The following is a 57671-nucleotide window of genomic DNA, read 5'->3' as shown; positions in this document are numbered from 1 at the left end:
TTGCTTCCGGATACAACTTACGTAGCAAAAGTGCTGTGATGAAACCAAGGTTTCCGTCCCCCCATACTCCAAATGTCTCCCGACGAGGATGGGCAATCTTTTCAAAACGAGTCAAGGCATGGACCGATACACTGACGAGCTCGGTGAATGCCGCGACTTCAGGGTCAAGATCAGCCGGTACTTCGACAAGACGATCTGCTTTCAGGAACACATAGTCTTGCATATATCCATCGTATCCACTCGAACGGAAACGACTCGTCCGCAGATAGTTTTCACCGATGATGTCATCTTCTTCCGTCGGTGTATTCGGAACCATCGCGACAAGTGTCCCCTTCTTGAATGTTCCACTCGGATCATGCACGACTTTTCCGATGCCTTCATGAATCATGGCCATCGGTAATTTTTTCGCCAATACTTCCGCACTACGGCTACCCGTGAAGTAGCGTTGATCCGCGTGACAAATCGACAAATACGTGGGACGCACGACAACACGATCCGTATTCAATGACCGTTCATCATATGTCACTTCGATTTGACGCGGGGCGACGAGTTGATAGACTTGGTTAATCATTGATGAATCCGCTCCTTCAAGATAGCATTCGCAATCCGTAGGTCGTATGGTGTCGTCACTTTAATATTGAATAGTTCCCCTGTGACGAGCGCCACATCTTCCCCTTTCAGAAGAAGGATCTTACACGCATCCGTCAAAATCGCCCGTTCTTCCGTTGAGAGCGACTCATAATGCGATTTCAACTTCGTGATTTGGAAACTTTGTGGTGTCTGCCCTTGATACATCTGATCACGAACCGGAATATCCGTGATCGTTTTACCGTTCGTTGAAGCAACGATTGTATCGATTGCTGAAATGACCGTGTCACATGAACCGAATTCTTGTGCCGCTTCGATGTTTTCCTTGATGATGCGGTGCGTCAAGAAAGGGCGGACGGCATCATGTGTAACGATGATATCTTCATCAGACAGACCGTTTTTCTCTTCGATCCAGTTCACCGCTGCCATGATCGATTCATTTCGATCCTGTCCACCTGGTGTGATGACAAGACGCTCATCTTTTCCGATGTATTTCTCTAGAATATCGCGCGTATAGTTAATCCAAGCAGTCGGTGTGACGATGATGATGCGGTCAAACTCCTCATGTAATAGGAATTTTTCTACTGTATGGACGATGATTGGACGTTCTCCGATCGATAAGAATTGTTTCGGTCGATCGACATTCCCCATCCGTGTTCCTTTTCCTCCAGCTAAAATGGCTGCATAAATCATCTTCTGGCGCAGTGTCTCGTTATTTCTTCCAAACGAGACGACCTGCTTCCCTCCCTTATGAAATAATCGTGTTTCGGTTTTCTCTCCCTAACGTTCAGGGTATGTGTAATGATGCAGTCTGTGTTGAAGTGTTATTTTACAAAAACACAAAAAAATAAAGAAATCCCTATCAATTTTAATGTCTCACGATATAATGAGTGGTGATTTCTAGTTTCACTATACTACGTTCACATGGATTTTAAAATTTTATCATTATTGTGTAAATGTAATGTAATTATTCGAGCGAGGAGAGATGGTTTTGACAGAAGAGACACTTGCGCCTACTTTACAAGCCGAGGTCAACTACTTGGAATTAGCTGGAACGACTTTCCGTTTCGAAGCACGTTTAAGTGGATTGACTGATTTTTTGCGTGCCGAACAAACGTTATTTGAAAATCCTGTATCGCAACAGCAACCTGAACTTGAGGAGCCGGGCGATGATTACATCCAGTCCGAACCTGCTGAAGCGTTGGTGCCTCTCGAACGTGCCATCGTCTTCCGTAATAAACGAAACAAACGGACATTCATTTGCCGCTTTCCGTTTGAGGGGGACTGGACGGAAGAGTTCTTTACAGGCGAATTGAACCTGAATCACATCACAACGACAGGTCGTCCATTACCGATGGGCTATTTTGATGCGTTCTTCGCCATCGTTCAAGGGCAGACGATTTTACATGAAGCGCCTTTTGGTGATACGCGTTCGTTAATCCCAGTCGCTTACCGCGTCGATACAAAACATAGTAACGCCTTGATCTTGCTCGAGTACGAACTTGTCGTGCAGTATTCGGAATACAGCAACTCTTTAGGTTTCCATTCCCTGAAGAAAGGCGAATCGAAACGTCTAATCCAAGTCATCGATCGCTATAAGAAGTGGAAGAAGAATATGAAGAAGCGCGCGTTCAAGTTCCGTCGTTTTACCTTTAAGGCGATTTATAACGTCACGAAATGGACGCAACCGATCCAAGAGAATAAAGTCATCCTCGCTTCGGATTCTCGGAGTGATATCAGTGGGAACTTTGCTTATATCTTGGATGAGATCGAGCGTCGCAATCTCGATCTCGATGTGAAGACGTTCTTCAAGCCGAACCTTCAGTCTCGTCGCGATTGGCGCGATAAATTTACGTTGCCCTATCACTTAGCGACAGCAAAGACGATTCTTGTCGATGACTTCTATCCGATGATCTATCCGTTGAATATTCGTAAAGGCAGTGATCTGGTTCAAGTCTGGCATGCCGTTGGTGCCTTCAAGACATTCGGTTACAGCCGCCTCGGAAAACCAGGTGGTCCAAGCGCGAACTCGCTTAGTCACCGGAACTATACGAAAGCCATCGTCAGCTCCCATAATGTCGCTCGTCATTACGCAGAAGGATTCGGTTTACGCGAAGATCAAGTCATCGCGACCGGTATTCCACGGACGGATATGTTCTTCGATCAACCGTTCATTGAGGAAGCGAAAGCACGTATCTATGAAGAATATCCAGTTTTCAAACAAAAGAAAGTCATCATGTTCGCGCCGACGTTCCGAGGAAATGGTGCGAAGAGTGCCTATTATGATTTTGATCAACTTGATCTCGATGCGCTGTACGAAGCACTTCATGAGGAGTACGTCTTCGTTCTGAAACTGCATCCATTCATCCGCCGCCGGATGGAGATTCCTGAAGTTTACGCTGACTTCTTCCTCGATCTGACGGATCATCGTGAAATCAACGAGTTGCTGTTCGTCTCAGACATCTTGATTACGGATTACTCATCGACTTGCTTCGAGTTCTCCCTATTGAATCGACCGATGTTGTTCTTCGCGTATGACCTTGAGGACTACATCTCAAAACGTGATTTCTATTACGACTTCGAGGAATTCGTTCCGGGTCCAATCGTCAAAACATCGGAAGAGTTGATTGAACGGATTAAAAACAAAGACTTTGAAATGCATAACGTCAAAGCATTCGCAGAATATTTCTTTGAACATCAGGACGGGAAATCGAGTGCCCGGTTCGTTGATCAAATTCTGCTAGGTGAGAACAAATGACTGCTCCTATCAAACCAGTGACTACCCCTACGTACGATCATTGGCTTGGGAACTATAAGGTCTTACTCATTTTCATGGTCGTCTTTGGTCACTTGATCGAGACATTCCGTGATTTACCCGGAAACGATAGCGTCCGGATGGCGTATAACGTCATTTACTTGTTGCACATGCCCGCTTTTATCTTCATGAGCGGCTACTTTTTCAAGCAAGTTCGACCTAAACGGATCCTCGCCTTCGTTGCCCTGTATTTCATCTGGCAATCGATTCACGAAATCTATTTGTCCTACACGCAGGATGATTCCTTAAGTGAGATGCTCGATGGATTACTCCATCCGCTCGTTCCGAATTGGACGCTTTGGTACCTGCTCGGGATCATCATTTGGCAGACCGTCACCCCCGCATTCCAGGTGATGCGTTTCCCGCTGATCGTCAGTATCTTATTTGCCTTGTTGATCAATGCCAATCCAGATTCGATCACGAACTTTCTGTCGTTGCAAAAAGTCGTCAGTTTTTATCCGTTCTTCTTGATGGGTTATCTCGTCAAAGAGCGCGGTTGGTTAACTGACGCCGGCTGGCGAAAGCAAATGACAGCACCCATCGGTCGACTGACCGGTCTGATCGTCTCTCTCTTGATTATCATCTTCATGATTGTCTGGACGAAAAACGGATTTGATACGGTCTGGCTCTTCTACCGCGACACCTACGGGGAATTTGAAGTCTCGCTTCTGAAGGGAGCAGCAATTCAACTGTTCCTCTATGCCGTCAGTACGATCATGATTTTCTCGGTCTTGTTGCTCGTGCCGCATCGGTCATTTGGAGATCGATTCGACCAGATCGGCATCCAGACACTTGCGATCTACTTGATTCACTCGTTCATCGTCCGTTTATTCCGTGATTCGGTTCCGCCAGCCATTACGGAGTCGCCACTGTTACTGATTGGACTGTCCTTCTTGCTCGCTACCGGATTCGTCTGGTTGCTGTCGAGTCGCCCCGTCGTGACGATCTTCCGACCGTTGCTATCACCGAACATCAAATGGTTATTAAAAAAAGAACAATAAATCTGAACAGACTCTATCCACTCGAGGGATGGGGTCTTTTTCAAATCCTCGACTCGTCTACATTGACAGGTCCTTTAGCTTGAATCTAAGATAATGAAGGTGAAACAAATAACCGCCTACAGAAAGCGGGTCGAAAGAAGGGGTCCCCTTGCACGCGGATCAACGAAAAAAATTAACGGTCCTCATGATCAATATGTTTATTGCGGTCGGGAGCTTCGGGATTATCATTCCGATTCTACCCGCTTACTTAGCTTCGATTGGACAGGGGGGAACGGCGGCTGGATTAATGATTGCGATTTTTGCCGGAGCACAGCTCGTCATGTCACCGATTGCCGGAAAATGGGCGGACCAATACGGTCGTCGCAAGATGATTATCTATGGATTGATCGGCTTGACGCTCTCGATGTTTGTCTTCTATTTCTCAAACTCCGTCACGGTTCTCTACATCTCGCGCGCAATTGGTGGTGCCGGTGCTGCCCTCCTGATCCCAGCAATTTTTGCTTACGTCGCGGACATCACGACGATGGATCAACGCGCAAAAGGAAACAGTTACGTCTCGGCTGCGATGTCACTCGGAATCGTCATCGGTCCAGGAATCGGTGGTTTCCTTGCCGAGTATGACTTAAAATTGCCGTTACTCGTCTCAGCGATCGTCTCAGGTGCAGCCGTCTTGTTCAGCGTCTTGTTGCTTCAAGAAAGCGAACAACACGATGCAACAGCGATGGCACCCGATGAAGGGTCGATGCTCAAGAAACTCGGAACGTCGTTTAAGAAACCATACTTCGTCCCGCTCGTCATTACACTCGTTATGAGCTTTGGTCTCATGGCATACGAATCAGTACTTGGTCTATTCGTTGACGACCAATTCGGCGCTTCACCGAAAGACATCGCGATCATGGTGACGTCGACCGGCATCATCAGCGTCATTGCTCAAATCTTCATCGTCGATAAGCTATCACGTAGTCTCGGAGAAGGAAAGGTCTTGAACCTGTTCCTGTTCATTGCGGCACTTGGTTTCTTCTTATCATTGTTGACATCAAGTTACGGTGGATTCTTTGCAATTACCCTTGTCATCTTCCTCGCGACTTCAATTTTACGTCCTGTCTTGAATACAATGATTTCAAAGCTCGCTGGTAATGAGCAAGGCTTTGCTATGGGAATGAACAATGCCTACATGAGCATCGGGAACGTGCTCGGACCAACGCTTGCAGGTATCCTGTATGACGTCAACATTCTCTATCCGTTCGCACTTGGTCTGATCTTCCTCGTCGTGACGTTCATCGGATCGTTCATCTGGCAAAAACGTCAATCGCGTTTAATTAAAAAAGTCGAACATACTTCTTAACATCAAAAAGCAATGCACTTCCGACTTTTCATTCGGAAGTGCATTGCTTTTTCATTCGTTCCTTGCTTTTAAATCACCTGTTCCAAAGTCAGCATCAAAGGCACGACACCAAATGACGACACGGCTATGTTTCATCAAATCTACGTCTTTTGGAATCACATAGTTCTGATTCCCTTGATTCCCTTTTAAAGCACCAAGACGAATTCCATCTGCTGTATCTTCACCAGGCTCTACTAAATACACAAACAAATCTGGACCGTTCGTCGTTTGAAAATCTTCAAAACGCAGATACAACGTATCGTCTACAGTTAGCGTCTTAACGTCCCCTGATGTTTTGTAATTTTTTTCACCGTTCATGAATGTACCTGATAATTCAGTTTCTGTTTCTTCCGGAGAAGGTTGTGACGTTTCGGTAGTGCTTTCCTCCTCCTTTTGTTTCACTGTCGAAGAACCTGGCGGCAGTCCTTCATCGACTGATTCATTCAAAAAAAGTGGTGATGCGAGCCACCAAACTAAAGCTAGTACGAAAACAATAACGATTCCCACAATAATTTTCGATCCTGTTCGCACCGCTCCCACTCCATTCCTCTATTAGAGAATCGCGACCATTCGTTTAACCGTATTGTTTTTGATGTTCCCGTTTTAACGCTAAATACTCTTCATCCGCCCGGATCAAATCCCATTTTTCTTGGAAGATGGCCGCGGATTTCGCTTTTTCTTCGTCGATTTCACGTGTGTGCAATTCGTTTTTCTCTTTATCTTTATATTTGCGTCCACCTTTGTAATTCGCATAACGTCGTGCGCGCGTATGTCCCATTTGAATGAACTTCCGCGCCATATCCATGCCGACGAAGTCTCCGTCTTCTTTATAAGCTAAATACATCTCATAAATTTTCTCGGACGATTCCTTCGCGATGTCCGGCGTCTTAAAACGCCAATGCGGCAAAATCTCACTTTTATAAGGTTCGACGAGTAAGACCCCTTGCTCCCCGCGTCCAACTCGGTACTTTTCCGGCTCCTTACGAAAATCCGTCGTCTTGAAATCGAGATCGTAATCAAACGCCATCCCGGTCACGCTCCCTTCTACTTCGAAACGTTCCCTTCCCGTCCGTTCATCAATCCTCGATCCGGTAGAGTCCTTGTGTATAAATCGTCGCTAAGACGTGTGCAATCTCTTCAATCGTTGCTGTCGCCTCTTCACGGACGACTTCGAATAAGTACATCTCGTTCGCGAAGAACCAACCACGGGCGACGAGTTTCGGGTCGACATCCTGCCGTGCAAGTCCTGTCTTCTGCGCATACTCGATATCCTGACTGATCCGATCAATGAACCGTTCCCGAATCGCTTTCCATTTTGCACGGACGATGTAAGACACGCCGATTGCTTGCTCGACGATCCGTAACATCGCTCGTTCTTCTTCCGCGAGACGTAAGAAATCCGTTGCTTGGGTCACGATGCGTTCCTTTGCCTCCATCGGTGTCGCCGGTTCGAATGTTCGTTCCGCGATCGCGTGGAAACGGCTCATAACATCTTCCATTAAAACGACGAGTAGCTCATCTTTCCCTTCGAAATGGACATAAGCGGTTCCGTAACCGACGCCAGCTTGTTTAATCACTTGTGAAATCGTTGCCGTTTGAAACCCTTGTTCTAAGAAGACGTCACGTGCCGCACTCAACAGTTTCTCGCGTGTCCGCACCGTACGCAGATGACGTTTATCGATTTTTTCTGGTTGAGAAGATGACATGTCCTTCACTCCTTTTGTTTTCTCTATTCGATAATATTGACACAATGTCAATTTGTTTGCTACGCTTTTGTCAAAATTGATTGAGCATTCATTTGAGGAGGATGATGTATGACATTGCAAGCAAAACGGACCGATGCTGTTGCTCGGGATGAGCACGATGCACTATCTGCTTATCGTGATGAGTTTTATCTGCAACCGGGTAGTATCTATATGGACGGAAACTCGCTCGGTTTATTATCGAAGCGTGCCGAGAAGACGTTGCTCGAGTCGCTATCAGACTGGAAAGAACTCGGAATCGATGGCTGGATGAAAGGACGTCATCCTTGGTTCGAATTATCGGAACGTCTCGCTGCTCTCAACGCTCCGCTCGTCGGCGCACAAGCAGAAGAAGTCATGGTCACCGGCTCGACGACCGTCAATCTCCATCAACTCGTCGCGACATTCTTCCAACCGACGGAAGGGCGAGATAAGATTTTAGCGGATGCGCTGACATTCCCGTCGGACATCTATGCCCTTCAAAGCCAACTTCGCTTACGTGGACTCGATCCGGAGACACACCTCGTCCAAGTTCCAAGTCGTGACGGTCGCTTTTTAGAAGAAGACGACATCATCGCTGCGATGACGGACGATATCGCGTTGATCGTCTTGCCGGCGGTACTTTACCGAAGTGGACAAATTCTCGATATGGAGCGTTTAACGAAAGCGGCACACGACCGTGGCATCCTGATTGGTTTTGATGGTTGTCATTCCGTCGGAGCCGTTCCCCATGCTTTCCATGACTGGGGTGTCGACTTTGCCTACTGGTGTAATTACAAGCACTTGAACGGTGGTCCTGGAACGGTCGGTGGATTGTTCGTCCACGAACGTCATTTCGGAACGTTGCCTGGTCTGACGGGCTGGTTCGGTTCTCGTAAGGATAAGCAATTCGACATGGATCACACGATGACACCGGCGGCGCACGCCGGGGCTTTCCAAATCGGGACACCACACGTCTTAAGTCTCGCTCCACAAATCGGTGCATTAGAGATGTTTGACGAAGTCGGTATCGAAGCCGTCCGGACGAAGTCACTCGCGCTGACACAGTACATGATGGAACTTGTCGAGCAGGAGCTCACACCGTACGGTTTTGTCATCGGAAACCCGATCGACGATAAACGCCGTGGGGCGCATCTCAGCCTCGAGCACCCGGAAGCGGCACGGATCTGTAAAGCACTCAAGGAAAATCGAATCATCCCCGATTTCCGGGCACCGAACATCGTTCGTCTAGCACCCGTCGCGCTCTACAATACGTTTACCGATGTCTATGACGTCGTCGCGACACTCAAACGAATCATGGAAGATAAAGAATACGAACGTTTCGCAAATGAACGCGAAGTCGTTGCTTAAGGAGTACACCATGGAACAACCTACTGAACTACGGCGTGAACTCAAGACACGTCAACTTACGATGATTGCAATGGGCTGTGCGATCGGAACTGGTCTCTTCCTCGGAAGTGGGCTCGCGATCGGGCTTGCCGGACCGAGCGTTTTGATCAGTTACGCAGTCGGTGCCTTCATCGTCTTACTTTTAATGGGCTGTCTGGCTGAAATGACGGTCGCCCATCCGACATCTGGCTCGTTCGGTACGATTGCCGAACGATACATTAGTCCATATGCGGGTTTTCTCGTCCGCTATTCGTACTGGATTGCAAACGTTCTTGCAATTGGCGTTGAAGTCAGTGCGATTTCGATCTATATGAAATACTGGTTCCCGGACGTTCCCGGGGTCGTCTGGATTCTCGTATTCGCTGCCGCGTTGATTTACATCAATGCCACGACAGTCAATACATTCGCAACCTTCGAATACTGGTTCTCAGTCATTAAAATCAGTGCCATCTTGCTATTCATTTTGCTCGGTGCCTACTTGGTCATCGGTAGTCCAAGTCCTGAGATTGGTCCGCAAAACTTCACGAACGACGGTGGTTTCATGCCGTTCGGCTTCTCGGGTCTCTGGATCGCAATCTTCATCTCTCTGTTCAGCTTCCTCGGAACGGAATTGATTGCCGTAACTGCTGGTGAAGCGAAGGACCCAGATGTCGCTGTACCGAAAGCATTAAAAGCAACAGTCTTCCGTCTCTCGACGTTTTATGTCATCACGATTGCTTTGATGTTGATGATCGTCCCTTGGCAACAAGCGGGCGGCGTCGATCAAAGTCCGTTCGTCAAAGTAATGGAGATGCTATCGATTCCGTATGCAGGCGGCATCATGAACTTCATCATCCTGACGGCGGCGCTGTCTGCGATGAACAGTCAGCTGTATGCTTCGACACGGATGATGTATTCCTTATCAAAGGCAACGTATGCGCCAAAAGTATTTGGTCGTTTGAATCGAAAAGGTGTACCGCTCTTCGCACTCGCCGTATCAACGCTCGGGATTTTTCTCGCGGGGATCATCAGCAGTCAATCGAGCGTTTCTTATCCATTCATGATGGGAATTTCGATGTTCGGAGCGATTTTCACGTGGTTCATGATTTTCATCTCCCATCTGTACTTCCGTAAAGCATGGGAACGTGAAGGTGGACGGACGTTACCGGTCCGGATGATGGGCTATCCGTATTTGACTGCCCTCGGTGCATTGTTGTTATTCGCACTCGTACTAACGACATGGTTCACAGATTTCCAAATCGTCTTGAAGTTTGGTGTACCGTGGTTAGTGTTCTTATCGATCGCCTATTTCTTCTGGAAACGGGCGCATCCGGAACAACCACAGACCGCTGAAAAACGAAAACTGAATTAATTCGATAAAGGGGATGAACGGGAATGACAAAGACAGATCCTACGTCTATTGAAGCATCGATTCAAACGGATTTTAAGAAAAATATGTCCTACGGGGATTATTTGCAACTAGATCCATTGCTTTCGAGTCAACATCGCTTATCGGGGCATCATGATGAGATGCTTTTCATCATCATTCATCAGACGAGCGAACTCTGGATGAAGCTGATCCTGCATGAGATGCGTGCAGCGACGCAAGCCGTCGCAAACGATGATCTCGAATCATCGTTTAAGATGCTCGCACGCATCTCAAAGATTCAGCACCAGCTAATTCAGTCGTGGAATGTTTTGTCGACCTTGACCCCGGCCGAATATCTTGAATTCCGTGACGCGCTTGGTCACTCATCCGGTTTTCAGTCGTATCAAAACCGCCAAATCGAATTCGCGCTCGGCTTCAAGAATGAGCAGATGCTAAAAGTTTACGCGCATGACGAAACACTTTATCCGATGATGCTCGAAGACTTGAAGACACCAAGCATCTACGATGAAACGATCCGGGCGATGGCGCGCCATGGGCTACCCATCGACGAATCCGTCCTTGAGCGTGATGTCACGCAGGACTGGACGCCGAATGAAAGTGTCGAAGCAGCTTGGGCGACCGTCTATCGGGATGTCGAACAATACTGGGATCTGTATGAACTCGGTGAAAAACTACTCGATATCGGGAGCCAACAACAAATGTGGCGCTTTAACCATATGAGTACCGTCGAACGGATCATCGGACAAAAGCCAGGAACAGGCGGTTCGTCTGGTGTCAGTTATCTACGACGTGTGCTTGACCACAGATTTTTCCCGGAACTGTGGTCAGTCCGCACGACATTATGAGGAGGATGCAGCGATGACACGATGGATTGATGTTTCACAACCACTGGATCGTCACGTCACGACGTGGCCGGGGGATACACCGTTTGAAGCGACATTAACATGGAACAAGGCAGACACCGGTTCCGTTAACGTCGGCAAGGTAACGATGAGTCTGCATACCGGCACCCACGTCGACGCGCCGTTTCATTTTGACGATGCCGGACAAAAAATCATCGACCTTGATCCAGATCTCTATATCGGACATGCGCGCGTCATTTACTTACCAGGTCGTACAGAAATCACAGCCGCTGATTTAGATGGCTTTGAGCTAAATGACGTCCAGCGCTTGATCATTAAAACGGATGGTTGGATCGACAAATCAACTTTCCCAGAAACGATTCCCGTCTTGACGCCAAGTCTTGCTGAACGTCTTGGGGAACTCGGGATTTCGCTGATTGGTCTCGACTTACCAAGCGTCGATGCAATCGATAGTAAGGAAATGGCCGCCCATCACGCACTGGCGCAGCATGGAGTCCATATCCTCGAAGGACTCGTCCTTGATGCGATCACGCCTGGTGATTACCACCTCAACGCCGTCCCGCTCCCGCTCGTTGATGGCGACGGTAGTCCCGTTCGTGCCTTACTTCGTCCATACTAAAAAATCCGTCCAGCAGACTCTCTGCTGGACGGATTTTTTACTTATGGAGCGGTTCAAATAAACTCGCTTCGATTTGACGAACGATATGTCCGAGAACCGCAAGTGATTGATTGACCTCGAATCCTTGATCCAAGGAATGATTCGCTCCTTCGATGACATCAATCGTCAGTTGCGAGGTACGACACGTTTCAAGCGCCGCTTCATCATAAAACTTATCAGCTGTCCCGATGACAAGGAGTCCAGTTTGCGACGAGGTGGCGATTTGTTCGACTACTTCGGCTTCAAGAACGGGTGTTAAGAAGACGATGCGTGCTGTCTGTAGACTTGGCTTAGCAAGTAATGCCGCTAGCGGAATCGTTCCTAACGACTTTGCGATGAACTGAACGTTTTCGTATGGATGCGTCGCCAGCACTTCTGAGACGACGGCGTCGACCCGGCGTGTCATACAGGCATTCGATTCTGCGTCCGTCATCGAAAAAAGCTCTTCCGTTACATAGTGAATACAGACGACATCGATGCCTCGAGCTAGTAGTGCCATCCGGCTGTAGTAGAAGTAAGGATGATCGTATAGGTACGATGCTCCCGAAATCAAGAAGCAGACTTGTTTGGATCCCATTTGAAAATGATCATATGAAATGGTCGTTTGATCGACGACGATAGATGATTGTTCAATATTCATGAAATCCCTCCACACTTTTTTCTAGACTTTACCATTTCAGAAGTGGGCTGTCATGTCTTTTTGACTCTTTCTTATTTCATGAAGAAGTAGTGTGATGTAAGAAACTATCTGCTTGTATCATCCTTGCTTTCTTTTCCTATAGGAGTCAAAGATGAATCTGCTTCTTCTCCCATTTAACAAAAAAGGTCGCTTTCCGATTTTTCATTCGGAAAACGACCTTCTGTTCGTCAAACATTTGTTGATTACCTTTTATCTTTTACTACTTATTATCCAATCGGAGCAAACACAGACTGTTCGACTTGTTTTAATTCATAGAACGCTCCTTGTCGCGCCATCAATTCGGCATACGTTCCGACTTCGATGACGTGACCTTGATCCATGACGATGATTTGATCCATCGCTTCAAGACCTGCTAATCGGTGGCTAACGAGGACAAGTGTCGCATCCGTTGCCCGTTCAAACAGTCGTGTAAGAATCATCTGTTCCGTCAAAGCATCAACGGAAGACGTCGGTTCGTCAAGCAAGTAAAGCGACGCTTCCCGCAAGAGCACACGGGCAATCGCTAAGCGTTGTTTTTCTCCTCCAGACAAGTTCTCGCCTTTTTCAAATACACGGTCGTTCAATTCAAACGTCGTTAATCCAACATCGTCAAGTGCTTGACGCATTGCCTCGTCCGCCGCTTCTTCGTTCGCGAGCAATAGATTGTCACGAAGCGTTCCATAAAAGTAATGATTCTGTTGCAAGACAACATTCGCGTGTTGCCAAAGTCCTTCCGGATCAACCGTCTGACTGTCTTGACCAGCAATCGTTAATCCATCCGTCGGATACATCCGTAGCATCAATTGAAGTAACGTGGATTTCCCGGAGCCACTCGCCCCGACGATCGCCGTCTTCTTACCGGCAGGAATCGCGACGGTGACGTCACGTAAGACCGGACGCGGTGCATCAGGGAAAGTGAACGTCAACGCGTTCGTTTCAAAGGATGGTGCCTGATCGAGAACGAACGTGTCGTAAGTTGGCTCCTCTTGCTCGGTCACGACTTCATCGAGTCGTTTCGCAGCATGCCGGCTATCTTCGAAAAAGCCTGGTAAAATCGCCATCGGTGCTGCATTCTCAAAGACCGTCAGCGATGTCATGACGAGTAAAGCGAGGAATACACCTTCGAGTTGTCCACTCGCGACGAGATAGGCACCGACACCCAGAACGAGCCAAGAGATGATCAGCGTCACCATCGTATTCAGGGCCAGGTTCGAAACAGCATGTAAACCATTCCGTTTTTCTTCCTCGACATACCGTTTTGCGACGGCATTCAAGTCCTGTTCTTTTTGATCGAGTTGCTGGTAAATCTTTAAGTCGCGATAGCCTTGGAACAACTCCGTCACTTCTGTCGACAGATCACCGCGTCGGACACGGACCGAACGTGCGAAACGTTGTTCGCGGTACGCGAACCAACCTGGAATCAAGAAACCGGTCAGAATCAGACCAAGCAATAGAATCCCAGCAATCGTCCACGAGAAGAAACTGACGAAAAAGATCGTACAGAAGAAGACGAGCAACAAGACGATCGGTGGATAAAGGACACGTAAAAACGTATTTTGCAGACTCTCGACGTCCCCAACGATTCGGGCAAGTAAGTCCCCACTTCGGTACTTCCCGAAAATACCGGGTGCAAGCGGCTCGAGTCTCCGGTAGAACGACGTCCGGATATCACTGAGGATCGTAAACGTCGCTCGGTGCGAATAATAACGTTCCGCATACCGACTGACAGCACGCGTCAGACTCGAGATTTTTTGCAGGGCAATCAGGACGGCGAGTGTCTGGATTGGTGGCAACAAGGCTGCCTTTGAAATCAGGTAACCACTTGCTGCGAATAACCCAACTGCTGTCACCCCGGCGAGGACACCGAAGAAGATCGACCAGGCGATATCGCGTTTTTGATTCACCATCAACCGAAAGACTCCTAGTAATTCCTTCATCGTGTTTCCTCCCCTCTCTGGACGCTCCGCATCCGGGCATATTCCGAATCACGTCCAAGTAGTTCATCATGGGTGCCGCGATCGACGATTCGTCCGCCGTCGAGGACGACGATTTGATCCGAGCGCTCGATTGTATGCAGGCGGTGCGCGACAGTGATGACCGTCGCTGCTTGTCCAAGCTGTTCGATCGCTTGTTGGAGCAGTCGCTCTGTTTTGACGTCGAGTCCGGTCGTCGGTTCATCAAAGACGATGACGTTCGGTCGCTTCAAGAATGCGCGTGCCAACGCAACGCGCTGTTTCTCGCCACCCGATAGACCACGTCCGCCTTCTCCGATGACCGTATTAATTCCTTCAGGTAACGTCGCAACCAACTCCTCGAGCCCTGCCGCCTGCGCCGCTTCGAAAATCTCTTCCGGTGTCGCTTGACGGAGTTCACCGATCGCGATATTTTCTGCCAGCGTTCCGGCATACAGATACGGATGTTGCGAGATGTAGCTCAACTGACGGAACCAACTTGCTTCCGCCACATGACTGCGCTCAATCCCGTCGAGCAGAATCCGTCCTTCTTTTGGATCCGCGAGTCCAGCAATCAACTGTAAGACAGTCGACTTACCGGCACCACTGCGACCGATCAACGCCACTTTTTGATATGGTTCAATCGCGAGTGTCACGTCTTGTAAGGCAAAACGTCCTTCTTGATACGTAAAATCAACTTCATCCAAGACGATTCGTGGTGGACGGTTCATCGAAAGTTCTGATTGACCGAAGGCAACGGGACGATCGTCTGCCGTCAGTTCGGCTGCGATCTGTTTCGCTGCCGCGACACTACCGCGTCCGGTATGGAAGGCAGCCCCCATCTCTTTTAAGGCAAGATAGTACTCTGGTGCTAACACGAGCATCAGGAACGCCGGAATGAAGGTGATGCTTTGGAACAGAATCAAGCGCAGACTGACCTCAAGTGCGATCATTCCCATGCTGAGCATCGAGATGAACTCAAGCATCAGCGACGACAAGAAAGCGAGTTTCAAGACCGTTAACGTCGCATCCCGGAAATCAAGACTGCTTTTTTCGATGACGTCACGTTGTCGTTTCGCGCGACCAAATAACTTCAAGGTCGTCAATCCCTGCAACGTATCAAGAAACGTTCCTGAGAACGCCGTCATCTTCTCGAGTTGAGCATCGGCCCGCTTTTGCGTCATGATGCCGATGATGATGTAAAACAACGGAATGAACGGTGCCGTGATCATCATGACGAGACCGGTGATCCAGTCATAGCTGAATGCCGCGATCAAGACCATCAAGGGAACGATTGTCGTCTGGACGACTTTCGGCAAGTATTGACTGTAATAGCTGTCCATCTCGTCTACGGCATCGAGCAAGACACTGACCTTCTGTCCCGCTTGCCCTTGTAGCATCATCTCGACCGAGCGACCTGTGTATTTCGCAACGAGCGCTTCCCGGAGTGCCTGCTTCATGTGCGCCGATAACGTCGTACCGAGACGACCGTTCCAATACGTCACGGCGACCCGGAGCAACAGCATACCGAGAACGACGAGCAGTAACGGAATGACGGCTTCAAACGGTTGCTCTTTCAGGAAAATTCGATCGACCGTCAACACGATGCCGTACGATTGACCGACGACCGCAACCCCCATCAGGAAAGCCGCAATGATGAATTGAATGAGAATACTGCGTGGAATCTGAACGATTCCTTTTAATGGATTCATATACAAACGTCCTTTCACAAAGTGTGAACGACTTTTAGTGAATATTTTCACATATCGTACATTTAGTATACCGAATCCGGAACGGGGATGCCATGCAGATGCTGTCGAAAAGGTGTGACGGTTTTGTGAGAGCATATGACTCGACAATTCTTTCGAATAAAACTATTATAGATATACATTATCTACGTTTGACGAAAGGAGATTTCTCATGCAAATGAAAACTGGGGTCGAGCAATCCGTCTATGCGATGTTGCTCTTGACCTTTCTTCCGGATCGCGCCGTTTTGCCTGGTGAATTCATCAGCCAGCAACTCGGTGCCTCGCCGACCTACTTTCAAAAGCTCTTACGAAAACTCGTCCAGGCGGATCTGTTGTATTCCGTACCTGGTGTCAAAGGGGGCTTTCGCTTACGACGTCCGGCAGACGAAATTCAAATCTTTGACGTCTATCAGGCAATCGAAGGCAAACAGACGTTGTATGCGTCAAGCGGTGTCTTTGAGGATTTGATGGGAATTCAGGAACAGGAAATCGGGCTACTCTCGAATCTGATGACAGAGGCAGAAGATGCGTGGCAATCGACGTTGAAGCGCGAGTCGATCGGCTCGATCCGTCAAGCGATCGATGCCTCCTGTCCACCGGAACATTTAGAACGGTTGCATGCGTTAATCACAGACCGGATGATGACACTTTAATGAATAGAAAGAGGTTTTTACTATGGTATTGAATCGTTATTTCGACTTATTCGACGCGTCACGCACAGACGCACAAGCTTTTGAGGATCTCGTTTCCTTATTCACGACAGACATCACGTTCGTCCTGAACGGACAACCAAAGCACGGCATCGACGCCTGGAAACAGTTCGTCCGTCATGTGTTCACGGCGAATCAAGACATTAAGCACATGTACGCAGGCTGGGAAGAAACAACACCAGGAACATATGAAACACGCTGGGCAGTTTGCGGAAAACGGGCAGACGGTAGTGTCTTCACGCAAGACGGAAAAGATATCGCACGTCTTGATGAAAACGGACGGATCGCTTACCTGGAGAACGTTCCAGATGACCCGACGATGTTCCGTTCATAAGATTACTTTTAAACAACGAAAACCTGTGTTCTAGACTGACCTAGCAATATGAGACACATATAAAAAACCTTGATTAGGCTGCCTGTACACCGTATTTTTTCGGTGTCAGGTAGCCTAATTTTTCTTGGATTCGTTCTTCGTTATAGTAATTTAAGTAATTAGTAACGCGTTCAGAGACCTCATGGTCTCTTAGTGAATTAAATTTGACGTACTGGAATTCCTCGGACTTTAAATTAGAGTGGAACAATTCGATAACTGCGTTGTCCCAACAGTTTCCTCTACGAGACATGCTGCTTGTTAGGTGATTCCTTTTAACGAATTCTTGAAAGGCGTATGACGTATAGACACTTCCTTGGTCCGAATGAAGGATGACCCCTTCGGGATAGTTTCGATTCTCAAGCGCTATCTTCAACGTATCAATCACAAGAGACGTTTGTTGATGCTCGTATAACTTGTATGCGACGATTTCGTTATTAAAAAGATCCATAATGGTGGAAAGATATTTCGTCGTGCTGCCGTATTGGATATAGGTGATATCCGTCACCCACTTTTGATTCGGTTTACTTGCTGTGAAATCGCGCTTGATGAGATCCGGTGCCGTTATGATGCGCTCACCTTGAGACTTCCATCTTCGCTTCGGCTTGATCCGACATTGGAGATGGTGTTTTTGCATGATTTTCTGTACGGTATTCCGATTGGCTTTTAACTGATAGATTTGCTGTAATAATGCCTTTATTTTTCGATGTCCATTCCGATACTTCGTCTGTTTACTTAGTTCAATGACGGTTTTTTCGAGCACCGAAGGTGCTTTCACAGATTCCTTAATCCAACGGTAATAGCTTGCTCTTGGTACATTCAAAGCGCTAAGAATAGCGGTGATTGTATACTTTCTCCGAAGAAACTCTACAATTTTTATGACTACTTCTTTCTCAACTCTCTTTCGATTTCCATGTACTTTTTTAAGATCTCATTTTCCATCTTCAGATGTGACATTTGTCGTTCTCTCTTGTCATCCTCACTCGCAGAATCTGGACCATGTCCATAGGTATATTGTTTACCGATTGGCTGATCAAATCGATAATGTTCGTTAGAGCGATACCATCTCATCCATGTTTTGATTTGAGATTCATTTTTGATTCCGTACTTCTCCATGATTTCTCTCGTCGTTAACTTACCACTCAGCTTATCTTTGACTACTGCCCATTTCACTTCACTTCACTTCACTTGAATATACGTTTTTGCCCATGCAAAAACACCTCCGATGTTAGTACTTTTTAAAAGTGTACCACTCCGAAGGTGTTTTATATTGTCTCAAAATTTTAGGTTAGCCCAGTTCCGCGCAAGCAGAACACAGGTTTTTTGATTTTTAGCGCTTCAGCACGAATCGTTTCAACAAATAGCCCGTGATGACAAGTAATGACGCAATGGCGAAATAGACCACGTAGATCAACAAGTCTGGCGCAAATCGTGACACGATGTACGTCATCACGACGACAGCCGTATACAGCAACAAAAATAAACTGATGTGCTTCAACTTCGACACTCCCCTTTGAATCCTTCCCTCTTCTTTATGAAAATGACTGGAAAATGTTTCAAAAGACCTGTCGTTGCTTCGTTTTATAGATTCTTCGCTTTGAAGGTATCTCCGCCTTCGATCGTGCCGTTATCAAAACCTTTTTGGAACCAACGCTCCCGTTGCGCCGATGTGCCGTGGGTGAAACTTTCTGGTACGACATATCCTTGTCCCTTCTCTTGTAACGTATCATCCCCGACAGCATTCGCTGCCGTCAGTGCTTCTTCGAGATCGCCTTCTTCGAGCAAGTTTTCGCCTTGCGCATGATGCGCCCAGACGCCGGCATAATAATCTGCCTGTAGCTCGAATCGAACGAGGTACTTGTTGAACTTCTCCTCACTCATTTGCTCTCGAAGTGGCATGATCTCGTCCGACTTTCCGAGTAACGTCTGGACGTGATGCCCGACTTCATGCGCAATGACATAGGCCATCGCAAAATCGCCCGGTGCTCCGTACTTCGTCTGCAGTTCATCATAAAAGCTTAAATCGATGTATAATTTCTGATCACCGGGACAATAAAAGGGACCGACGGACTTCCCTGCTTGTCCGCAAGCCGAACTGACTTGATCCGTATATAAGACGAGCTTCGGTTTTTTATAGGTCTTACCATCTTCTTTAAATTCCTTCGTCCAGACCCGCTCCGTATCCGCTAAGACGACGGAGACAAAGTCCGCTGCTTCTTTTTCCTGTGCTGTTTCTTCATACGTCGTATTTTGCTGATCCCCGCCGGTTAAGTCTCCGAGTAATTCAGCTGGATTACCGCCCATCAAGGTGATGACGATCAGCAGGATGATTCCGACACCACCACCGATGCCGGCAATTCCTTTCCCTCCCATTCCCCGTCGATCCTCGACGTTTGAACTGCGTTCTCTTCCCTTCCATTTCATACGCTTTCCTCCTACTCGTTTCGTTGTAGGTCTTTACCCGAAAGCGTTCGTCCGTAACGCTCCGTCTTAGGATGGACGTTACTTCTCGTATTCATTGCTAAAATAAGTACAGCCATTTCTAGGAATATCACCCTCCTGTAGAGAAGAAGTTCAGCACGGATTTTCGCAGAAAGGAGTTGTCCGATGCACTCGTTCCGTCAACGTCTCAAGAACTTCATGTATACGTACCGTAAGGACATCCTCGTCCTATCTGGTATGTTTTTATTCATCTTAGCTTATAGCTTCCCATTGTTTCGTTCTGGCATGGTGACGTTCAGCGATCTATCCTTCGGACTGTCCTCCCATCGCTATTTAGAAGAAATTTATGGGGCATGGAACAACCGCTGGAGCACGACGACGCTTCTGAATGTCGCACGACTTCTCTACATCCTACCGTTTTATCTACTCAGTCTATTGTTTGGCTCGTCCGGTCCCGTCTTGATCAAGTCATTCATCATCGGACTGTTGACGATCTCTGCTTTATCGATGTTCGCTTTTACGAAACGACTCCATTCCGTTTATGTCTCGAAGCACTTTTCTTATCTCTCACTGATTGCTTTCGCGATCGCCGCGTTATTTTATGCCTTAAATCCGTGGGTGATCACGCGGATTCAACATATCTATCTATTATGTGGGTATTCCGTCTTCCCTTACGCTTCGATGTTGTTCTTCAATATCTTCGACCCAAAGTTTCGGGAACAGCTCGATCCCGGTTTTCGCTTGTCTGATCGGTTGAGTCGACGGACATGGTTTGATATCACCGGGCTATCGATTGTCTTTGCCTTCATGGCGGCCGGGATCCATTATTTCTTCTTCTCACTGATCTATATGAGCATCATGGTCGGACTCATTTTTCTAAAGACGAGTTGGACGCGTCGCAAAGAACGGATGTGGTCACCGTTACTTTGGTTTTATGTTCGGGCGACCTGTGCGTTTGGTCTCGTTTTTCTACTATTCAATGGATATTGGTTCTTGATGTACGTCGGCTCGATTCTGACCGGCTCACAAGCTTCACAACACAATCCGTCGTCAAAATCCTAGCCACATGGCTTTTGATTCAACAAACGAACGTTATCTATGCATTATTATTCATCTTGGCCGGCATGATTGCATCCTATCTCTTAAGTCTCATGCAAGTCCCGTTCCCGACGAGTACCGGGCATCTCAAGGCGAGCGGACTCGTCCATGTGATTCACACACAAGTTGTCATGACGCTTTTTTTCACACTCGATAGCCTTCTTGTCACCCGTTACTTTCCACAGCTAGCAGGAGATTATTCCGTTGCCTTACGATTCGGTCAACTGCTGTTGTTCGTCGCATTATCGCTCGCCCAACTGTTATTACCGCGCTTAAGCCAAAAAAGTCAGGATCAATCCTTTCTTCTCTGGGAGCGTCGCTTTTACAGAATCTTATTAGGCGGACTCGTTCTTGCTGTTTTGGTGTACTGGACGATCGTCCCTTATCTGATTCCGATGTTATTCGGAAGTGGTTACGACGCGGCAACTCATTACATCAAATATATGGTTTTCGTTTATGTCGGCATCACGTTGATTCAATACGAGGCACTCGTCCAGTTCTCGCTACACCGAACCGGCTACTTGAAAGGCTATTGGTTGATTCTGATTCTCTACATCCTTGTCTTGATCACCTTTCACTCGTCCGTCGAGACTTGGTTACTCGCGCAAGCAGGTGTCTTTTTACTCGGCGCCCTGATCTTACGTTTCACCTTACCCCGACACCCCCATTCAGCGAAGGAGGCGTAACATGAAACCCCATCTACTTTTTTTATCTTGGCGCGATATCAAACATCCGAAAGCGGGTGGCGCAGAAGTGTTCACCCACGAGATGCTCCGACGTGTCAGTGATGAGTACGAGATCACTCATTTTTCTCCAGCATTCGATGGCGGACACGATGTCGAGTATTTGGACGGAGTCACTTATATCCGGAGAGGTACCGCACTCTCCGTCGTTCCACTTGCCTTTTCTTATTACCAGTCGCATGCTGCGACGATTGATTTAGTCGTCGATCAGATGAACACGCATCACTTTTTCACACCCCTTTATGTTCCTGTAACAAAACGAGCCCTCTTCATCCATCAGTTGACGCGCGAAATTTGGCAAATCAATGTTCGTCCTCCGTTTTCATACATCGGCGAATGGACGGAGACACCACGTTTGCAGCTTTACCGGACTGGTCGCGCTTTAACTGTCAGCCAGTCAACAGCAGACGATTTACTTGCTGTCGGATTTTCCAAAGACGAGGTGACGATTTTACCAGAAGGTCTCTCTTTCACCCCCTGGAACGAGGAGGACTGGAAGCCAAAAGAAGCACACCCGACATTTTTATATGCCGGGAGGATGTCAGCCTATAAAGGGATCAATGATGCACTTCAAGCTTTCGTCATCGTCAAACGGGAGTATCCCGAGGCTCGTTTCTGGGTCATCGGGAAAAAAGACGAGGCGTATATTACCGAACATCTTCATCCAATCGTCCCGGAAGAGATGCGAGACGCCATCACTTATTTTGGATTCGTCAGTGAGGAAGAAAAGCTCGAACGGATGAGTCGTGCGACGGCGCTCCTGTTTCCTTCAAAACGAGAAGGTTGGGGATTGACGGTCAGCGAAGCGGCGGCAGTCGGTACACCGACGATTGTCTATGACGCCCCTGGACTGCGTGACGCCGTCCAGTACGGTATGACCGGTTACATGGCAAAGAGTCAGACACCGGGTGCCCTTGCTGCCGAGATGCGGGCTTGCTTACGTGACCCAGAAGAATACGAAATGATTCAGGCAGCTGGTCATCGTTTTGCTCAGACGTTACATTGGGATCACACAGGTCAAGCGTTCAGAAACTGGTTACAACGTAAATTGATACCCGTTGCACTGAAGGAGGATTATTCATGATTGGAATTGCTATGTCCACGTACGAGAACGAAGCGATCATAACGGAAACGATCCGCTCACTTCAGACACAACACGCCTCTTTCCTTTGTGTCATCGCAGATGATGGTTCGACTGATTCCACCGTCGAGACGATGCGTCGATTGACCGCAAATGATACGCGATTTGAAGTACTTGCGCTTCCGCACGGTGAACGAGGGATCGCCCGCAAGACTGCGATTGATCGCTTAAAGCAACACAATGTCGAATACCTCTATATCATTGATTCCGATATGGTACTTGAAGAGCAGTTATTAAAAAGCTGCCTCTTATATCTTGAGGCACATTTAGAGGTCGGAGCACTCGTCATTCCCGAACGCGCGTACAGCGATTTTGATAATTACTTCAGTCAAGTGAAGGTCTTTGAACGTAACTTGTTCAACATACCAACGAATCAACTTGATACACATACGATGGTAGCCGCGCGTTTTTGGCGGCTCGAGGCGTATATCGCATCGGGTGAGCTTGATCCGACGCAAATCAGTTTCGAAGAGACGAAACCGACGATTCGTTATTTGGAACAAGGTGGAATCATTCGTCGCGCGACGTTCACCTACGTACACCACAACGAAAAGCAGGTCGAATTAAACGACCTGCTTCGAAAGAAACGCTATTACTTTGATGTCATGCCTGCGACGCTCGACGCGGAACAGGGTGGCTTCATGAAAGCCTTACGACGTTGGTATTTCTTCCGTCCCGTTCTCTATCATCAGGCTAATTTACGAAAGTACAGCCGTCATCCGCTGTTGACCGTTGGCGTCATCTACATGTACTTACGTCTTAGCTTCATTGGCGTAGAGTCTCTCTTCTTCAAACGGGTTTCGTAAGACTGCCGGTCAGCGATTGATAAAGGATGTACGTGCCGAACTGTGTCGGGAATTCGAAGCGATGAATACCGTTCTGGTCTTCTAGAATCTGTTCATGATGATCAATCATTAGGGCACGTTGGCTGACGATTGATCCATCTTCGTAAAATAGACAATATGGACGATTTGAATTGATTATCACATCGGTAAAATGTTGCCCCAGGTTCCGTTTACGTTGTTTCGTTTCCACGACCTCATCTCCGATGCGGGTCATGATCCCAAGAACCCGTTCGTCAATCTTCAACGGTTTCGTCATCATCCGACTGACGTTGCCCGCATTGACGGCAGCAAGCAATGTATGAACTTGCATGTAGTCCGTCAAGACGATTTGTTTCGTCAACGGTGCACGTTGTTTAGCGGCACGTAATAACTCAACACCATCCATTTCCGGAAGTCGAAGTTCCGTCAGTAAAACATCGACGTCGGATGATGCGAGGTGTGACAGTGCTTCTTCTCCTGAACCTGCCTCCTGTACGTCTTGTCCCGCTGCTTCCAATTTCCGTCGTAAAATGTGTCGTGTCGGTTCATGTGAGTCAACTAATAGATAAAGTGCCATATGCTATCGCCTCCGTTTTAAAAAGAAAGGATGGTCGTCAATGTATATTCTCTTACTATCAGGTGGGTCCGGAAAACGGCTTTGGCCGCTCTCAAACGATTTAAACTCGAAACAGTTCTTAAAGATTCTTGAAGATCGCGATGGTAATAAACAGTCCATGATGGAACGTGTTTTTCAACAGCTTCAGGAAGTAGGTCTGGACGATCGGACCGTCATTACAACGACGAGTTCACAAGTCAATGCAATCGAAAATCAACTCGGCTTCCGTACTTCCATCATTCAGGAACCGTCACGTCGCGATACGTTCCCTGCCATCATGCTCGCAACGAGTTATCTAGCAGAGCGAATCGATTCAGAAGAGACGGTCGTCATCATGCCGGTCGATCCTTACGTTGAATTGTCGTTCTTTGAGCGATTCGAGCAACTCGATCAAGCTGTTCAAGCACATCCGGATGCACTCCATCTAATGGGTGTCGAACCGTTGCATCCGACGTCAAAGTACGGCTATATCATTCCGCAGACATCTGAAAACATGTCTATCGTCGATCGCTTCCAGGAAAAACCGACCGTTGAAGTCGCGGCTGATTTAATTGAACAAGGTGCATTATGGAACTGTGGTGTCTTTGCCTGTCGCCTTGACTTCTTAATGCAATGTTTAGAAGAACAAGCTGTACCGACGACGTTCGAGGCGCTCCGTTCGAATTATGAGGCACTAGAAAAGACATCTTTTGATTATGCGGTCGTCGAAAAGACCGATTCCTTATTCGTTCACCGGTATGATGGTTACTGGAAAGATCTCGGAACATGGAATACATTAACGGAAGAGATGCCGCATCCGCTTCATGGAAACGCCCGGATGCTCCATTCGAAAAATACGCATATCGTCAATGAATTGCAGGTTCCGGTCCTTGGAATCGGACTCGATAACTTAATCGTGTCGGTGAGTCCAGATGGTGTCCTCGTTGCGTCCAAAGACGAGACACCTGCCTTAAAAGAATATTTGACGGATGATACCTTGCCACCACAATTTGAATGGAAACGCTGGGGCTATGCGACGATTTTATATCAACAGCAACTAGAGGACGGACGTTATGCTGTGACCCGACGGCTTCATATCAAGGCACATCAGCAAATCAGTCATCATTATCATGCGCATACCGACTCGACATGGAGCATCTTACAAGGTCGGGCAGAAGCACTAATCGATGGTCAGTCACAGCAGCTCGGACCGACTTCCGTCGTGCATATTCCACAAGGTGTTCCGCATACGCTGACCACACTAGAAGACTTGATCATGATTGAAATTAAATACTCGATCGATTGGACAGAGCAGGATAACTATCCGCTCCCTACCTCCATCCGGTCCAAACCATAATGTTAGAAAGGGCACCTTCTGTTGGTGCCCTTTCGTCTGCTTTAGTCTAAAAACACCTCACTCGTCACGAACGTCACGGATCCAGATATTTCGTAACCCCCCGATCGACGCGGTATAAAGAATTGGTTTCCTTTCTGTAAAGGAATCACGCGATTCCCTTGTCGCGCTTCTCCTTGACCATCAATGACAGTCAATAAACGAAAGACCGGATGATCATGCAATGCGTACCGACCGCTCACTTCATGACGAATGACCGTGAAGGAAGGCACCTGCAGCAGCTTCGTCATGACGCCCCCCTCCTTGACGATCGTCTCTGATTGGTTCGTCCACGGCTCATCTGGAATCGTTGTGACAGCAATCGCCTTCTCAACGTGTAATTCTCGCGGTTTCCCGTCATCTCCTAATCTGTCGTAATCATATAGTCGGTACGTCCGATCGCTCATCTGTTGAATCTCAAGAAGAACGACGCCTGGTCCTAAAGCGTGGATCGTACCACTCGGAATGTAATAGAACTCGCCAGGTTTCACTTTTTGATGGCGAAGTGACGTCTCCCAGTCCTTTTCTTGCGCGCACCGCAATAATGCATCTCGTGATTGTAGATTGTGACCGAGAATGATCTCTACCTCTGGTGCAGCCTCTAAGATATACCAGCATTCGTTCTTGCCGTACGGTTCTCCTTCAAGACGTCGTGCCTCCTCATCATTCGGGTGAACTTGTACCGATAAGTAGGCGGACGAATCTAGCAATTTTACATGTAGCGGGAACGCATCGAGCAGATAATCACCGAACAGTTCTGTCCGCTTCGTTCGCCATAGTTCAACTAGCGTCTTTCCTTGATCAGGTCCATCTAAGAAGTGCGTCCGACCACTCGCATGGGCGGATGCTGTCCAACATTCTCCAATTTGTCCTTCTGGTAACTCAAACTGAAACAACGCCTCTAAACGTCGACCGCCCCAAATTCGTTCTTTGAAAATTGGTTGAATGGCATACATATCGACGCGGACTCCCGATAGACTAGGAGCGACGCTTCACCTCCATCTATACGTTTGGTTACCTCTTTATACTCATTTTTATGTCTATATTATCCAAATAAAACAGATTGAATCATAAAAAAACCAACTCTTAGTGCATCACTAGGAGTTGGTTTTCGCATAGTTTGCAAGCCCTTTTATTGTTCGAGGTACTCGATGATCGTCTGCGGATCCACGCGTTTCGTATAATCCGATGAGACTTCTGCGAAACGAATCACACCATCCGTATCAATGATGAACGTCGCCGGTTTCGGTAACTGCCAATCCTCATTTCCGTTGTGCTTCGCTACATCAAGTCCCGATGCTTTGTAAATCTCAATCAAATAATCTGGCAGGTCGAACACCAAATCAAATTGACGGGATACATGTAAATCAACGTCACTTAAAACAGGGAAACTTAACGCATTCTTGTTTGCCGTCTGTTCAGCAAAATCAGGTGTCTCCGGACTAATTGCAACGACGGTCGCTCCCTGAGCGCGGATTCGATTGATTTCCCGTTCGTACGCGCGAAGCTCGAGATTGCAATACGGACACCAGCCGCCCCGGTAGAACGTCAAGATGACAGGACCTTGCTCGAGTAATGTCTCGATCGCCACAGGCTTGCCGGATACATCAGGTAACGTGAAGTGTGGAATTGTATCACCAACATCTAGACCTTTAGCGATACCGGAAGCAGCCAGCTCAGCTGTCGCTTCCGCCATCAACCGTTGTTTCTCAGCAGGTGCCTTTTGTCGGAATTCCGATTGATACTGTTTGATTTCTTCGAGTAATCGTGTCATATGTTCTCCCCCTTTATTGCTGTATAGAATAACAGGGAGATTACTCGTTTGTCTCTTCTGACGACTCTTCTGCCTTCTTCCGGAATCGTTTGACAAACCCCATCAGTTGTTCCGGCGTCAGCTCGAGCTTATTCTCATAGACATATTTCGTTCCGTATCCGAGTGCAAGAGTAGCGGTCGAAGCGACTCCCGCTGCAATGACGGCACCATACCCTGGAACTAACTTTGCTATTTGCCGAAAAGCAGTCTTTCCGGAGTTTCCGACAATTGTCACGACAAGCAACTCCTTGGCACTCTCTTTGGATAACTGTCGTTCATACAGATTCGATAACTTGAGCATCAAGCCGATTTGAATTGAAGTCAACGGAATGATATCAGCTCCCGGGAACGGGACGGCACCGATCGCACCAGCGGCTGTTCCGGCACCCACAATCCAGTTGTTGGCGATCTTGCCTCGAACGGTCGGATCCATCTGACGAACGAACACATTATCCTTGTCGAACTTTTTTAAGATATCGAGGACCTCCCGACGGAGCCGATCAATGTTCGTTCCTTCTCGTGCTGATACGGGAATGATTTTGGGTCCTGGTAGTTTTTCTGCAATATGCTGAACGATCGTGTCGACATCATCCGTCGCATCCATCTTCGTAACGACGATCAAGACATTTTGGTTATGTTGATAAATCTTACGGAAATTCTTCGTCTCCGTTTCGGATAAGACAGTACCTGCCGCATTTAAAAAGTAAAGGATGACATCGGCACTTTGATAGTACGTCCACGTCGCTTCCGAGTTCTGTGTATTGGCATCATTTAATCCCGGTGTATCGACGAAGATGACTTTATCTTCCGGATGCTGCCTGACTTGATCGATCCGGACCGTTTCACCCGGGCGCGCTCCGACCGTTGCGACTTCACGACCAAGAATCGCGTTCAAGGTCGAGGATTTTCCTGCATTGACGTCTCCGATCAGAGCAACTGTCACGTCCTGCTCCAACGATTGATTAAAATCCCGTCGCTCCGATTCAAATGACTGATCAAAGATTTCCTCCAGTTTGCGTTTCCGCTTTTGTTGATTGGTCTCAAGTCCTTCACCAAAAAAATCATCCATCGTGATCCCTCCCCCTTCTTTTGCTGTCTGTCTTTTCCCGTTATCTATTGATTTCAATACAAAACAGGCAAGTGAACCTCTTGTCCACTTGCCTGTTTTTAAAGATATGTGCTGCGTCGCTCGAGCAACACCGTATCGCGCCATCTGCCTCCGAGCCGACCGATTCGCTCCCGTCGACCGACTTCCCGAAAATTAAAACGTTCATGAAGGCGAAGACTCGCTTGATTTTCCGGAAAGACTTGCGATTGTAAGGTCCAGATTCCGGCTGCTTCACTTGCTTGAATGACGTCTTCCATCAAGCGTGTGCCGACACCTTTACCACGTGCTTCTTCCGCGACGTAGAGACTGATTTCAGCGACACCGGCGTATGCCGGAATCGAAGAGAATGGACTTAACGCGACCCAACCGAGCAGTTGCTCGTCTTCCATCGCAACAAGGCGGCTGTGTTCGTGGTGATGACGCGTCCATTCTTCGTACGGTAATGCTTCTGTGCGGAACGTCGCGTTCTCCGTCTTTATTCCTTGTTCGTAGATCCGAACGACTTCTGGATAATCGTCCGCTATCATTTGACGTACTTTCATCTCATCAGACTCCTTTGTTGCTCACATGCTGATTCTAGTTCGACAGCATGTCAGGAGTCTCCTGTTTAATCGACGGTGAACGGGATTGGTTTCAAGTCGATTGGTGTGTTCGTCACGGTGTTGGAATAGCCGGTTTGTAGATAGAAGTCATCGATTGCATCTATTTGTGACGCCGATAACGTGAACGTCGCCCGTAGTAGCTTTTGTTTCGTATCGATGACTTCAACAGTCGGTTTAATTTCACGACCATCCGGTGGTTCGTTTCCTTGAATCAGGAACATACTGTTTTTAACATCCAATTTGATATCTGAATTTTTTTGATCCGAGTTCGTCAAGAAGTCAACATGTACGTGAGAACCGGACGTCTCTACCTGTTGAATTGTCATCTTCAGCGGATGATGCGCATCTTGTTGCGTATAAGGGAAAGATGTCTTCTTTAATGACAGCCAATGTGTCTTCGGTGAAAGACGTAATGAAGGATGCAACGTATAGGAACCGGATGGAATAACATAATTTCCGAATCGGATCCGCGAGACATCCGTTCGTTGCGACCCGCTGACCGAACTACTTACTAACGATGTTCCGACTGACCAGTTTTTGATGATTTCTTTCCCTTTATCATCAAATAGAGCCAGTTCTAGCCAATACCGATCTGCTTTCGGATAAACCGCCGTATAATCAAACGTCGTACTTGCCTGTCCTTTTGTCATCTGTTTCAACGTGACATCGACCGCATAATCAGGATTCTTCACCGTCGTATTAAACGTCTGCTCAATTGCTTGCAATCGTTTAACCGGAACCTCGAATTGCCAGTTTCCGTCTAGACCAAACATTTCCGAAATCACGAGTGGCACCTTCATGGAATCACTTAATTTCTGCAAGCCGACATCATACTCGATTCGTGCTTTCCATACCTTACCGTCCTGTTTGAAATATGCCAGTTCTTGATTTTCAGTACCTTCGAATCGTTTATCCCCTTTGAACACTTCATAAAATGCAGCTCGTTTCGTTTCATTGACGTCTGGGACACCAGTTGCCGTCAGGTTCATCCCGATCGTCGTACCATCATAGTAGGCGTCGACGACCTTAATCGTAATGCCTTGATCGGTTACCGTCTGATCAATTGCTGTCGCGAGCTGTTTCTTCTCAATTTCCGTACCGACTGTGCCCTGTTCTGTAAAGGGACGATACAACCCACCAATCAATGGAACATGCGACATCGCAGAAGCAAACGGTGGAACGATGAACGTCGTCACGAATAGTGAGGCAGCAAGACCCGCAATGGCGACGTACTGTTTCCGACGAGGACGTACGTGCTGTCGTTCCGCTACACCTTGCGTGATCCCTTGACGAATCCGTTCCTGCAAAGCATTCGTCGGGACAGTAATTTTTTCATAGTCACTCCGTAGATCGTGCTGTGCCATAATCCATTCCTCCTAACTGTATTTTCAACTCTTCGCGTCCTCGCTTTAAGTACGTCTTGACTGTATTGAGGGTAATACCGATGAAGCTCGCGATTTCTTTCATCGGAATATCATGAAAATAAAAGAGAACTAAGACGTCCCGGTATTCTTTTCGGAGATGTGATAAAGCGTGCACGAGATCGAGGTGTTCGTCTCTGGATTGGTCTTCCTGCACCGGAACATGAAGTAAGATGTCATCAGTTGGTTGTTGTTTCTCAAGCACACGATAACAATTGCGGATCAGGATTTTCGTGATCCACGTTACGAAATGTTTCGGTTCCTTCACTTGTTCGATCGAGATGAACGCTTTATAAACTGTCTCTTGTACGACGTCTAAGGCATCGTGTTCGTTCTTCACATAAAGATATGCTGTTCGGTAAAGTTGTTCGCTATGTAGGAGCACCAATTGCTCAAATGCCGCTTCATCGTGCTTCATCGCACGGCGGACGTGTGTCGTGTGCTCGTTTCGTAAGTCCATCGTGTTCCCTCCCTTTACTTATTAGAGCATGACGAGTCATAAAAAGTTTCAAAAAATATCCAAAAGAAAAGGACTCTTGCGTTTCAAGAGTCCCTCCATCCTTTAAATGTCTAATCGCACTGCCATTTCCCGACCGAATCGATCCCCTTGGTCGATGAAGCCGAGACTCGCATACAGACGGTGTGCCGTTTGATTATCCGGTTGATAGCCGACGACGATTCGTTTTGCTGCAGGTAACGCGCGCATCTCGTCAATCACGGCTTGCATCGCTAATCGTCCGATCCCGTTCCCTTGCTGCGCTTGATCGATCATGATGCGGTAAATCCAGTAGCCGTCGAGTTCTTCTAGTTCCGTGTTGTACATCACAAAACCAACGACGGTTTCATCTGCAATGATCGCCCGAAGGACAAGACTAGGTTCGAACTTCGCTTGCGCGATCGGGTAGACGTTCGCTTCCATGAAGTCTTGCTGTTCTGCTGTCAGTGTCAGCTCACAACACGCTTCCCAGTTCTCTGCTGTTACTGGTACAAGTTGAATCATGTTCATTTCCCCTTTTAGTTAGACGGGAGTTCCCTCCAGCGTCTGTTGATCACATCGTTGCACAGTGATCGCCCCCTCTCCTTCTCTTTCCTATCGGCTGACTCGCTTCATTATTGAAGGACTGCTGCCTTTTCAAGAACCGCAGGAAGTTCGGCTAACGAAGTAATCGTAAACGTCGGCTTGATATCCGTCGCTGGTTTTCCTTCCGGATTAAACCAACACGTTGCGATACCAGCTTGATTGCCACCTGCGATGTCAGCTGACAAGGAATCCCCGACGATGATTGTTCGCGTCGGATCGAATTGCGGAATCCGCGCAAACACATGATTGAAAAATCCTGCCATCGGTTTTTGAAAACCTGTCTCTTCTGAAACGAAAATCCCTTCAAAGAAATCTGTTAATCCAGCGCCATCGAGCCGTGCGCGTTGCGTCTTCGAAATACCGTTCGTGACGACGTACATCGTGACGTTTCCGGTTAGCTGCTCAAGTAGCGCCGTCGCACCCGGAATCAATTCTGTTCCTTGTGCGAGATAGCCGCGATATGTTTCGTCAACTTCTCGTCCGTCGACTTCTCGTCCTTCTTCCGCGAAGAATGTCACGAACCGTGAGTGAATGACTTCCTCACGTGTCACCTCACCTCGTTCGAGTGCTTTCCAAAGTGCTTGATTGAGTGTTTTATAGCGCGTTTCTCGCTCGCCCGTCCACTGCAACTCTTGTTGCTCGAGCAGGTGGCGAAAGGCAATCCGTTCCGTTGCTTCAAAATCGAGTAATGTATGGTCAATATCGAATAATACCGTCGTGTAAAACATATTCAAGCTCCTTTTCGTACGTGTTGTACAGTCGTTGTTTTCCCGCCCAGTTGAAATAACAGCACGCCGCCACCAATCAATAGGACACCGAGTGCTTTCGTCCACGTAAACGGAACGGTCTGTAAACCAAACCAGCCGAGCGTATCCCAGAGTAAGGCAAACAGGATTTGCGATACCATGACGATCGAAATCGCTCGACTCGGTCCGAGTTGTTGAACGCCTTGCGTCACACAGAGGACGACACCGACACCAATGATTCCGCTGAACCAAAACCAGGTTTGTGCCTCTTTTAGTGCAAATAGTTGTGCTCCTTCGACGATCAGACCAATCGTTAGTGAAGCGAGGAATCCGAGTCCAAGGACTAGCGTTGTCGTCGCCCAAGCACCGACGTGTTCTTTGACTTTTGCGTTAAATGTATTTTGAATACAGACGAGCATGCCCCCACAAAGGGCAAGGATGATTCCCGTAACCATGTCGCACCTCCTTCATTCGTAAATGCTTTCTCCGACTCGCTCCATCAATCCGTCTCGATCAATGATCTCAATCGTATGTTGCGTCCGGCGGATCAACCCATCGTCGACGAACTGGCGTAAGACACGATTGACATGACGGTAACTCGTCCCGATCAAATCTGCTGCATCGACGAGTTCCTTACTCGCAAAAGCATCCGTATTAGGTGTCATCGACAGCAAATAACTGGCTAGCCGGACTTCGACCGGGTACAACAGATTGAAGCTGAGCGTATGTGATTTCAATTCAAACTTTTTCGTGATCGTCTCGAGTAAAAATAATAGAAAGGCAGAATGATGAACACGTGCTTCTTCCAAATCCGGATAAGCGATCCGTAAGACGGTCACTGGTGTCACGGCCTCGACCGTGTTCATCAAATCAATCTTTCGGACGAACTCAATATCGCCGACGAGATCAAACGGATGCTTGAAGGACAACACGAGACGTTTTCCCGTTGCCGACATATGCGTGATCTTCAGTTTCCCTTCGACGAGCAGGTAGAGTTCATGCGCAACATCGCCTTGTCGGCATAAAGCCTCGCCCGGTGCGAACGTCTGGATGTGCATCACCTTGCGTAGCGATCCATCAAAGACATGCGTTAACTGATACCGTTCCAAATAACTCACAATGTCCGTCACTTCTTCTCCTCCTTAGCTCTTTAAGATGAAGATGCCTGCGACCATCATCAAGATGCCGATGATCTGCGGTCCCCGCAGTCGACGTTTCATGACGCCGAACCAGCCTCTTCCGTCAATCCATAGTGCCAGCGCTAATTGCGCCAATAAAAAGAGCGAAATCGTCAAAGTCACGCCCATCCGGTGGACAGCCGTCATGTTGCTGAATAATATGATCGCTGCAAAGGCACCCCCCGCCAAATAAAGCGGTTTGACACGTCGCATCGCTGAAAAACTACGATCCCGTAAGACGATCGCTAAGAGGATCGCAACGATGAACCCAGTCATCTGAGTGATTGTCGCCGCTTGCCACGTCCCGATCGTTTGACTGATCCGGGCATTGGCAACACTTTGGAGCGTTAAGAAAAAGCCACCAGCAATCGCAAATAAGACACCACGCATGTACATACTCCTCTCCTATTCCATGATACTTTCATTTAACGAGAGTCCTTCTGATTTGAACAGGACATTTGTCCTGAGAACGCGTCAAGATGTAAAAAAGGATGAACGATATCTAACTCGTTCATCCTTTCATCCAGTTCAAACAAAATTCTAAATCCAGTTGAAGGTGCGCCTTCATCAATCGCTCCGCTTCTTCTGGTTGATGATTCAGAATCGCTTGATAGATCTCATCATGTTCTTCAATCAAGAGTGGTCGTTTGTGGTGGACAACGGTCTTACGGAATAGATAGATGATGGATTGCATCCGATCGATGATATCAATCATCACCGGGTTGTTCGTTGCCCCGACGATCACATCGTGAAATTCCTTGTTCGCCGCCATCACTTCTTCGAGTTCGCCCGTTCTACCGATTTCGACACACTGCTTCAACTTTTCTAAATCGGCTTCTCGCATATATGTCGCACAATGACTGGCTGCGAAACCTTCAAGCAACATCCGGACTTGAAAGATGTGTCGCAAATCCATGTCGCTCGGATTGACGACACGTTTTTCCCTAATCAATCCTTCTTGCTCCAGTTTTCGAATCGAATCTCTGACGGGAGTACGGCTAATTCCCATTTCCTCAGCTAGACGCTCTTCGACTAACTTCGTTCCACGTTCCAGTTCTCCGTTTAAGATGCGATCCCGGATGTATTCATATGCCTGAACATATGCTAATTGCGTCGTTTTCTTCCCCACAGCCATCGTCTCCTACATTCGAATTTCTTCTAGTTCAAAGTATAAGTTTAATATTGGGAATTGGAAAGAAACATATTTTTGTATACATTTTTAAATAAATTGTATACAAAAATGAACTTAGTGTGTACAATTCGGTTAAAGACTTTATGAAAGCGCTATCTTTTTATAAAAAGGAGTTTGATCAAATGAATACACGCGTTGGATTTATTGGTTTAGGCATCATGGGAAAACCGATGGCCTTGAATATACTAAAAGCCGGTTATGACGTCACGGTGAATGATTTAAATACCGAAAGTGTCGAGACACTCGTTCAAGCGGGTGCGGTATTCGGAACACCTGCTGATATGGGAGCGACGTGTGATGTCATCATCACGATGCTACCGGCTTCGCATCATGTCGAGCAAGTCGTCCTTGGAGAAAACGGTCTCTTACAAACGGCTACAGCTGGAACGATTTTGATTGATATGAGTTCGATTTCCCCTGTCGCCTCGGTCGAGATTGCACAACAAGCAGCACTACGCGGAGTCGAGATGCTCGACGCACCCGTCAGTGGTGGAGAACCGAAAGCAATCGACGGGACGCTTTCCATCATGGTCGGCGGGAAAGACGACGTCTTTGAAACCGTCCGACCACTCCTTGAAGTCGTCGGTGCAAGCGTCACGCTCGTCGGCAAAAACGGGAGCGGTGTGACAGCTAAACTTGCCAATCAAATCATCGTTAACTTAAATATCGCTGCCATGTCCGAGGCATTGACGCTCGCTGCGAAAGCAGGCATCGATGTGGAGAAGATGTATCAAGCTATCCGCGGCGGTCTTGCTGGTAGTGCCGTGCTTGATGCGAAAGTACCATTGATTCTAGAGCGAAACTTCGTTGCCGGTGGACGCATCGATATCAACTTAAAAGATATGACGAACGTCATGGAAACCGCGCATGAGATTGGTGTTCCTTTACCCCTCTCTAGCCAACTCGTTGAAATTTTCCATGCATTGAAAATTGATGGGAAAGCTGCAGATGATCACGGCGGCATCATTCAGTACTACGAAAAATTAGCACATGTTGAAGTAAGGAAGGTGTAAATAATGATCTCGACATTCCCGACATTACCAAGTAAAACGACACTTAACCAATTACCGTCTTTACCGGATGCAGCAGTAGTCGATGAATTGTTAGTTGAAGCCTTACATCAGTTTCCTCATAAAATCATCGTTCTCGACGATGATCCAACAGGTGTGCAGACCGTCCATGGCGTCTCTGTCTATACTGACTGGACGAGCGAAAGTATCGAGGCCGGATTCAACGAAGACCCGTCAATGTTTTTTATTTTGACGAATTCTCGTGGGTTTACGCGTGAAGAAACACGACAAGTCCACGAAGATATCGCGGCTACCGTCCAAGCCGTTTCCGATCAACGGAATCAGCCGTTTATTTTAATTAGTCGTGGTGATTCGACGTTACGTGGGCATTATCCGCTCGAAACAGATGTCTTACGCCAAACTCTCGAACAACAGTCCAGTGGTCACTTCGACGGTGAAATCCTGATGCCATTCTTCCAAGAAGGTGGTCGTTTTACGATTGACGATGTCCATTATGTGCTTGAAGACGACACACTCGTACCAGCAGGACAAACGGAGTTCGCAAAGGACCGGACGTTCGGTTATTCCGCTTCGCATCTTGGAGAATGGGCAGAGGAAAAATCAGATGGAGCTTTTCCGGCAGATGCCGTCATTTCCTTATCACTGGATGATTTACGACGGGTTCGTCTCGACTCACTCGTGGCACAACTGATGAACGCTCAAGATTTCAATAAAATCATCATCAATGCGACGGATTATCTCGACGTCAAGGTCGCGACGATCGCCCTGATTCGCGCGATGAATGCAGGAAAACGATTTTTATTCCGGACGGCCGCGGCCTTTACGAAAGTCATTGGTGGAATCAATCAGCGCCCCCTCCTGACAAGAGAAGAACTCGTGTCCGATACGACGTCTGGCGGTTTGATCATGGTTGGATCACATGTCCAAAAAACGACAGAGCAACTTGCGGAATTAAAAACGTGTGACTTCATTCATTTCATTGAGTTTGATGTCCATCTTGTCCTGTCTCCTGATCAATTCGAACAAGAAATCGATCGAATCATCACGACGGCGGAACAATTGATTACGTCTGGACAGACAGTTGCCGTCTATACGAGACGAGAACGTCTCGACCTAGGAGAGAATCAACAAGAGAATGAATTAAAGCTATCCGTAAAAATTTCTGACGCTGTGACAAGCATCGTCACCCGTTTGCATGTACGTCCAAGCTACATCATCGCTAAAGGCGGAATCACGTCGAGTGATATCGGGACGACAGGTCTGAAAGTCAAACGAGCAACTGTTGCCGGTCAAGTCAAACCGGGCATTCCGGTTTGGAAAACAGGAGCCGAAAGTAAGTTCCCCGGACTGACATACGTCATCTTCCCAGGGAATGTCGGTTCGAAGACGACGCTAAAAGAAGTCGCAGAGTTACTTCACATTTGATATTTTTGTAAGCGTATACAAGAGGTGAGTCATCACCTCAGCGGAATTCATGATATGAAGGAGAGATCTTGATGGTTACGGGTAATTTATTGGTCGTCATTTTTATTCTGTCTCTAGCTCTACTGTTCTTTTCCATCTTAAAGCTTAAAATCGAACCGTTTCTGGCACTTGTAGCGATCTCCATCTTGACGGCTTTAGCCATCGGGATGCCTGTCAAAGAAGTCGCCTCCGTCGTCACGACTGGTTTCGGGAACACACTCGCGGGTGTTGGTATCCTGATTGGTCTTGGTGTCATCTTTGGTCAGTTTCTTGGTGCATCGGGTGCTGTCGAAAAGATTGCCCAAGCTGTCTTGAATGTGTTCGGACCTAAAAAATCCTCTGCCGGCCTTGCCCTGACCGGAACAGCGGTTTCCATTCCTGTCTTTTTTGATGCAGCTTTCGTCATCTTAAGTGGATTAATTCGTTCGCTCTCTTCTAAAACAGGCATCTCCGTCGTTAGTTTCGTTACGGCACTCGGTGTCGGTCTAATCGTCTCGCATAACATGATTGCCCCGACACCTGGACCACTCGTCGTCGCAGAAAATACAGGATCAGAGCTCGGCTTCTTCATTCTGTATGGTATCATCGTCGCCATTCCAGCTACTCTCGTTGGTGGTTACCTGTACGGTATGTTCATCGGAAAACGAATTAAGCATTCTGGCGATATCGAAGAACTCTCGATCGACCCAGCGGATTTACCAAAGAAAGAAATCGGCACAGGGCTTAGCTTCTTTATGTTAGCTCTCCCCATCGTCTTGATCTTATTGAATACGGTCTCTCAACTGCTATTTCCCGGAACTTCGGTTGCGACGTTCTTTGGATTCATCGGTGAGAAAAACGTTGCCTTATTGATTAGTGTCTTTGCTGCTGTCATCTTATTACGCCCATACATCGCAATCCCGAACGCACGCTTATACTCGGAAGCGATCAGTTCAGCTGGAATCATCATCTTGATTACCGGAGCCGGTGGTGCCTTTGGTGCCGTCATCAATAATAGTGGCATCGGGGATCATCTCATTACGACGATGCAAAACTGGAGCATCCCGGTTCTCTTGCTGGCATTCATCTTTTCGCAAATCCTCCGGGCCTCACTTGGATCAGCGACGGTCGCCCTCGTCACGACATCGAGTATTCTCGGTCCGATGGTCGGAGAATTAGGTGTGTCTCCCATTCTTCTTGGTCTAGCGATTTGTGCTGGTGGGATTGGACTTTCTTTACCCAACGATTCAGGTTTTTGGGTCGTCAACCGGTTTGGTAAATTGACGATTCCCCAAACACTTCTTGCTTGGACGGGCGGTGGCTTTATCGCTGGTTTAACAGCGCTCGCTACGGTCTTCCTCTTAAGTCTATTCACAGGGATTTTACCTGGACTCTAACTAAAAAATGCCACCGATGACGTTCATCGGTGGCATTTTTGTTCATTCGTTTTCCAATCGTTTAATCGCTTCATCCAGCTGTTCCTGATCTTCTTCCGATAACTTCGGATATTGCGGATCAATTTCTTTCAGAACGTCATTCATGACTTCGGTGACGATATAGCGGGAATACCATTCGTCATCTGCCGGCAAGATGTACCACGGTGCATACGATGTCGATGTCGCCGAGACGAGCTCAGCAAAAATCTCATGGTATTCATCCCAGTGCTTACGTTCCTCAATATCACTGAACGAGAATTCGAAGTTTTTCGTTGGATCCTTCAGACGCGTCAACAACCGTTGCCGTTGCTCCTCTTTTGAGACATGGAACAAGAACTTGACGACCCAGAAGCCGTTCTCGACGAGATAGCGCTCAAAGTCATTAATTTGACGGTAGCGCATCTGCCAGACGTCTCCATCATCCGGCTTTTCTTCCTCCTCGAGCAAATCATGGATTCGTGGCGCAATGACTTCCTCATAATAGGAACGGTTCAAGATACCGACTTCCCCTTTTTCCGGTAGTCCTTCATGGATCCGCCATAGATAGTCGTGTTTTTGCTCCGTATCCGACGGTTTTTTGACAGAAATCGTTCGGAGTCCTTGTGCGTTCAAGTTAGAAAAGATGTAGCTGATTGCCTCATCCTTCCCTGCTGCATCAATTGCTTGCAGGATGACGAGGACGCCGTTCTTCTCTTCGGCATGCAAACGCCAGTGTAACTCTTGTAACGTCTCGACACTTTTCGGAATTCGCTTCTCTCGCAATTCTGCTTCCGAAATTTTATGTTCTTCTGATGTCGGGTAATTCGAAAACGAGACTTGCTCGCCTTCCTTAACACGATAGGATGACAGTTTCATGGTAGGGCTCCTCCTTTAATTGCTTCTAAAGGGGATTTACCCTACTCACTCCTCCTGAAAACGTTCAGATGAACTTATCTTTTCGAAAGAAGACGAACTCCCTCTTCTAGTGTCGTTACCGGACGACCCAGTAATGCTTCAAAATCCGTACTTTCCACTGCCAGAGTTCCTGCTGCGATATCTGCCTGGATACCAGTCAGCATTGGAATCAAGAAATCCGGTAAGCCAGCTGCTTGCATCCGCTCGCCATAGGTCGCGCCATCTACTTCATCTAAAGCGACCGGTCGGTCAAGCACTGTTCCGACTGCAGTCGCGAGTTCTGCTTGTGTATGCAACGGACCTGATAGTTCATAAATTGCTTTTGGATTTTCAAGCGTCAGTCCCGTCGCAATCGCTAGCGCATACTCATCTTGTAACGCCCATCCGACTTTGCCTTCACCTGCTGCCGTTAACCAGTCTGCGCCTTGTGCGACGGCCTCAATCGTTCCGAGTTCATTTTCGAGATACCAGTTGTTACGGAAAAAGACATACGGGATATTTGTCGCTTGAATCGCCTCTTCTGTGACCCGATGTGTTCGCGCAAGTCCGTTCGTGCTGTGTGCCGCATTGGCGATGCTCGTATAGCCGATCAGTTTGACGCCTGCTTCTTTTGCTGCCGTGACAGCGGCTTGGTGTTGCCGGATCCGCGTGCTCTCTTCACCGTCTGTCGAGATGATCAGCAGACGGTCGATGCCTTGAAATGCTTGTCCGAGTGTTTCCGGCTGATCGAAATCACCGTGTCGAACGTCGATTCCTTGCGCCGTAAGGCTTGCCGCTTTTTCGACGTCGCGGACACTAACCGCTACATGTTCATTGCCGACTTGCTCACTAAGATGCTGCACGATCCGTGTACCTAATTTTCCAGTCGCTCCTGTAATTAACCATTTCATGATAAAACCACTCCTTTGAAGTTTGATGTTGTTCTTCATGATACGCCAGGTGATACACTAAAAAAAGTAGGCACTTATCTGAAACTAGGTCCTTCAAAACGAACCAATGGGAGAGGATAAACGTGGCTGTATTCGATTCAACGACCAATCAACGGACGGCTTGTCCGGTCACTCGGGTCCAACAGATGGTAGCTGGCAAATGGAAGATCATCTTGCTGTGGCACCTGACACATGGGACACATCGTTTTCATGAACTGCAACAATTAACAGGCATCTCTAAGGGAACATTGACGCGTCAGCTTCGTGAGCTCGAGGCGGACGGTTTGATTCAACGACACGTCTTTGGCGAAGTTCCTCCTCGCGTTGAATATTCACTGACGGATGCCGGACATAGTTTTTTACCGATTCTTGACCAAATGGCAGCTTGGAGTGAGCAACACTTTCAGGGGGAATGATCGTGAGTAACAAAAAAACATGCGCTTCTTCTTGATTCAGAAAAGAAGTGCATGTTTTTGACTATTCCGTCGCTGTCACCGTCTGACGTAAGTGGGTGTCGATGGCTTCAGCGACACGTAATCCAGAGATGACAGCACTCTCGACGCGCGTCCGCCCTGACGCATCATCGGCTTCAAGGAACGCATCACCAGCAAGCCAAAGCGGATGTGCCGCTAGTTTTAAGTATGGTGTCCGGTAAACCGCGCGCGCCTGAGCATAACGCCAACGTTTGAGCTGACGCGAAACAATCGTCACCGGTCCGAGTTGCTGTTGTAACAGACGCTCGACTTCAGCGAGTGTCTCTTCTTCCGGACGCTCGTACCAGTCTTCACTGAAGCGGGCTGTCATATAGACGCTCAGGAGTGTCGTCTTCGAAATCTGCTTTTCGGCATTATTGACGAGCTTCAACATTCCATCGACGAGTTGTTCATCTTGTAGACCGACTTCTCCGATCGTGAGTCGCTCTTCGATTTCAAACAGACCAACGAATGTCGGCTCGAACGTCACCTGACGCAACTGCTCATGATCGTCCTCTCCGAGTGTCAGATCGGAAGCCTGCAACAGTTCATATGCTTGCGGCACAGGCGCCGTCACGAGTAACGCGTCATACGTACCTTGATGATCTGTCGCTCGTGTGACGAGTTCGTCCTCCGTTGCCATAATATGCGTGACCTGTTCATTCAACTGAACGGGAATTCCTCGACCAATCGCTTGTACGAGTTGATTCATGCCGTTCGTTGCGACATAGCGTGGAAAATCCGTTCCGAACCACTTACGAACCCATCCCTTCTCAAGCCAGTCGTCGACTTCACGTTCCAACTCTTCCGTCCGAACCGTGAAGAAGACGGCCCCATGATCCGCTGTTCCTTCATCAACACGACGAGTCGCCATTCGCCCCCCGACGCTCTGACTTTTTTCGATGATTTCAACAGTATGTCCTGCCGCCTGTAATTGACGTGCCGCAAAGATCCCGGCGAGTCCACCACCGATGATTCCGATTCGTTTTCCTGTCATCTTGCTTCCCCCTCAGATTCCTCATTTCCCTAAGTATAGAGGTTTCTTCCAAGACATGGGTGAATCAATACCCATCCGATATGCTCGTCGTCTGTAATTCCTGCTCGATAAGCGCGATGTTCTCCTCAAAGAATGCTCGGTGCTCTTCTAATCCACGTTTGATGCACCATCCGACGGCCGTGAGTGCTTCCCACAAACGATAGTATGAAAGATACGTCTCGATCGGCACGTCTGGGTGTAACGTCGCGTATCCTTCTTGAAATGCCGTGACGTAAATGGAACCGAATGTATTGAGATTACGGACGATCTTCGTGAAATCCATCTCGACGGCCCCATAGCGGGTCGTCTCGAAATCGATCACCCCTGTGACTTGATCACCTACCGCCAATAAATTCGCTAGTCGGAACTCACAATGTGTGGCAACGGGACGTGAAGGCTCCGGTAACAACTGTTCCCGTCTGACTAACTCTATTTGGATGTTCTCTAAAAAACCGGGGTCGAGTTCGGACGTGATGAACGGCATGAATCCATCGAGTTTTTCATTCCGAAAATACCGCCAATCCTGAACCGGATAGGCATAAAATCCATCTTCCGTATACTCGCCGTAGGCTTCTCCTGTGCACGTATGCAGCATTGCGAGCGTTCGACCAATTTCGTACGCCAATTTTTTAGTCATCGTAACCGGTGCCTGTCCTGGTAAGGCAGCAAGCACGAACGCCCCGGTCGTCTGCCCGGGAGCTGCCTCAGCTAAGATGTGCGGCACGGGTACAAACCCTTCTATTGCATGAATCCAGCCACGCTCCCGGTACCACTTTTCAGCCGTATACGGGCGTTTCAAGAAAACGACCTGACCATCCGATAGGACGAGACGATCGACTTCAGAACTATACGATTCGTCGACGGTCGCGCATACCGCGACGTCGAGTTGAAAATGTTCAATCCATTCGTCTCGTGTCATGTTGTCGTCCCCAGCATTTTCTGTAGCGTTTCACCTGGTAGACCGTCAATCGGTCCCACATAGGTCGATTCAAAACCTAATCCGATCAAAATACGACGCGAAGCTTCATGTGCTGGATCAATCGTCGCCGTGACGACCCGCAACTCCTCTTCCGTCGCTAACTGTAACAGGCGCTCTGCAATCGCTGTACCGTATCCGCGTCCCCATTGATCGGGTAATAGCATGTAGCCGAGCTCTGCTTCGAACGGTTGCGTTTGACTCCGGGACATGTGCCCGATTCCAATCCATGTCTCTTCGGCATAAATCAGATACGATCCGAGTCGGTCGTGTTGCTGTTGTTCAAGGATTCGGTCAAAGCGTTGTTTCGTTTCCGCATCTGTTAATGCCTGCTCCGTGATATAACGCATGACACGTTCGTCTTGGACGAGCGTCGCGTAGCGTTCGTAATCGGGCGCTGTTATTTTTCGTAATTCAATCATCTTATTCTCCTCTTCATGTCCGGTAGTCATTGTGGGTTGGGGTGAAGACATCTTCCGTTGACGGACGAACGATCGCAAAATGTTCGACGTTATAATGACCGTGCAAGACTTGATTATGGTGAGCGATCATTTGCTCCGGAGTCAGGACATCGGAGCCGTTTGTTGTATGCCCATCTGCGACGAGTGTGACATCAAAACCATGCACCGTCGCGCTGCGCACCGGGGTATCAATGCAGTGTTCCGTCTTACAGCCTAAGACAATCAGATGGTCAATTGATGCTTGCTGTAGATGATCAAGCAAGGGGGTGCCATGAAACGCATTCGTCGCCGCTTTATCAAACGTGACACTTGACGCTGGAACGGGAATCGAGTCATGGACCGCAAACCCAGGTCCTGTTCCGCCAGCGACGTCGAGATCCCGAATGAAGACGACCGGGATGTTCCGATCGTCTGCTTCGAGTACGACCCCTTCGATGACGTGCGCGACTTGTTCCTTTAAGTATACTGGACGTTCTTCCGTGTTCCCGTCGACGAGTTCTTGTTGAAAATCAATCACTAGGACCGCTTGGTTCATCGTCATGTTCCTCCTTGTAAAATCGACTGTTTGTTTCCTTCCCGTTCATCTGAATGATTTCCTGCTCTTGACAGACGCGAAACTTTTTAGCTGTTGGATTCGTTAAGAAGAAGGAAAGGATGTGTCTGGATGATTTGGTTTGGCGTTATCTTCTTATGTGTACTTCTCGTTAATCTGACACTGGAGAAACTGATCATGAACCGGACGATGACAGGTCGCTGGTTCGTCCGTAACTTACTTATTTGTCTCGGAATCACTCTCTTACTATTCGGAATCGAACGTTATATCCTATCCGGATTCTAAAAAAGCAGATAGCGATTTTCGCTACCTGCTTTTTCATTTAATAGACTTCGTAATTTTGCCCCGTCTGTGCCCCTTCGACACTTTTCTCAAACGCCGTCGCGACACGTGACGCCGGAACGGCTTCAAAACCACGGAAGAAGGGTCCGTACTTTTCAAGTGACTCGATCAGTACATTCGGACTGACGCTGTTGATCCGAATGCCTCGTGGCATCTCGATCGCTGCTGCATGAACGAACGCTTTGACTCCACCGTTAGCAAGCGCAGCAGATGCGCCTTGGCGAATCGGATCGTCCATCATGATGCCGGTCGTCAGCGTAAAGCTTCCGCCGTCTCGTACTGACTCTAAACCAAGCAAGACGAGATTGATCTGACCTTTTAGTTTACTGTCGATCCCGATTTGATTAAGCTCCGGTGTTAAGTCCGTCAATGGACCAAAATGAGCGCCACCTGTGGCACTAATAACGGCGTCAACAGAGCCGACTGTTTCATACATTGCCCGAATACTTTCCTCTGATGTGATGTCGACTTGTACATCCGCTCCGGTTCGTCCGGCACGAATGATGTCATGCCGCCCACTCAACTGTTCGACGACTGCCTGCCCAATCGTTCCGCTTGCCCCTACTACTAAAACTCGCATGATCCCTTCCCCTTTCACGTCTAGCTTACCTATCTAGCCTACTGCACAGCAGATGATGGTTTCAAGGAATGTACCGGATGGGTCTTCAAGAAGATAAGGATTTCTTCGAACAAACGCTGTTTGTCCCGATCGAGCGTCAGTAAATGTTTACTGTTCGGAAGAAGGACCTTTTTCTGATCTTGGCTCGGCACCGTCGTTTCGATTCTCTCGAGACTTGCATGATAGACGGCATCATCTAATGCGCCAAGGAATAGAGCGATGGGCTGTGTGATCTTCGGCAAGACGACTCCTGTGTCGAGGATGAACTGTTGCAGTGCTCGTAAGTCTTTTTCTGGGCGTGGAAAATGACGGTCGACAAAGTCTACGATCCACTCCGGCGAACGATCGTCAAATTGAAAATACCGTTCCGTATAACGAAGGACGCGGTGCTCGAGTCCGGCAATCGTCCGCTCAAGAATCGGCGTCGAGAGTAAGATGAGTCCGGCACATCCTGACTGTTCTGCCAGTCGAAGTGCCATCACTCCACCGAGTGATTGTCCGATCAAAAAGATGTCGGTGTGTCCTCGATCTTGTAAAAACGCGAGTCCGACTTGCGCGGACTGCCAGACGTCTTCGATCGTCGTCGCAAACAACCGCTCCGGCGATTCCCCGTGCCCGGCGTAATTGGGCGCGTAACAGGTGTACCCAGCTGCATGTAAAAAACGAGCGAGGCCCCGCATCTCATTCGCACTTCCAGTAAAACTATGTAACAACAAAATAGCAGGTCCAGGTCCTTCTAAGTACAGATCCTTTGATTTCGTAATCAAGTGCGCACCTCCTTTTCATCTCTTCAGACTTCCTCTACCGAAGCATCCTCCCGTAACGATTCTATAATCCGAAAGCCTGGGTAGTCCGCTTCGGATCGTCGTTCCCCACTCGTCCGGTAATAAGCATTCCAGTAACTGATCATTCGGTCTTCGGTCCGCTTCATGTATCTTGGGTCATCCTCGACGAATTGTCGTTTCACTTCCGAATCCCATTGCTCGATTACGGGTACGATGCTGTCGACAATTTCACGGACGTACTCACTAGCAAGTTCGATGATATAGGCGAGGACCCATCCGTCGCGCGGACGATTTTTAAGCAACTGCTGGAGATAATGCTCACGGACATAACCGTCATGATGACGCGTGTAGAGGCAATATAACATCGTCTGTTGTGTTGGCGTCAACTGTTCAATTCGCTCGGACGCGACTTCTGGCATGTATACGCGCATCGGAATCTGTATCTGTTCCTGCTCTACATTTACTTCGATCGCCCCTGGTGATAAGCGTGTCCATCCAAATGGTAAACATGCTTTAACGATCCGAACGTCTTGTTCATATCGTTTAGGGAATGCTGCAAGCCATCGGTTCATCTTATTCTCCTCTCATATAAAAAACTCCAAACGGCAGACGCTTTGATGCGGCTATCGTTTGGAGTCGATTTGTTTTCTTATTCAACCGTTACTGACTTCGCCAAGTTACGTGGCTTATCGACGTCACAGTCGCGACCGAGTGCCGCGTAGTATGAGATCAATTGAAGTGGTAAGACCGACAAGAGCGGTGACAAGAGTGGCTCGACTGCTGGGATGACGAATGCATCCGTCGGCAATTCAAGACCTTCTGCTGCGATGACACACGCGTTTGCACCACGTGCGACGACTTCCTTGACGTTCCCACGGTTGTTGAGGTGAACGTGTGGTTGTGTCACAAGCGCGATGACAGGTGTGTTGTCTTCGATCAAGGCGATCGGACCGTGCTTGAGCTCTCCACCCGCGTATCCTTCTGCTTGGATATACGAGATCTCTTTGAGTTTCAATGCACCTTCCATCCCGACGTACGCATCTTGTCCGCGACCGATGAAGAACGCGTTTCGTGACTCAGACAAGTATTCTGTCGCGATTTCTTGGAAGCGATCTTTTTGAGACATGACCGATTCCATCGCACTTGAGATTTTACCGAGTTCCTTCATGAGATCAAAGTTGACGGCAATCCCTTTCGCTTGAGCAAGGTCAAACGCAAGGACAGCGAGAACAGCAATTTGCGCTGTATACGCTTTTGTTGAAGCAACGGCGATTTCCGGACCTGCGTGGAGCAACAATGTTGCGTTTGCTTCACGTGACAATGTTGATCCTGGAACGTTCGTGATCGTCAGTGCCGGGTGACCGAGTTTCTTCGCTTCGACGAGAACGGCACGGCTATCCGCTGTTTCACCTGATTGTGAAAGGAAGAGGAAGAGCGGTTTCTCTGTCAATAGTGGCATGTTGTATCCGAACTCAGAAGAGATGTGAACTTCTGTCGGGATGCCTGCGATTTGTTCGATCAACTGTTTTCCGATCAAACCAGCATGGTAGCTTGTTCCGCAACCGATGATGTAGACACGGTCACGACCAAGTACGAGATCACGGACCGATTGGTCGAGTGTGATGTCGCCTGCTTCGTTTTGATATTTTTGAACGATGTTACGGATGACCGCTGGTTGCTCATCCATCTCTTTGAGCATGTAGTGTGCGTACGTTCCTTTTTCGATATCTGATGCATCGATTTCAGCTGTGTACGCTTCACGCTCTTGGACGTTCCCGTCGAGATCTTGGATCGTGACGCTATCACGCGTCAAGATGATCATCTCACCGTCATGCAACTCGATGAATTGATCCGTTACTTGTAACATTGCCATTGCGTCTGACGCGACGACGTTGAACGTACCGTCACCGAGACCAACGAGAAGTGGTGATTTGTTTTTCGCGACGTACAAGACGTCCGGATTTTCAGCATCGATCAATGCGAGGGCATACGAACCATGCAAGACGCGGAGTGTTTGACGGAATGCTTCCGCAACGTCACCTGTCTCGTTGAAGTTCTTTTCAATCATCTGAACGATGACTTCTGTATCCGTGTCGCTGAGGAGATCGACATTCAATTCTGCTTTTAGCTGCTCATCGTTTTCGATGACGCCGTTGTGCACGAGTGTGAAACGTGCTGACGCACTTTGGTGTGGGTGTGCGTTTGGTACGCTTGGGACACCGTGTGTCGCCCAGCGTGTGTGTCCGATTCCGACTGTGCCGTCTGCCTCAGCAGGAACGACTTCGCGTAGCGCAGCAATCCGGCCTACTTCTTTATGGACTTGGACGCCGTCGTTGACGAACGCAAGACCTGCCGAGTCATAGCCGCGGTACTCGAGCTTTTCGAGACCTTTTAATAAAATTTCCTTCGTGTTGACCTGTCCGATCATACCTACGATTCCGCACATGTTACATCTCTCCATTTACAAGTATTTCCCTAAAGAGGAAACGGCTCTTGTTGAGAGGATCCCGATCGGTCTGTTTGTCCGTCCAATCACTTGGACGATTTCAGAACGATTTACGGTATGGATCTGGTACCGGGAGGCATCCGCCGAATGATTCGATAAACCTCCACCTCGTCAGCTTTCATCCTACGAAGAAAGCCCTGGCGCTTCTTGTTTCCGTCTGACCCCGTTTCTGTCCGACTTCACCATCATACGAACTTTAATCTGAAAAAGCAAGAAAGGTAACGTATTTGTAACTATTCCCGATATTTTTCTATTCAATACGCATAATCCCTATTTTTTGTAAAAATCTCAATCTATTTTTCTAAAATAATTGTAAAAAAAGAAGCAGAGCAATCGCTCTGCTTCGGGTTGCTTAGTTTTCTTGTAACGCGTAGTTCTCACGAACGACGTTCGCGATCCGCTCGACGTACGCATCACACGCTTCTTGTGTCGGAGCTTCCGCCATGACACGAACGAGTGGTTCTGTTCCTGACGCACGGACGAGAATCCGTCCGTTGCCCGCCATCTCCGCTTCGACTTCTGCAATGATCGCTTGCACGGCAGGGCCGCTCATTGCGCCATTTTTGTCTGAGACACGGATGTTAACGAGACGTTGTGGGAAGATTGGCATCTCAGCTGCGAGTTCCGATAACTTCTTCCCTGTCGCTTTCATGATTTGCAACAACTGGACGCCTGATAACATACCGTCCCCTGTCGTTGAGTAGTCCATGAAGATGATGTGTCCCGACTGTTCGCCACCGAGTGTATAGTCGTTCTTACGCATCTCTTCAACGACGTAACGGTCACCGACCGCTGTCTGAAGCGCCGTCATCCCGTTTTCTTCGACGGTTTTATGGAAACCGAGGTTACTCATGACCGTCGCGACGATCGTGTTGTCTTTCAAACGACCGAGTTCGTTCAAGTATTTCCCGCAGATGAACATGATTTTATCGCCATCCACGATATCGCCGTTCTCATCGACTGCGATCAAGCGGTCGCCGTCTCCATCAAACGATAAACCAACGTCCGCGCCTTTTTCCTTAACGAAGGCAGCAAGATGTTCAGGGTGTGTCGAACCGACACCATCATTGATGTTGAGTCCGTTCGGAGTTGTACCGATTGTCGATACTTCCGCTTCCAAGTCACCGAATAGACGTGGTGCGAGGCTTGACGTCGCCCCGTGTGCGCCGTCGATCGCAACATGGATGCCTGAGAAATCTTCATCCGATGTCTGACGAAGCATGTGGAGATATTTCTGAGCCCCTTCATAGTAATCATGAACGAAGCCGAGTTCTTTTCCGGCTGGGCGTGGTAATGTGTCTTCTGCTTCATCGAGTAATGCTTCGATTTCAAGTTCTGTTGCATCATCGAGCTTAAAGCCGTCTGAACCGAAGAACTTGATCCCGTTATCTTCCACTGGATTGTGCGATGCAGAGATCATGACTCCAGCTGTCGCATCCATCGTTTTTGTCAGGTACGCGACACCAGGTGTCGAGATGACACCAAGACGCATGACTTCTGCACCGATTGATAACAGACCCGCGATGAGTGCATTCTCAAGCATTTGACCAGATACACGTGTATCGCGTCCAATCAAGACTTTTGGTCGTGTGCTTTCGTGTTTCGTCAACACGTAACCACCTGTTCGACCGAGGCGATACGCAAGTTCCGGTGTCAATTCTACGTTTGCGACGCCGCGTACGCCGTCAGTTCCAAAATACTTACCCATGTGTTATTTCCTCATTTCACTAATTTGTTTTAATTGGTCGGAATCGATGTCCGGGGAATCGCTTTTAATGTGACATCCATATTATCCGGACGCAGGACATCAAAGGCTTTTGATGTCTGATACGAGATCGGCAATCCATGCGTTCCTTCTTTTAATCCTGTCACGTCGATGACCGCTTTGATATCCGTCGCATCAATCGATGCTAAATCAGATTCTTTCCCGCGGACGACGACATCAATCGTTTGATTGTAATCAATCGTATACTTTGATTCATCGAATCCATTCAACGTGACCGTCACACCCGGAATCGTTTTCTCCGCTCGATCCTCGACAGTTTCTGTCGTCGAATTGGCATTTTCTTTTTCGACGACGATATTGACAGTGACCTGTGTCGGATCCATCGCTGTCGCGTTTTCCGGTTCAACGAGTTTGACGGTTTTTTCCGTCGTTTTCGTCAATCCTTTGAGCGAGACCGCTTCCGTATCAACAGAACCGATACGCTCTAGTTCTTCTTTTGTTCCATATAGACGAGCTTCCGTCGTGACGGGAACGATCTTGACGACAGTATATCCTTTTTTAACGTTGTCTTTTGTCTTCACATTAATCGGTACCGTCTTACTTTCCTTATAGATCGGTACTGTGATTTCTAATTGTTCCGGTTGATAAGATGCACTGATCGTATTCCCGTTCGTGTCAGTCGCTTTAGCATTGAACGTCTCTTTGAACGTCTCTGCCCGACCGGTCACATCGATCGGTACTTGGATTGCTGAAATCGCCTGTAACTTCTCTGCGCCTCCCGTGACTTCAACAGTTTGTTGGTTCGGTTGCGCTTCCCCAGCAACATATCCTTCAGCGATTTTGTTTTTATTCAGTAAGGCGACTTGTACCGGTACTTCCTTTGTAATCTTCTTATCGAGGAAGACTTCGATCGTCTCCTGTTTCGGCGTCACCTCGACATCTTTTCCGAAGCTGGTTGCTGTGACACGGACACGATGATAGCCAGGGTCGAGTCCTTTCAAATCAATCGATAATCCAAAATCCTGGACGAGCCGGAGCATCGTCAAGCTACTCGACGGCCCTTTGACGGTCACTTCCATACTATCTGGAATATTATAGGCGACCCACTGCGATTCATCATACTGGACCGTGACCGGCACGTCAAATTTCGTCGAACCTTGTCCTGCGATCGGTAATAGACTAGCGGCATCACTTTTTCCCGTCGTATTCGAACCTGCGACCATCAAATACAACATGACGGCCAAGGCGACGGCAACGATGCGTAAAAACCAGCGTTCATTGAACCACTTTTCGAACATTATTTTTTCGCCCCCATCCAGTTCAAGAAGGAAGTATTCGTCGGTTCGGCTTTGACGATCGTCTCAAGTAACTTCGTCCGTAAGGATTCTTCGTCGAGTTCCCGGTACAGACGTCCATTGATGGCGAGTGAGACACCACCCGTTTCTTCCGAGACGACGAGCGTGACGCTATCCGTCACCTCACTGACACCAATTGCTGCGCGGTGACGTGTTCCAAGCTCTTTTGAGATATGTGCACTCTCAGACAGCGGTAAGTAACAAGCGGCTGCTGCTAACTTGCCTTGCTGGACGATGACGGCACCATCATGTAAGGGAGTATTCGGAATGAACAAGTTGATCAGCAACTGACTCGTGATTTGTGAACCGAGCGGAATGCCCGTCTCCACGTATTCACTCAGTCCTGTCTCGCGTTCAATCGTCACGAGTGCTCCGATACGACGTTTTGACATGTACTGAGCAGACGATACGAGTGCATCGACGATTCGAACTTGTTCATCTTCATCACTGATGGCACTACGTGAGAAGAATTTACTCGTTCGTCCTAAGTGTTCCAGTCCACGCCTTAGTTCGGGTTGGAAGATGATGATGATCCCCAGTAACCCGTAGGTGATGATTTGATTCAATAAGAATTGCAATGTTTTAAGTCCAAAAAAGCCACTCAAGAACCAACTGATCAAAATGACCGAGATCCCTTTAATGAGCTGGACTGCTTTTGTTCCTTTGACAATGATCATGAGACGGTAAATGACGAACGTCACGACCGCAATATCAATCACGTCATTAATATAATCGTACCAATGTACGTTTTCTCCCAGTTTCAACAATTGAAATTGAAGTGGTTGCCAGCTGAAGTAATTCACCAACCGTGCCCCCTAACTCATCTGATTTAAACAGTTTCCATTATAGCACAAAGGGACGAGTTCGACTCGTCCCAGCTGATTATTGAAATAGACGCTTGATTCCGTACCAAACGCGTTCGAATAATTGATCAATTTCCTTGATTTCTCCGGTCACGCTACCAGCACTCGCCGTGTAAGCTTTCCCGTCAACGGTCATGACGTCGCCATTGACTTTCCCTTCGATTCGGACGTTCCCACCTTCGACATATAGATCTTGATCGACCGTGACGCCTTTCGGAACGACGACCTCGCCATTTTGAGCGACGATACCTGGTGCATTCGTATAGGATAAGTCATGTTCTTCTTGTGCCATATAACCACCAAGGCTACCGACCGACAAGAGTAAGAAAACAGCCGCTGCCGCGAGCAATGGGTACTGCTTCATCTTCCCTCCAAAACGAGACGGTTGCGGTTGGTGCAGCAAAGCAGCGCTTGGCGTCTCCACCTGGTCGGGCAATTGTGCCAGCACGCGGGATGTAAAATCTGCCGATAATTTGGGCGCTGGAAGTTGACGCAGTCGAGCATCAAGGAGTCGATACTCTTCGAACTCGTCCATCGCGTCTACTTCTCGTAACTCTGCTTCTAATCGCTCGAATTCCTCAGGTGGTTGATTTTGATCTAAATAATCCTGGATCCGTTCATGTACATGCTCTCGTGACATGGTGAGTTCCTCCTTCTCATCGTTTGGCAAAATGCTTCTTCAGCGCTTCTCGTCCACGATGAATTCTAGTTTTGACAGTAGCGACAGGTAATTCGATCATTTCACTGATTTCCTTTAGCGAAAGATCCTCTACATATTTCAGGACGAGTGGGACACGGTATTTTTCTGGTAAAGCTGCAATCGCGTCCCCGACTTCGTTTCGTTGCTCGTTATCGACCACTTGGTCCTCCGGCAAGGTGTCCTTGCTCTCGAGTTGTGAATACAATGTCAGTCCTTCAGTACCTGACATCTCAGCATCAAGAGAATAATCAGGTTTCTTTTTCCGTAATCGGTCAATCGATACGTTCGTGACGATTCGGTACAACCAAGTCCGGAACTTCCATTGTGCATTATACGAATCAATTTTCGTAAATACACGGATGAAGGCTTCCTGTGTCGCATCCTCCGCCTCCATTCGATCGCGCAAGACGCGGAAAGCCACAAGAAAGGCACCTTCCTTATATAGATCAACAAGTGCCGCGAATGCATCACGGTCTCCCTGTTTCACTCGCTCAATTAAGCGTAGTGTCGTTTCTTCCACTTTGAATACCCCCCGCTCTATGCGGTCAATCTCTTATACGAAGTCGACCGATAAATGTTTCATCTCCTTTTAAATTGTAACAAAAAAAACTTGAACCCCGATGAAAAGAGTTCAAGTTCTATCCATTATTTTACTAAGCGATGTGTTTCCATTGCCAAAAGTAGATCTCCGATTAGTTCATTCGCAAGTTCTGCTGTTCCGTTTCCTTCTTCAAGTAACGGATTCACTTCAACGAATTCAGCTGCAATGAAGTCTTCTGCCGTTGCGCAATGCTTGAGCACTGTCTTCGCATCGTCTAAGAAAATACCGTCAGCGACACGTGTTCCTGTACCGACGACGAGTGATGGATCGAGACCGTCCATATCGAAGCTAAGATAGAACGCATCCGTCGTTTCCTTCAAATAAGCAATCGCTTCTTCCATGATCGCGTCCATTCCCCGAGTTCGGATCGCTTCCATATCATAGACACGAATACCAAGACGATCAATCAGCTCTTGTTCGCCTGGATCAACGTCACGTAATCCGATGAAGACGAGATGTTCCGGTTGCAGCTTGACATCTGTTCCTCCGACTTCCGTTAAACGCTGATGTCCTTCCCCAAGGGCTACAGCGAGCGGCATACCGTGGATGTTACCAGACGGTGATGTTTCCGGTGTATTCAAATCACCGTGTGCATCGAACCAGATGACGCCAAGACGTGGTACAGTCTGACGTAACCCTGCAATCGTTCCGATCGCCATGCTGTGATCGCCACCAACTAATAACGGAAAACGTTGCTCCGATAACGCATCACGTACAATTAGATGCAAGTCATTCGTCGTGTGGACGACGCCTTCAAGACGTTTCAGCTTCGGATCTTCTTCTCGGACTGCATCCTCGGATAAAACAGCCGCTTCCCCGTAGCGTACTGCTTCTTGTCCCCGTGCTTCGAGTGTCGCGAGTAGACCCGCTTTTTCGACAGCAGCAGGTCCGTGTTCAGTGCCCGGCTTTCCTTGTCCATAACGGTACGGTACGCTGATATACGCGATGTTCATACGATATTCCCCCTATGTCATAGTCACTTCTACATACATTGTAAGCGGTAACAAACGAGTGGTTCAACTCAACAAAAAAACGCATGAATATACAAAAAAACACCGTGAAGGGAATCACGGTGTTCTTGCGTACGTACTCTGGTTATGCTTGGCATTTCATATAAAAAAAACTTAAGACGAACGAAACTCGCTTAAGATCTTTAAATAAAATTGGTGGAGCCTAGCGGGATCGAACCGCTGACCTCCTGCGTGCAAGGCAGGCGCTCTCCCAGCTGAGCTAAGGCCCCGAAAGAAAAAGCGGAAGACGGGATTCGAACCCGCGACCCCGACCTTGGCAAGGTCGTATTCTACCACTGAACTACTTCCGCAAGAAATGAGCCATGCAGGATTCGAACCTGCGACCCTCTGATTAAAAGTCAGATGCTCTACCAACTGAGCTAATGGCTCGACATGGTGGGGGGGGGCGGATTCGAACCGCCGAACCCGAGGGAGCGGATTTACAGTCCGCCGCGTTTAGCCACTTCGCTACCCCCCCAGTTTGTCTAGGAAACTTATACAATTGAGAAAAACAGTGCCGGCAACAGGAGTCGAACCCGCGACCTACTGATTACAAGTCAGTTGCTCTACCAGCTGAGCTACACCGGCACAAAAAGTATAATGGTGACCCGTACGGGATTCGAACCCGTGTTACCGCCGTGAAAGGGCGGTGTCTTAACCGCTTGACCAACGGGCCATTGGCTCCGCAAGTAGGATTTGAACCTACGACCTACCGGTTAACAGCCGGTTGCTCTACCACTGAGCTATTGCGGAATAAATTAAATGCCTGGCAACGTCCTATCCTCACAGGGGGAAGCCCCCAACTACTTTCGGCGTTCAAGTGCTTAACTTCCGTGTTCGGCATGGGAACGGGTGTGACCACTTGGCTATCGTCACCAGACGACGGGCTCGCGCCCTCAAAACTGAAGTCATCAACAATGCATCTGCTAGAACAAGGCCTCGACCGATTAGTATCACTCAGCTCCACATGTCGCCATGCTTCCACCCGTGACCTATCTACCTCATCGTCTCTGAGGGGTCTTTCTTGATTACTCAAAGGGAAATCTCATCTTGGAGGGGGCTTCATGCTTAGATGCTTTCAGCATTTATCCCGTCCGCACGTAGCTACCCAGCGATGCTCCTGGCGGAACAACTGGTACACCAGCGGTGCGTCCATCCCGGTCCTCTCGTACTAAGGACAGCTCTCCTCAAATTTCCTGCGCCCACGACGGATAGGGACCGAACTGTCTCACGACGTTCTGAACCCAGCTCGCGTACCGCTTTAATGGGCGAACAGCCCAACCCTTGGGACCTACTCCAGCCCCAGGATGCGATGAGCCGACATCGAGGTGCCAAACCTCCCCGTCGATGTGGACTCTTGGGGGAGATCAGCCTGTTATCCCCAGGGTAGCTTTTATCCGTTGAGCGATGGCCCTTCCATGCGGAACCACCGGATCACTAAGCCCGACTTTCGTCCCTGCTCGACTTGTAGGTCTCGCAGTCAAGCTCCCTTCTGCCTTTGCGCTCTACGAATGATTTCCAACCATTCTGAGGGAACCTTTGGGCGCCTCCGTTACTGTTTAGGAGGCGACCGCCCCAGTCAAACTACCCGCCTGACACGGTCCTCCAGCCGGATCACGGCTGCGAGTTAGAGACTCTATGCATGAAGGGCGGTATCCCAAGGGTGACTCCTCCGAAGCTGGCGCTCCGGGCTCGACGTCTCCCGCCTATCCTGTACATCATGCACAAAGCCTCAATATCAGGCTGTAGTAAAGCTCCATGGGGTCTTTCCGTCCTGTCGCGGGTAACCTGCATCTTCACAGGTACTATGATTTCACCGGGTCTCTCGTTGAGACAGTGCCCAAATCGTTACGCCTTTCGTGCGGGTCGGAACTTACCCGACAAGGAATTTCGCTACCTTAGGACCGTTATAGTTACGGCCGCCGTTTACTGGGGCTTCGGTTCAAAGCTTCGCTTGCGCTAACCCATCCCCTTAACCTTCCAGCACCGGGCAGGCGTCAGCCCCTATACGTCATCTTGCGATTTAGCAGAGACCTGTGTTTTTGCTAAACAGTCGTTTGGGCCTATTCACTGCGGCTCTACTCATGTAGAGCGTCCCTTCTCCCGAAGTTACGGGACCATTTTGCCGAGTTCCTTAACGAGAGTTATCCCGCGCGTCTTAGAATTCTCATCTCGCCTACCTGTGTCGGTTTACGGTACTGGCGCCTTCCCCCTCACTAGAGGCTTTTCTTGGCAGTGTGAAATCGTGACCTACGTCCCTACGGGACTCCGCATCGTTCCTTGACTTTGGTGCCTGACGGATTTGCCAATCAGACGGTCTTGAAACTTGCACATGCACTTCCATCCGCATGCGTCACTATCCTCCTGCGTCCCCCCATTGTTCAAACGGTGGATCGGCGGTACAGGAATATCAACCTGTTATCCATCGCCTACGCCTTTCGGCCTCGGCTTAGGTCCAGACTAACCCTGAGCGGACGAGCCTTCCTCAGGAAACCTTGGGCTTTCGACGGAGGGGATTCTCACCCCTCTTTTCGCTACTCACACCGGCATTCTCACTTCCAAACGCTCCACTGCTCCTTCCGGTACAGCTTCACAGCGGTTTGGAACGCTCCCCTACCATTCCTTACGGAATCCGCAGCTTCGGTGGTATGTTTAGCCCCGTTACATTTTCGGCGCGGCGCCACTCGACTAGTGAGCTATTACGCACTCTTTGAATGGTGGCTGCTTCTAAGCCAACATCCTAGCTGTCTAGGCAGCGCCACATCCTTTTCCACTTAACATACACTTTGGGACCTTAGCTGGCGGTCTGGGCTGTTTCCCTCTTGACTACGGATCTTATCACTCGCAGTCTGACTCCCGAGTATAAGTTGCTGGCATTCGGAGTTTAACTGAATTCGGTAACCCTGTGGGGGCCCCTAGTCCAATCAGTGCTCTACCTCCAGAACTCTCAACCTCGAGGCTAGCCCTAAAGCTATTTCGGGGAGAACCAGCTATCTCCAGGTTCGATTGGCATTTCACCGCTACCCACACCTCATCCCCGCACTTTTCAACGTGCGTGGGTTCGGACCTCCAGTCAGTGTTACCTGACCTTCATCCTGGACATGGGTAGATCACCTGGTTTCGGGTCTACGACAACGCACTGAACGCCCTGTTCAGACTCGCTTTCGCTACGGCTCCGCCTCATCGGCTTAACCTCGCGCGTTATCGTAACTCGCCGGTTCATTCTACAAAAGGCACGCCATCACCCGTTAACGGGCTCTGACTACTTGTAGGCATACGGTTTCA

At 48.3% G+C, this 57671-nt stretch carries 59 protein-coding genes, 7 tRNA genes and 2 rRNA genes (2 of these 68 cut by a window edge); 19 read left to right on the top strand and 49 right to left on the bottom strand.

The window, feature by feature from the left end; all coding sequences use genetic code 11:
* Positions 1 to 571 carry the 5' portion of a ribitol-5-phosphate dehydrogenase gene (locus L985_RS01265; RefSeq protein WP_029343156.1) on the bottom strand. The gene continues 455 nt to the left of window position 1, outside the view, so the window shows 571 of its 1026 coding nt (coding positions 1-571); its start codon is at positions 569 to 571; its stop codon lies off the left edge, out of view.
* Complete coding sequence (locus L985_RS01260; RefSeq protein ID WP_029343155.1) at positions 568 to 1281, bottom strand: IspD/TarI family cytidylyltransferase; 714 nt, start codon at positions 1279 to 1281, stop codon at positions 568 to 570. Before L985_RS01260 ends, L985_RS01265 begins: the two co-directional genes overlap by 4 nt.
* 292 nt (positions 1282 to 1573) lie before the next feature.
* Here L985_RS01260 and L985_RS01255 point away from each other — a divergent pair, with 292 nt between their 5' ends.
* From L985_RS01255 to L985_RS01245, 3 genes are all read left to right on the top strand, one after another.
* A complete protein-coding gene (locus L985_RS01255; protein ID WP_029343154.1) occupies positions 1574 to 3346 on the top strand; it encodes a CDP-glycerol--glycerophosphate glycerophosphotransferase in 1773 nt (590 codons plus the stop codon).
* A gap of 17 nt (positions 3347 to 3363) precedes the next feature.
* The gene (locus tag L985_RS01250; RefSeq protein WP_231925674.1) at positions 3364 to 4404 is read left to right on the top strand and encodes an acyltransferase family protein; all 1041 of its coding nucleotides are present in this window, start codon (positions 3364 to 3366) and stop codon (positions 4402 to 4404) included.
* Between the two features lie 148 nt (positions 4405 to 4552).
* Positions 4553 to 5749: an MFS transporter gene (locus L985_RS01245; protein WP_047392001.1), complete on the top strand. Its 1197-nt coding sequence runs from the start codon at positions 4553 to 4555 to the stop codon at positions 5747 to 5749.
* 51 nt (positions 5750 to 5800) lie between these two features.
* On the opposite strand, the gene L985_RS01240 is transcribed toward L985_RS01245, so the two are convergent.
* Genes L985_RS01240 through L985_RS01230 form a run of 3 tightly spaced genes read right to left on the bottom strand, consistent with a single transcriptional unit; the run spans position 5801 to position 7494 of the window.
* Positions 5801 to 6319 carry a DM13 domain-containing protein gene (locus L985_RS01240; RefSeq protein ID WP_047392004.1) on the bottom strand — a complete coding sequence of 173 codons (519 nt, stop codon included), beginning with the start codon at positions 6317 to 6319 and terminating at the stop codon, positions 5801 to 5803.
* Positions 6320 to 6362: 43 nt separating this feature from the next.
* Entirely contained in the window at positions 6363 to 6815 is a 453-nt protein-coding gene (locus tag L985_RS01235) for a DUF4385 domain-containing protein (protein ID WP_029343151.1), read from the bottom strand.
* A 49-nt stretch (positions 6816 to 6864) separates the two neighbouring features.
* Positions 6865 to 7494, bottom strand: coding sequence for a TetR/AcrR family transcriptional regulator (locus tag L985_RS01230; protein WP_029343150.1), 630 nt, complete (start codon positions 7492 to 7494; stop codon positions 6865 to 6867).
* 108 nt (positions 7495 to 7602) lie between these two features.
* Here L985_RS01230 and kynU point away from each other — a divergent pair, with 108 nt between their 5' ends.
* From kynU to kynB, 4 genes are read left to right on the top strand one after another with little or no spacing between them, the layout of a single operon-like run.
* A complete protein-coding gene (gene kynU, locus L985_RS01225) occupies positions 7603 to 8880 on the top strand; it encodes a kynureninase (protein ID WP_047392009.1) in 1278 nt (425 codons plus the stop codon).
* Positions 8881 to 8890: 10 nt separating this feature from the next.
* A complete protein-coding gene (locus L985_RS01220; protein WP_029343148.1) occupies positions 8891 to 10270 on the top strand; it encodes an amino acid permease in 1380 nt (459 codons plus the stop codon).
* A gap of 23 nt (positions 10271 to 10293) precedes the next feature.
* Positions 10294 to 11133, top strand: a complete 840-nt coding sequence (gene kynA / locus L985_RS01215) for a tryptophan 2,3-dioxygenase (RefSeq protein WP_029343147.1) — start codon at positions 10294 to 10296, stop codon at positions 11131 to 11133.
* A gap of 13 nt (positions 11134 to 11146) precedes the next feature.
* Positions 11147 to 11770, top strand: a complete 624-nt coding sequence (gene kynB / locus L985_RS01210) for an arylformamidase (protein WP_029343146.1) — start codon at positions 11147 to 11149, stop codon at positions 11768 to 11770.
* 37 nt (positions 11771 to 11807) lie between these two features.
* Here the strand turns inward: kynB and L985_RS01205 are convergent, their stop codons facing one another.
* The 3 genes from L985_RS01205 to cydD all read right to left on the bottom strand — a co-directional run bounded on the left by L985_RS01205 (position 11808) and on the right by cydD (position 16152).
* Complete coding sequence (locus L985_RS01205; RefSeq protein WP_029343145.1) at positions 11808 to 12449, bottom strand: alpha/beta hydrolase; 642 nt, start codon at positions 12447 to 12449, stop codon at positions 11808 to 11810.
* Between the two features lie 266 nt (positions 12450 to 12715).
* Positions 12716 to 14425: a thiol reductant ABC exporter subunit CydC gene (gene cydC, locus L985_RS01200; protein ID WP_029343144.1), complete on the bottom strand. Its 1710-nt coding sequence runs from the start codon at positions 14423 to 14425 to the stop codon at positions 12716 to 12718.
* Positions 14422 to 16152 carry a thiol reductant ABC exporter subunit CydD gene (gene cydD / locus L985_RS01195; RefSeq protein ID WP_029343143.1) on the bottom strand — a complete coding sequence of 577 codons (1731 nt, stop codon included), beginning with the start codon at positions 16150 to 16152 and terminating at the stop codon, positions 14422 to 14424. The genes cydC and cydD overlap by 4 nt, the downstream gene beginning before the upstream one ends.
* Positions 16153 to 16360: 208 nt before the next feature.
* Here cydD and L985_RS01190 point away from each other — a divergent pair, with 208 nt between their 5' ends.
* Together L985_RS01190 and L985_RS01185 are read left to right on the top strand one after the other, a co-directional pair.
* Positions 16361 to 16843: an Rrf2 family transcriptional regulator gene (locus L985_RS01190; protein ID WP_029343142.1), complete on the top strand. Its 483-nt coding sequence runs from the start codon at positions 16361 to 16363 to the stop codon at positions 16841 to 16843.
* Between the two features lie 22 nt (positions 16844 to 16865).
* The gene (locus tag L985_RS01185) at positions 16866 to 17234 is read left to right on the top strand and encodes a nuclear transport factor 2 family protein (RefSeq protein WP_029343141.1); all 369 of its coding nucleotides are present in this window, start codon (positions 16866 to 16868) and stop codon (positions 17232 to 17234) included.
* A 73-nt stretch (positions 17235 to 17307) separates the two neighbouring features.
* Here the strand turns inward: L985_RS01185 and L985_RS01180 are convergent.
* The 3 genes from L985_RS01180 to ypfJ form a co-directional block, all read right to left on the bottom strand.
* Positions 17308 to 18443 (bottom strand): IS3 family transposase gene (locus tag L985_RS01180; RefSeq protein ID WP_442856720.1). Its coding sequence is split into 2 segments (ribosomal slippage): positions 17308 to 18194 and positions 18194 to 18443, totalling 1137 coding nucleotides; the frame shifts between segments, so codons are not numbered across the junction.
* A 157-nt stretch (positions 18444 to 18600) separates the two neighbouring features.
* A complete protein-coding gene (locus L985_RS16915; protein ID WP_156772481.1) occupies positions 18601 to 18768 on the bottom strand; it encodes a hypothetical protein in 168 nt (55 codons plus the stop codon).
* A gap of 83 nt (positions 18769 to 18851) precedes the next feature.
* Complete coding sequence (ypfJ, locus tag L985_RS01170; RefSeq protein ID WP_029343140.1) at positions 18852 to 19694, bottom strand: KPN_02809 family neutral zinc metallopeptidase; 843 nt, start codon at positions 19692 to 19694, stop codon at positions 18852 to 18854.
* A gap of 183 nt (positions 19695 to 19877) precedes the next feature.
* Between ypfJ and L985_RS01165 the strand changes: the two genes are divergently transcribed.
* The 4 genes from L985_RS01165 to L985_RS01150 all read left to right on the top strand — a co-directional run bounded on the left by L985_RS01165 (position 19878) and on the right by L985_RS01150 (position 23500).
* Positions 19878 to 20774: a hypothetical protein gene (locus L985_RS01165; protein ID WP_047392022.1), complete on the top strand. Its 897-nt coding sequence runs from the start codon at positions 19878 to 19880 to the stop codon at positions 20772 to 20774.
* Between the two features lie 62 nt (positions 20775 to 20836).
* Complete coding sequence (locus L985_RS01160) at positions 20837 to 21496, top strand: polysaccharide biosynthesis protein (RefSeq protein ID WP_156772480.1); 660 nt, start codon at positions 20837 to 20839, stop codon at positions 21494 to 21496.
* Between the two features lies 1 nt (position 21497).
* Positions 21498 to 22637 carry a glycosyltransferase family 4 protein gene (locus L985_RS01155; protein WP_047392031.1) on the top strand — a complete coding sequence of 380 codons (1140 nt, stop codon included), beginning with the start codon at positions 21498 to 21500 and terminating at the stop codon, positions 22635 to 22637.
* Positions 22634 to 23500, top strand: coding sequence for a glycosyltransferase family 2 protein (locus L985_RS01150; RefSeq protein ID WP_047392034.1), 867 nt, complete (start codon positions 22634 to 22636; stop codon positions 23498 to 23500). Before L985_RS01155 ends, L985_RS01150 begins: the two co-directional genes overlap by 4 nt.
* Here L985_RS01150 and L985_RS01145 read toward each other — a convergent pair.
* Positions 23484 to 24095: a response regulator gene (locus L985_RS01145; protein ID WP_052169411.1), complete on the bottom strand. Its 612-nt coding sequence runs from the start codon at positions 24093 to 24095 to the stop codon at positions 23484 to 23486. The two genes, L985_RS01150 and L985_RS01145, sit on opposite strands and share 17 nt — an antisense overlap.
* A 40-nt stretch (positions 24096 to 24135) precedes the next feature.
* Between L985_RS01145 and L985_RS01140 the strand changes: the two genes are divergently transcribed.
* Complete coding sequence (locus tag L985_RS01140) at positions 24136 to 25470, top strand: sugar phosphate nucleotidyltransferase (RefSeq protein WP_052169412.1); 1335 nt, start codon at positions 24136 to 24138, stop codon at positions 25468 to 25470.
* A gap of 41 nt (positions 25471 to 25511) precedes the next feature.
* On the opposite strand, the gene manA is transcribed toward L985_RS01140, so the two are convergent.
* The 12 genes from manA to L985_RS01080 form a co-directional block, all read right to left on the bottom strand.
* Positions 25512 to 26462, bottom strand: coding sequence for a mannose-6-phosphate isomerase, class I (gene manA / locus L985_RS01135; RefSeq protein ID WP_047392041.1), 951 nt, complete (start codon positions 26460 to 26462; stop codon positions 25512 to 25514).
* A gap of 176 nt (positions 26463 to 26638) precedes the next feature.
* On the bottom strand, positions 26639 to 27280 hold the full coding sequence (locus L985_RS01130) for a peroxiredoxin-like family protein (protein WP_047392045.1): 642 nt from the start codon (positions 27278 to 27280) through the stop codon (positions 26639 to 26641).
* Between the two features lie 40 nt (positions 27281 to 27320).
* The gene (locus L985_RS01125) at positions 27321 to 28388 is read right to left on the bottom strand and encodes a YcjF family protein (RefSeq protein WP_029343131.1); all 1068 of its coding nucleotides are present in this window, start codon (positions 28386 to 28388) and stop codon (positions 27321 to 27323) included.
* A 98-nt stretch (positions 28389 to 28486) separates the two neighbouring features.
* Positions 28487 to 28969: a GNAT family N-acetyltransferase gene (locus tag L985_RS01120; RefSeq protein WP_047392049.1), complete on the bottom strand. Its 483-nt coding sequence runs from the start codon at positions 28967 to 28969 to the stop codon at positions 28487 to 28489.
* A gap of 65 nt (positions 28970 to 29034) precedes the next feature.
* Positions 29035 to 30393 carry a DUF4179 domain-containing protein gene (locus L985_RS01115; protein ID WP_047392052.1) on the bottom strand — a complete coding sequence of 453 codons (1359 nt, stop codon included), beginning with the start codon at positions 30391 to 30393 and terminating at the stop codon, positions 29035 to 29037.
* Positions 30368 to 30910 carry a sigma-70 family RNA polymerase sigma factor gene (locus L985_RS01110; RefSeq protein ID WP_047392056.1) on the bottom strand — a complete coding sequence of 181 codons (543 nt, stop codon included), beginning with the start codon at positions 30908 to 30910 and terminating at the stop codon, positions 30368 to 30370. Before L985_RS01110 ends, L985_RS01115 begins: the two co-directional genes overlap by 26 nt.
* 102 nt (positions 30911 to 31012) lie before the next feature.
* Positions 31013 to 31450 carry a GNAT family N-acetyltransferase gene (locus tag L985_RS01105; RefSeq protein WP_047392060.1) on the bottom strand — a complete coding sequence of 146 codons (438 nt, stop codon included), beginning with the start codon at positions 31448 to 31450 and terminating at the stop codon, positions 31013 to 31015.
* Positions 31451 to 31560: 110 nt separating this feature from the next.
* Complete coding sequence (locus tag L985_RS01100) at positions 31561 to 32259, bottom strand: YjjG family noncanonical pyrimidine nucleotidase (RefSeq protein ID WP_047392065.1); 699 nt, start codon at positions 32257 to 32259, stop codon at positions 31561 to 31563.
* Positions 32260 to 32261: 2 nt separating this feature from the next.
* The gene (locus L985_RS01095; protein WP_047392068.1) at positions 32262 to 32732 is read right to left on the bottom strand and encodes a DMT family transporter; all 471 of its coding nucleotides are present in this window, start codon (positions 32730 to 32732) and stop codon (positions 32262 to 32264) included.
* 12 nt (positions 32733 to 32744) lie between these two features.
* Positions 32745 to 33407: a Crp/Fnr family transcriptional regulator gene (locus L985_RS01090; RefSeq protein ID WP_029343126.1), complete on the bottom strand. Its 663-nt coding sequence runs from the start codon at positions 33405 to 33407 to the stop codon at positions 32745 to 32747.
* 12 nt (positions 33408 to 33419) lie between these two features.
* Positions 33420 to 33845, bottom strand: coding sequence for a DMT family transporter (locus L985_RS01085; protein ID WP_023466686.1), 426 nt, complete (start codon positions 33843 to 33845; stop codon positions 33420 to 33422).
* 121 nt (positions 33846 to 33966) lie between these two features.
* On the bottom strand, positions 33967 to 34584 hold the full coding sequence (locus tag L985_RS01080) for a GntR family transcriptional regulator (RefSeq protein WP_047392071.1): 618 nt from the start codon (positions 34582 to 34584) through the stop codon (positions 33967 to 33969).
* 185 nt (positions 34585 to 34769) lie between these two features.
* On the opposite strand from L985_RS01080, the gene garR reads away from it, so the two are divergent.
* The 3 genes from garR to L985_RS01065 all read left to right on the top strand — a co-directional run bounded on the left by garR (position 34770) and on the right by L985_RS01065 (position 38518).
* Positions 34770 to 35660 (top strand): 2-hydroxy-3-oxopropionate reductase, encoded by an 891-nt coding sequence (gene garR / locus L985_RS01075; RefSeq protein ID WP_047392074.1) that lies wholly within the window; start codon positions 34770 to 34772, stop codon positions 35658 to 35660.
* Positions 35661 to 35663: 3 nt separating this feature from the next.
* Positions 35664 to 37103 (top strand): four-carbon acid sugar kinase family protein, encoded by a 1440-nt coding sequence (locus tag L985_RS01070; RefSeq protein WP_047392077.1) that lies wholly within the window; start codon positions 35664 to 35666, stop codon positions 37101 to 37103.
* Between the two features lie 71 nt (positions 37104 to 37174).
* Positions 37175 to 38518, top strand: coding sequence for a GntP family permease (locus L985_RS01065; protein WP_047392081.1), 1344 nt, complete (start codon positions 37175 to 37177; stop codon positions 38516 to 38518).
* A gap of 42 nt (positions 38519 to 38560) precedes the next feature.
* Here the strand turns inward: L985_RS01065 and L985_RS01060 are convergent, their stop codons facing one another.
* Both L985_RS01060 and L985_RS01055 read right to left on the bottom strand, forming a co-directional pair.
* Entirely contained in the window at positions 38561 to 39412 is an 852-nt protein-coding gene (locus L985_RS01060; RefSeq protein WP_047392085.1) for a PPK2 family polyphosphate kinase, read from the bottom strand.
* A 74-nt stretch (positions 39413 to 39486) separates the two neighbouring features.
* Positions 39487 to 40341, bottom strand: coding sequence for an SDR family oxidoreductase (locus tag L985_RS01055; protein ID WP_047392089.1), 855 nt, complete (start codon positions 40339 to 40341; stop codon positions 39487 to 39489).
* Between the two features lie 122 nt (positions 40342 to 40463).
* Here L985_RS01055 and L985_RS01050 point away from each other — a divergent pair, with 122 nt between their 5' ends.
* Positions 40464 to 40796, top strand: coding sequence for a winged helix-turn-helix transcriptional regulator (locus L985_RS01050; protein ID WP_023466681.1), 333 nt, complete (start codon positions 40464 to 40466; stop codon positions 40794 to 40796).
* Positions 40797 to 40857: 61 nt separating this feature from the next.
* On the opposite strand, the gene L985_RS01045 is transcribed toward L985_RS01050, so the two are convergent.
* The 4 genes from L985_RS01045 to L985_RS01030 form a co-directional block, all read right to left on the bottom strand.
* The gene (locus L985_RS01045; protein ID WP_047392098.1) at positions 40858 to 41850 is read right to left on the bottom strand and encodes an NAD(P)/FAD-dependent oxidoreductase; all 993 of its coding nucleotides are present in this window, start codon (positions 41848 to 41850) and stop codon (positions 40858 to 40860) included.
* Between the two features lie 64 nt (positions 41851 to 41914).
* Positions 41915 to 42808, bottom strand: coding sequence for a phosphotransferase family protein (locus L985_RS01040; RefSeq protein ID WP_047392103.1), 894 nt, complete (start codon positions 42806 to 42808; stop codon positions 41915 to 41917).
* The gene (locus L985_RS01035) at positions 42805 to 43287 is read right to left on the bottom strand and encodes a GNAT family N-acetyltransferase (protein WP_029343116.1); all 483 of its coding nucleotides are present in this window, start codon (positions 43285 to 43287) and stop codon (positions 42805 to 42807) included. The genes L985_RS01040 and L985_RS01035 overlap by 4 nt, the downstream gene beginning before the upstream one ends.
* A gap of 13 nt (positions 43288 to 43300) precedes the next feature.
* Complete coding sequence (locus L985_RS01030; RefSeq protein WP_047392107.1) at positions 43301 to 43861, bottom strand: isochorismatase family protein; 561 nt, start codon at positions 43859 to 43861, stop codon at positions 43301 to 43303.
* Between the two features lie 129 nt (positions 43862 to 43990).
* Between L985_RS01030 and L985_RS16910 the strand changes: the two genes are divergently transcribed.
* Entirely contained in the window at positions 43991 to 44164 is a 174-nt protein-coding gene (locus L985_RS16910) for a hypothetical protein (RefSeq protein WP_156772479.1), read from the top strand.
* Between the two features lie 37 nt (positions 44165 to 44201).
* Here L985_RS16910 and L985_RS01025 read toward each other — a convergent pair whose 3' ends face one another.
* The 19 genes from L985_RS01025 to L985_RS00935 form a co-directional block, all read right to left on the bottom strand.
* On the bottom strand, positions 44202 to 44801 hold the full coding sequence (locus tag L985_RS01025; RefSeq protein WP_047392111.1) for a short chain dehydrogenase: 600 nt from the start codon (positions 44799 to 44801) through the stop codon (positions 44202 to 44204).
* 38 nt (positions 44802 to 44839) lie between these two features.
* The gene (locus tag L985_RS01020; RefSeq protein ID WP_052169414.1) at positions 44840 to 45607 is read right to left on the bottom strand and encodes an alpha/beta hydrolase; all 768 of its coding nucleotides are present in this window, start codon (positions 45605 to 45607) and stop codon (positions 44840 to 44842) included.
* Between the two features lie 23 nt (positions 45608 to 45630).
* A complete protein-coding gene (locus L985_RS01015; RefSeq protein WP_047392115.1) occupies positions 45631 to 46197 on the bottom strand; it encodes a hypothetical protein in 567 nt (188 codons plus the stop codon).
* Positions 46198 to 46274: 77 nt separating this feature from the next.
* Positions 46275 to 48071, bottom strand: a complete 1797-nt coding sequence (gene glmS / locus L985_RS01010) for a glutamine--fructose-6-phosphate transaminase (isomerizing) (protein WP_047392120.1) — start codon at positions 48069 to 48071, stop codon at positions 46275 to 46277.
* Positions 48072 to 48483: 412 nt separating this feature from the next.
* The gene (gene glmM / locus L985_RS01005) at positions 48484 to 49839 is read right to left on the bottom strand and encodes a phosphoglucosamine mutase (RefSeq protein ID WP_029343107.1); all 1356 of its coding nucleotides are present in this window, start codon (positions 49837 to 49839) and stop codon (positions 48484 to 48486) included.
* Positions 49840 to 49868: 29 nt separating this feature from the next.
* A complete protein-coding gene (locus tag L985_RS01000; protein WP_047392124.1) occupies positions 49869 to 51155 on the bottom strand; it encodes a CdaR family protein in 1287 nt (428 codons plus the stop codon).
* Positions 51155 to 52015, bottom strand: a complete 861-nt coding sequence (gene cdaA, locus L985_RS00995) for a diadenylate cyclase CdaA (RefSeq protein WP_050676886.1) — start codon at positions 52013 to 52015, stop codon at positions 51155 to 51157. The genes L985_RS01000 and cdaA overlap by 1 nt, the downstream gene beginning before the upstream one ends.
* A 79-nt stretch (positions 52016 to 52094) precedes the next feature.
* Entirely contained in the window at positions 52095 to 52715 is a 621-nt protein-coding gene (locus L985_RS00990) for an anti-sigma factor (RefSeq protein ID WP_029343104.1), read from the bottom strand.
* Between the two features lie 16 nt (positions 52716 to 52731).
* Complete coding sequence (gene sigW, locus L985_RS00985; RefSeq protein ID WP_023466660.1) at positions 52732 to 53295, bottom strand: RNA polymerase sigma factor SigW; 564 nt, start codon at positions 53293 to 53295, stop codon at positions 52732 to 52734.
* A 125-nt stretch (positions 53296 to 53420) separates the two neighbouring features.
* Complete coding sequence (rocF, locus tag L985_RS00980; protein WP_029343103.1) at positions 53421 to 54329, bottom strand: arginase; 909 nt, start codon at positions 54327 to 54329, stop codon at positions 53421 to 53423.
* A gap of 211 nt (positions 54330 to 54540) precedes the next feature.
* Positions 54541 to 54616, bottom strand: a tRNA-Ala gene (locus L985_RS00975).
* A gap of 9 nt (positions 54617 to 54625) precedes the next feature.
* Positions 54626 to 54697 (bottom strand) — tRNA-Gly (locus L985_RS00970).
* A gap of 6 nt (positions 54698 to 54703) precedes the next feature.
* Positions 54704 to 54776: transfer RNA gene (locus tag L985_RS00965), tRNA-Lys, on the bottom strand.
* Between the two features lie 4 nt (positions 54777 to 54780).
* Positions 54781 to 54864 (bottom strand) — tRNA-Tyr (locus tag L985_RS00960).
* A 37-nt stretch (positions 54865 to 54901) separates the two neighbouring features.
* A tRNA-Thr gene (locus tag L985_RS00955) sits at positions 54902 to 54974 on the bottom strand.
* Positions 54975 to 54987: 13 nt separating this feature from the next.
* Positions 54988 to 55062, bottom strand: a tRNA-Glu gene (locus L985_RS00950).
* Positions 55063 to 55064: 2 nt separating this feature from the next.
* A tRNA-Asn gene (locus L985_RS00945) sits at positions 55065 to 55139 on the bottom strand.
* 11 nt (positions 55140 to 55150) lie between these two features.
* Positions 55151 to 55266 (bottom strand): 5S ribosomal RNA (gene rrf, locus L985_RS00940).
* 47 nt (positions 55267 to 55313) lie between these two features.
* Positions 55314 to 57671: ribosomal RNA gene (locus L985_RS00935) — 23S ribosomal RNA — on the bottom strand (it continues 556 nt past the right edge of the window).

The organism is Exiguobacterium sp. ZWU0009 (assembly GCF_000798935.2).
Lineage (GTDB): Bacteria > Bacillota > Bacilli > Exiguobacteriales > Exiguobacteriaceae > Exiguobacterium_A > Exiguobacterium_A acetylicum.
This window is presented reverse-complemented; position numbering and strand designations above follow the sequence as displayed.

Bases quoted from the DNA above. Each gene is read 5' to 3' on its own strand.
- L985_RS01125 (WP_029343131.1), bottom strand. From the start codon at position 28,388: ATGGATGATTTTTTTGGTGAAGGACTTGAGACCAATCAACAAAAGCGG.
- L985_RS01255 (WP_029343154.1), top strand. From the start codon at position 1,574: ATGGTTTTGACAGAAGAGACACTTGCGCCTACTTTACAAGCCGAGGTC.
- L985_RS01205 (WP_029343145.1), bottom strand. From the start codon at position 12,449: ATGAATATTGAACAATCATCTATCGTCGTCGATCAAACGACCATTTCA.
- L985_RS01150 (WP_047392034.1), top strand. From the start codon at position 22,634: ATGATTGGAATTGCTATGTCCACGTACGAGAACGAAGCGATCATAACG.
- glmM (WP_029343107.1), bottom strand. From the start codon at position 49,839: ATGGGTAAGTATTTTGGAACTGACGGCGTACGCGGCGTCGCAAACGTA.
- L985_RS01160 (WP_156772480.1), top strand. From the start codon at position 20,837: ATGATTGCATCCTATCTCTTAAGTCTCATGCAAGTCCCGTTCCCGACG.
- L985_RS01230 (WP_029343150.1), bottom strand. From the start codon at position 7,494: ATGTCATCTTCTCAACCAGAAAAAATCGATAAACGTCATCTGCGTACG.
- rocF (WP_029343103.1), bottom strand. From the start codon at position 54,329: ATGAACATCGCGTATATCAGCGTACCGTACCGTTATGGACAAGGAAAG.
- L985_RS01105 (WP_047392060.1), bottom strand. From the start codon at position 31,450: ATGATTCAACTTGTACCAGTAACAGCAGAGAACTGGGAAGCGTGTTGT.
- L985_RS01130 (WP_047392045.1), bottom strand. From the start codon at position 27,280: ATGACACGATTACTCGAAGAAATCAAACAGTATCAATCGGAATTCCGA.
- L985_RS01060 (WP_047392085.1), bottom strand. From the start codon at position 39,412: ATGAAACTGTCATCCTATCGTGTTAAGGAAGGCGAGCAAGTCTCGTTT.
- L985_RS01220 (WP_029343148.1), top strand. From the start codon at position 8,891: ATGGAACAACCTACTGAACTACGGCGTGAACTCAAGACACGTCAACTT.
- L985_RS01095 (WP_047392068.1), bottom strand. From the start codon at position 32,732: ATGGTTACGGGAATCATCCTTGCCCTTTGTGGGGGCATGCTCGTCTGT.
- cydD (WP_029343143.1), bottom strand. From the start codon at position 16,152: ATGAATCCATTAAAAGGAATCGTTCAGATTCCACGCAGTATTCTCATT.
- L985_RS01140 (WP_052169412.1), top strand. From the start codon at position 24,136: ATGTATATTCTCTTACTATCAGGTGGGTCCGGAAAACGGCTTTGGCCG.
- glmS (WP_047392120.1), bottom strand. From the start codon at position 48,071: ATGTGCGGAATCGTAGGTATGATCGGACAGGTCAACACGAAGGAAATT.
- L985_RS01040 (WP_047392103.1), bottom strand. From the start codon at position 42,808: ATGACACGAGACGAATGGATTGAACATTTTCAACTCGACGTCGCGGTA.
- L985_RS01025 (WP_047392111.1), bottom strand. From the start codon at position 44,801: ATGCGAGTTTTAGTAGTAGGGGCAAGCGGAACGATTGGGCAGGCAGTC.
- L985_RS01115 (WP_047392052.1), bottom strand. From the start codon at position 30,393: ATGGCACAGCACGATCTACGGAGTGACTATGAAAAAATTACTGTCCCG.
- L985_RS01085 (WP_023466686.1), bottom strand. From the start codon at position 33,845: ATGCGTGGTGTCTTATTTGCGATTGCTGGTGGCTTTTTCTTAACGCTC.
- kynU (WP_047392009.1), top strand. From the start codon at position 7,603: ATGACATTGCAAGCAAAACGGACCGATGCTGTTGCTCGGGATGAGCAC.
- cydC (WP_029343144.1), bottom strand. From the start codon at position 14,425: ATGAAGGAATTACTAGGAGTCTTTCGGTTGATGGTGAATCAAAAACGC.
- manA (WP_047392041.1), bottom strand. From the start codon at position 26,462: ATGTATGCCATTCAACCAATTTTCAAAGAACGAATTTGGGGCGGTCGA.
- L985_RS01100 (WP_047392065.1), bottom strand. From the start codon at position 32,259: ATGTTTTACACGACGGTATTATTCGATATTGACCATACATTACTCGAT.
- ypfJ (WP_029343140.1), bottom strand. From the start codon at position 19,694: ATGAAATGGAAGGGAAGAGAACGCAGTTCAAACGTCGAGGATCGACGG.
- L985_RS00990 (WP_029343104.1), bottom strand. From the start codon at position 52,715: ATGTCACGAGAGCATGTACATGAACGGATCCAGGATTATTTAGATCAA.
- L985_RS01070 (WP_047392077.1), top strand. From the start codon at position 35,664: ATGATCTCGACATTCCCGACATTACCAAGTAAAACGACACTTAACCAA.
- L985_RS01035 (WP_029343116.1), bottom strand. From the start codon at position 43,287: ATGATTGAATTACGAAAAATAACAGCGCCCGATTACGAACGCTACGCG.
- kynB (WP_029343146.1), top strand. From the start codon at position 11,147: ATGACACGATGGATTGATGTTTCACAACCACTGGATCGTCACGTCACG.
- L985_RS01015 (WP_047392115.1), bottom strand. From the start codon at position 46,197: ATGAACCGATGGCTTGCAGCATTCCCTAAACGATATGAACAAGACGTT.
- L985_RS01030 (WP_047392107.1), bottom strand. From the start codon at position 43,861: ATGAACCAAGCGGTCCTAGTGATTGATTTTCAACAAGAACTCGTCGAC.
- L985_RS01190 (WP_029343142.1), top strand. From the start codon at position 16,361: ATGCAAATGAAAACTGGGGTCGAGCAATCCGTCTATGCGATGTTGCTC.
- L985_RS01065 (WP_047392081.1), top strand. From the start codon at position 37,175: ATGGTTACGGGTAATTTATTGGTCGTCATTTTTATTCTGTCTCTAGCT.
- L985_RS01055 (WP_047392089.1), bottom strand. From the start codon at position 40,341: ATGAAATGGTTAATTACAGGAGCGACTGGAAAATTAGGTACACGGATC.
- L985_RS01260 (WP_029343155.1), bottom strand. From the start codon at position 1,281: ATGATTTATGCAGCCATTTTAGCTGGAGGAAAAGGAACACGGATGGGG.
- L985_RS01145 (WP_052169411.1), bottom strand. From the start codon at position 24,095: ATGGCACTTTATCTATTAGTTGACTCACATGAACCGACACGACACATT.
- L985_RS01000 (WP_047392124.1), bottom strand. From the start codon at position 51,155: ATGTTCGAAAAGTGGTTCAATGAACGCTGGTTTTTACGCATCGTTGCC.
- L985_RS01110 (WP_047392056.1), bottom strand. From the start codon at position 30,910: ATGGACTTACGAAACGAGCACACGACACACGTCCGCCGTGCGATGAAG.
- kynA (WP_029343147.1), top strand. From the start codon at position 10,294: ATGACAAAGACAGATCCTACGTCTATTGAAGCATCGATTCAAACGGAT.
- L985_RS01155 (WP_047392031.1), top strand. From the start codon at position 21,498: ATGAAACCCCATCTACTTTTTTTATCTTGGCGCGATATCAAACATCCG.
- L985_RS01120 (WP_047392049.1), bottom strand. From the start codon at position 28,969: ATGAAAGTACGTCAAATGATAGCGGACGATTATCCAGAAGTCGTTCGG.
- garR (WP_047392074.1), top strand. From the start codon at position 34,770: ATGAATACACGCGTTGGATTTATTGGTTTAGGCATCATGGGAAAACCG.
- L985_RS01045 (WP_047392098.1), bottom strand. From the start codon at position 41,850: ATGACAGGAAAACGAATCGGAATCATCGGTGGTGGACTCGCCGGGATC.
- L985_RS16910 (WP_156772479.1), top strand. From the start codon at position 43,991: ATGATTTGGTTTGGCGTTATCTTCTTATGTGTACTTCTCGTTAATCTG.
- L985_RS01185 (WP_029343141.1), top strand. From the start codon at position 16,866: ATGGTATTGAATCGTTATTTCGACTTATTCGACGCGTCACGCACAGAC.
- L985_RS01165 (WP_047392022.1), top strand. From the start codon at position 19,878: ATGCACTCGTTCCGTCAACGTCTCAAGAACTTCATGTATACGTACCGT.
- L985_RS01235 (WP_029343151.1), bottom strand. From the start codon at position 6,815: ATGGCGTTTGATTACGATCTCGATTTCAAGACGACGGATTTTCGTAAG.